The organism is Ruegeria sp. YTSA144 (genome assembly GCF_059610125.1).
This window is the reverse complement of the sequence record NZ_JBXWNA010000004.1, coordinates 1-56831: the sequence shown is the minus strand read 5'-3', so window position 1 is coordinate 56831 and position 56831 is coordinate 1. Positions and strand designations below refer to the sequence as shown.

The following is a 56831-nucleotide window of genomic DNA, read 5'->3' as shown; positions in this document are numbered from 1 at the left end:
CGATATGGCGGCAACCGGCGCGGTCGCGGGGCTTTGCCCGATCACCGAGGCCAATTTGGGGGATGGCCCCTTCAATGGCGCCGTCTTTCTTGAAGCCGGTGGTCGTTTCGGAGTTGGGTCGGATTCAAACATTTTGATTTCGACGACAGAGGAACTGCGTACGCTGGAGTATTCCCAACGCCTGCGAGACCTGTCGCGGAATGTTCTGGTCGAAGGGGACGGTTCGGTTGGACAAACACTGTATTGCAATGCGGCTTTGGGTGGCGCGCAAGCCCTGGGGCGCGCGGCGGGTCAGATCGCAGAAGGGATGCTGGCGGATCTTGTTGCCATTGACAGTCAGGACCCTGCGCTTTGCGCCCTGCGTCCTGAACAGTTGCTCGACGGGTTGGTCTTTGCCGCGAAGGATCACGTAGTGACCGATCTGTGGTCGGCTGGCCGCCATCAGGTACGCCGGGGCCGTCATATTGCACGGGATCGGATCGTATCTGACTATCGGCGGGCCATGGCTGATCTCATGCCGAGGCTTTGAGCTTGCTGCCGCCTTTACGGGCTGACAAAAATGGCCTCATAATACCAATATGTTTGTACGTAATTGGATGAACACCACGTGACCGATCAAAAACATCTAGGTTTCCAGGACATTCGGGACGAAGTCGTGAACCGCATTCAAACCCGTGTCTGGCCGCAGGGCAGTCTGTTGCCCACCGAGATGGAATTGGCAGCCGAATTCGGCGTTGCACGGGCGACGGTCAATCGGGCGCTGCGGGAACTTGCCGAACAAGGCATTGTCACCCGCAAACGCAAGGGTGGCACGCGCGTTGTGACCACGCCGGTAAAGCAGGCGAAGCTGCCAATCGCTGTCGTTCGGCAGACCATCGAAGAAATGAATGCCGAATACCGCTATGCTTTGGTCAGCCGAACACTGATCGACTGCCCCGCGTGGTTGCAGGCAAAGCTGAGCATTCCCGAAGGCGCGCAGGTCGTCCATCTGCAATGCATGCACCACGCCGACAACCGTCCGTTCCAGTTCGAGGAACGCTGGATCAACGTCAGCACCGTGCCTCAGGTTCTCGACGAAGATTTCCTGACCACCGGGCCGAATGAATGGCTGCTGTCCGAGGTGCCGTTTTCAAACGCTGAAATTGCCCTCTCGGCTGTCCCGGCAACAGGGCATTTGCAGGAGTTCCTGGCCGTACCGCCCGGCACTCCGTTGTTTCAGCTGGAACGTACAACATGGTTTCGCAGCGATCCCGTTACATTCGTGCGCATGACTTTCCATCAGGGATACCAGATGCGCACCACGTATTGAGGCCAACGCGCGGAACAGGTTTTGATGGTGGTGAAAAACCTTACTGTTTCGAACACACCTTCCTTACTGCCGTCATAGCCCCTTTGACCCTTCCGAAAGATGATATTTCGATCCTAAAGCCAGTCTATCCGGTCCTGTCCCGGGGTTTTGCGCGGAGGCAGTGCGGGTAAGGTTAACCAGCGGCCTGCCACGAAAGCAGGTTGCAACGGATTTTGGTATTGGCTTCTCGACGCTGAGCCGTTTGATCCAGCAGGATCGGCGCAATCCTGAGAAGCCGTCCGCCCAGTCTGATCTCGAGCGCGAGGTCGCGGAACTGCGGGAAAAGAACCGCATGCTTAAGATGGAGAGGAGCTAAAATTTGCCACCAAGTTCTTTGCGGAGTAAAGCAAATGAGGTTTGCTTTCACCGCCAAGACCTCCGACATCCTCCCTGTCGAGCGGCTGTGCCAGATCATGGATGTCAGTCCAAGAAGGTATCGCGTTTACCGCAATCGTCCGCTCAGCCAGAACCAGCAACTGCTGTGATAACGCCGCCCGCCTCTGGAAAGAATGCTATACATGAGCCTGCCGGGCAATGGTCGAAACCTTCTTCAAGGCGATCAAAGCTGAGCTGTTGTGGCAGCAATCCTGGAAAACGTGTAGAGACACCGAGATCGCAATCTTCGAATGTTTCAACGGCTTCTACAATCGACGACGCAGGCACTCGGCCCTCGGCTGGAAAGCCCTTTGGCCTTCGATGCAAAGGCTGCGATAGCAAGCAATCGGAGCGGCACGAAAGCGTGACGGGTCCATCCCGATGATCCGGGCTTTCGTGAAACAGCTTTTTCGCATTCATTTGCGCCTTCCAAAGCCAAACAAGCTCTACGTCAGAACGAGGGACGTTTCCGGGGCAGGTCAGTTTGTCCCCTTTCGCGCAGGCCGATGTGCCCGAGGCCCCAGGTGTTATCTTTGATATCTCGGCTAACGCATTGGAAAGTGAACATACTTGCGGGATCTTTCAAAAGCCCGGGTCAAACTGAACGATCAGCAATCCGACGAAGCGGCGGATTTGAAGTTGGACCCCGGCAGGCCCGCAGACCTGTTCGTCAACACAGGCGAACGCGCGGTGATTGCTTGTCCGGCACAGCCTGTCAGCGACAGTCTGACCGGAACTTTCATCGAGTAAACGGTTTTACAAGACTTACAGCTTTAAACTGTTGTGTATCGAGTGTTTTGGTGAGTGAGCGGTGGTCTGCGCCCCTGTTCCGGGCGCGGGCCATCACTTTTGTGGGTCAGACCCCGTAGCGGGCAAGAAACATGTCGACAGCCTGAGCAGCAACCTGATCTATTTCTTCCTGGGTGAAGGTGTTCTGAATGCCAAAAGCCGCCCGGGTCCAGATCCGCACTTTGCACAGTTCGGAAAACTGCTCGGCAGCGATATGTACATCATCAATTGCCAATTCGCCCTTGGCCACGGCTTTTTCCAGATACTCGGCCATCTGTCGCTGGCCATTTTGTGGCCCCGCCTCATAGAACGCGCGACCAAGTTCGGGGAACCTGTCGCGTTCGGCAACGCAGATCCTGAAAACCTGTTGCGCGAAATCTGACACAAGAAATCTGGTCAGCTGTGTCGCCGTGATCTGAAGCACTTCGCGGGCCGGCTTGGTTTCGTCGATCATCGCGATGACCCGCTCGGCCATCAGGCAGCATTCTGTTTGGGCGACTTCCATGAACAAAAGGCGCTTATCAGGGAAGTAACTGTAGAGCGTTGCTTTTGACACACCGGCTGCGCGAGCGATGTCATCCACACTTGCACCTTCAAACCCATCCGCCATGAAAACCTCTCGAGCCCCGCGCAGAACCTGATCGAATTTCCGGCCGGTGCGCAGGATGGTGGCAGTCTGGGTCATGTCGTCTCCTCGATCGATAACTGCGCCAGTTTATAAACCGTTCGGTTTAGATACAACGATTCTCGAATATTTCAGCGAAGCTGACGATGCATTTGCTTTGATGCCGGGTACTTGCAGCGCGTTCAAACCGTGCTAGGACTTGGCCCATGGTCGAAATCTTTCTGCGCACCCTTCCGTTTTTCGCGATCATCGGCCTGGGCTTTTGGGCGGGGCGCACGCGGTTCTTCACGGCTGAAGCCACGGCCTATCTGACCAAGTTCGTCTTTTACTTTGCGCTTTCAGCGATGCTGTTTCGCTTTGCAGCCACCCTTCCCTTTGCCGAGATTTTCAATGCCCGGCTCATCCTTGGATATCTGCTGGGAACCGTGACCGTATACGTTCTGGCATCGGCCATCGCCTGGCTGCGCGGGCTCGACATCCCGACCGCCGCGGTCGAAGCTCAGTGCGCGGCCATCGGCAATGTCGGGTTCCTGGGGCTGCCCATGCTTGCTCTTTTGTTCTCCGAGGCTGCGATTGGGCCCGTGATGCTGGTCCTGACCGTCGATCTGGTGGTTTTTTCATCCTTGATCGTGATCCTGATCAATGGCGGCCGTGACGGAAAATTGACCCCGACCACCTTCAAGCTGATCGGAATGGGTTTGGTCCGGAATCCCATGATCGTATCCATCTCGGCCGGTCTCATCTGGTCCTCGCTGAAAATACCTGTTCCTGAACCTCTTGGCGATTTTCTGACCATTCTCGGCGGTGCCGCAACTCCCGGAGCATTGTTCGCCATTGGCGCATCATTGGCAGGCAAGTCGGCTGAACGTGTCCAGATCGCGGCTTGGTTGAGTTTCTGCAAATTGGTGATCCATCCGGCCTGCGTCGCGGTCGCACTGCTATGGCTGATACCGATTGAAACTTTTCCGGCAACTGTAGCCATCTCTGCCGCGGCTTTACCTGTTGCGGGCAATGTTTACATGCTGGCTGCGCATTACGGCATTGCCCCGCATCGCGCGTCGGCGGCAATCCTTCTATCCACGATCGTCAGTATTCTCACCGTGCCGATGGTGATCGCCTGGGCGGGCACTTTCTGACCTTCACCTTTTCGAAAAATACTCTCACCGAAGGCGCATGGACTTTACGCCGGGTCCGCGGATCGTTAGCCATGTTGCGACTCGAAAATAAGGACGGTGCCTGATGGAAACCCTTTCGGAAAATGCCTGTTTCGGCGGTGTGCAGGGCGTGTACCGCCACGCCTCCTCGTCGTGCAAGTGTGACATGACTTTTGGCCTGTTTCTTCCAGCCGAGGCCAAGGACGGCCCGGTCCCGGTTCTTTGGTATTTGTCGGGATTGACCTGCACCCATGAAAACGCAATGACCAAAGCCGGGGCTCAGGCGTGGGCCGCGGAACAGGGAATTGCGGTGGTGTTTCCGGATACGTCACCGCGTGGTGAAGGTGTCGCGGATCATGAGGATTACGATCTGGGTCAGGGCGCGGGATTCTATGTGAACGCGACACAGAAACCTTGGGCGCCTCATTTCCGGATGTGGGACTATGTTGCCGAAGAGCTGCCCGCCCTGCTGTTCGAAAACTTCGCCATCGACAGCGAACGTCAGGCCATTACGGGCCATTCCATGGGGGGTCACGGTGCCCTGACACTTGCCATGAACCTGCCGGGACGCTTCCGTTCGGTGTCAGCCTTTGCGCCGATCTCGAACCCGACCGGAGCGGATTGGGGCCGCAAACAGCTGAGCGCCTATCTCGGTGACGACGAAGCGCTTTGGGAAAAACACGATGCGTCTTTGTTGATGAAGAAAACCGGTTTCGACGGTCCTATCCTGATCGACACCGGTGCAAACGATCAGTTCATGGATCTTTTGCGCCCCGAAGCGTTGGCGCAAGCCATTGCCGAACGCCGCCAGCAAGCGACGTATCGCTTCCAGCCGGGTTACGATCATTCGTACTTCTTTGTGTCCACGTTTATGGAAGATCACGTCATCTTCCATGCCGAGGCCCTGTACGGAGACTGAGGGATGAGCAATTACGATTATGACCTGATCATCATAGGGTCAGGGCCTTCTGGGCGTTCTGCGGCGATTCAGGCAGGCAAACTGAAACGGCGCGTGCTGGTCATCGACCGCAAGGACCGTTTTGGTGGCGTCTCTGTCCATACCGGTACAATTCCGTCCAAGACCCTGCGCGAAACGGTGCTGAACCTGTCGGGCTGGCGCGAACGCAGCTTTTACGGGCGTTCCTACCGGGTAAAGGATCAGATCCGGGCAGAGGATCTGAAGGCCCGCCTGCATATGACCCTCGACCACGAGGTCGACGTGTTGGAGCATCAGTTCAACCGGAACCACGTCGAAACTCTGGACGGTCTGGCCAGGTTTGTCGGACCGCACGAAGTAGAAGTCGCAACCGATGCCGGAGAAACAACGCGCGTGACGGCCGCGAAGTTCCTGATTGCGACAGGCACGAAAACCTATCGCCCGGATTATGTTCCGTTCAACGGTAAGACGGTGGTGGATGGTGACGAATTTCTGGAAATGGCAGAGATTCCGCGCTCGCTGGTTGTCATCGGTGCCGGGGTCATTGGTGTGGAATATGCCACGATGTTTTCAGCCCTGGACGTGCGCGTCACGCTGATTGAACCCCGCGACACGTTTCTGGATTTCATCGACAGCCGGTTGATCCACGACTTTACGCATCAGATTCGGGAAAACGGTGTCGACCTGCGTTTGGGCTCGGCTGTCGAGAAGATTGAAGACGCCGGCGAGCATGTGGAAGTGACCCTCGACAACGGTCGCCACGTTCGTGCTGAAATGCTTCTGTTCGCGGCCGGACGCATGGGAGCGACGTCCAAACTCAATCTGGATGCCGTCGGGCTGGAGACGGACCATCGCAACCGGATCAAGGTCGACCGCAAGACCTATCAAACGGCTGTGCCACATATCTATGCCACGGGCGATGTGATCGGACATCCGTCGCTGGCATCGACCTCTTTGCAACAGGGGCGCGTGGCTGCCTGTCACGCGCTTGAAACGCCCACGCTGCCGGAAAGCCCGTGGTATCCGTACGGCATCTATTCAGTGCCCGAAATATCAACCTGCGGAATGTCGGAAGAAGAATTGCAGGAGCGCAACATCCCCTACGAGGTCGGTGTCGCGCGATTCCGCGAGACGTCACGCGGGCATATCATGGGGCTGGAACACGGCATGTTGAAAATGCTGTTTTCGCTCAAGACCCGCAGGGTGCTGGGTGTCCAGATCGTTGGTGAAGGCGCGACGGAGTTGATCCATATCGCGCAGGCCGTGCTGAACCTGAAAGGTACGGTGGACTACTTCGTTCAGAACACGTTCAACTACCCGACACTTGCCGAAGCATATAAAATCGCGGGCCTGGATGCGTTCAACCGCATGCCCATACCCGAGGAATTCAAGGTCAAAAAGAAACCAGCGGAACCGGCAAGGAAAGAGGCGAAGAAGGCGTGACGACGCTGTATGTCGATGGCGATGCCTGCCCTGTAAAAGCCGAGGCCGAACGGGTCGCGACCCGGCACAAAGTGCCGATGGCGCTGGTGTCCAATGGCGGGCTTCGACCATCGGCCAACCCGCTGGTGCAGGTCATTGTCGTTTCCGAAGGCGCCGATGAGGCCGACAAATGGATTGCCGAACGTTGTGGAGCGGGGGATGTCGTTATTACGTCCGATATCCCTTTGGCTGCAAAATGCGTCGAAGCCGGTGCGCGCGTGCTGCGCCCGAACGGTGAAACCTTCACGGCGGCGAATATTGGTCAGCAACTGGCCATGCGTGATTTGATGGCTGATCTGCGCGCGGCCAATCCGTTGGGAACCGGCGGCGGCGGGCGGCCCTTCGGCAAGGCCGACCGCTCGCGGTTTCTGGACGCCCTGGAACGGGAAATACGTGCTGCCAGAAAGGGATGATCATTCCTTTTGCCCGATCAAATACTGACCCGAATTCCGAAACGCCCGTTTACAAGTACCTCATTAGAACGCACCCTGTGCTTGAATTCCGATCAGGCTTTTCGAATACGGAGACTGCGTTATGAAAGTACAAGGCACCCATTATCGGTCTATTTGGTGGGACAAACCGGCAGGCGAGGTCCGGATCATCGACCAAAGGTGGTTGCCGCATGATTTTCGGGTCGTAACCCTGAAAACGCTTGATGAATTTGCAGCTGCGATACGGGATATGTGGGTCAGGGGCGCACCTTTGATTGGCGCGACCGCTGCGTTTGGAATTGCCGAGCAGATGTCTCGGGACAGCTCCGAAGCCTCCTTTGACGCCGCGTATGACGTTTTGCATGCAACCCGACCCACGGCAATCAACCTGCGCTGGGCATTGGACAGATGCCGAGAAGCGCTGATGCCGCTTGCTCCGGGTGATCGTGCCGAGCGCGCCTGGTCGCTGGCGCAGGAGATTGCAGACGAAGATGTCGAGATCAACGCCGCAATCGGCCGCCACGGGTTGGAACTGATCAAGGATATCGCCGCCCGAAAACCCGCCGGTGAGCCGGTACGGTTGTTGACTCATTGCAACGCGGGATGGCTGGCGACTGTGGATTGGGGCACGGCCACAAGCCCGATGTATCACGCGCATGACGCGGGCATCCCCCTGCACGTCTGGGTGGATGAAACCAGACCGCGCAACCAGGGCGCGCTGACATCCTGGGAATTGGGCGAACATGGCATTCCCCACCGTTACATCGTGGACAATGCCGGCGGTCATTTGATGCAGCACGGCCTGGTTGATTTGGTGATTACGGGCACGGACCGAACCACGGCCCAAGGTGATGTTTGCAACAAGATCGGGACTTATCTGAAAGCTTTGGCTGCGCGGGACAACGGTGTGCCATTTTATGTCGCCCTGCCCTCACCCACGATTGACTGGACCGTTCGCGACGGTGTGGCTGAAATCCCGATCGAGGAACGTGATGCCAGGGAAGTCACCCATGTCATGGGGGTTGATGGGCAGGGGAGTATCTCGGATGTACGCGTGACGCCGGATGGCACGGAAGGTGGCAATCCTGCCTTTGATGTCACCCCAAACCGGCTGGTGACGGGGCTTATCACCGAGCGCGGAGTCAGCGAGGCTTCTGCCGACGGGCTTGCCCGGTTGTTTCCCGAACGGGCTGGTTAACACTTTGTTTAGCACAGTCCTGAATTGTGCAATCGCCCACGCGGATCATGCACCCGCTTAACTTGCTGAGAATGAATGATGATTGAAAACTGGTACAGGGCCGACGAGGCACGGAAATGGCGGGATCGGGCCGGAACAGATCCCGCAGATCAGGAGCTGGGCGAACGTGTCTATACCTCGCGGCTGATCGGTCAGAACCCGGACCTCCTGATGCACGGAGGAGGCAACACGTCGGTCAAGCTGGAACGCCCTGATCTGTTCGGCGATCCGCAGCGCGTTCTGCATGTCAAGGGATCTGGGTGGGATCTGGACAGCATCGAGGCGCCGGGCCTGCCAGGTGTGTGGCTTGATCCTTTGATGAAACTGCGCGCATTGGACCATCTGTCAGACGCGCAGATGGTCAATGTTCAGCGCGCCAATCTGTTGGACTCGGGTTCACCGAACCCCTCTGTGGAAACACTGTTGCATGCATTTCTGCCGCATAAATATGTGGATCACACGCACGCGACACCCTTTCTGGTGCTCGCCAATCTGCCAAATGCCAAGGATGTCTGCCGCGAGATTTTTGGCGACCGATTGGGCATTGTGTCCTATATCATGCCTGGCTTCGGGCTGGCCAAAAAGGCGGCCGAGGTATTTGACGAAAACCCGAATGTCGAAGGGCTTCTGCTGCTTCAGCACGGGCATTTTACGTTCGGCGCGACGGCGCAGGAAAGCTATGACCGGATCGTGGCGCATACCAACGAGGTTGCTGCCTATTTCGGAATGAAGGACCTGACGACAATTGGCCGTCGCGATCCGGCTGAGAATCTTGAGGTATTGCCGATCCTGCGCGGGGTCATCGCCGAAGTGGCGGCTCAACGGGATGACCCGATGCCGGTTTTTGACCTTCGCAACGGGCCGGAAGTGATGCGGTTTTTTGATCGTCCGGACATTGATACACTGGCCCAGCGGGGCATGGCGTCGCCGGATCACGTGTTGCGGACAAAAGGCTGCCCGCTTGTTTTGCGGGCGCCGGACCTATCCGGGGGACGGTCACGGATCAAGGCAAAGGTCGAAGAGTTTGCCAAAGACTATCGGGAATACTTTGAACGGCAGGCGCCGCAGGCCGACGAACCCAAGAAACTGTTGCCCCAAGACCCCAAGCATGCCTGGATCGAGGGTGTGGGGATCCTGGGAATGGGCCCGAACGCGAAGGCTGCCTCGGCAGCGGCGGATCTTGCGGAACAAAACCTGCGGGTGCGAACGGTGGGCGAAGATGCCGGCGGTTTTTTCCCCATCAATGAAAAAGATCGCTTTGATTGTGAATACTGGTCCTTGGAACAGGCGAAGCTGGGCAAAAGCTCAGCGCCTCCGCTTCAGGGTAAGATCGTGATGGTGACCGGCGGTGCTGGGGCGATAGGTCTGGCGACCGCCAAGGCCTTTGCTGATGCCGGTGCAAATGTCGTTCTGGTGGATCGGGATGAACGGGCGTTGGCAGATGCCAAATCGACCCTTGGCACGTGGCATTCGTCATATGCCTGCGACGTCACCGAGAAAGGCGCCGCAGATGCCGCGATTGCGGCGGCGATACACCGGTTTGGCGGGATCGATGTAATGGTATCGAATGCCGGGGCCGCGACTTCGGGCGCGTTGCTGGATCTTGGCGACGAGGAATTCCGTGCGGCTTTTGAACTGAATTTCTTCGCGCACAAGGCGTTTGCGACACAGGCTGCCCGAGTGATGCAAGCTCAGGGCCGCGGCGGTCAGATCCTGTTCAATATCTCGAAACAGGCGATCAACCCGGGCTGGAACATGGGGGCCTATGGCACGCCAAAAGCCGCCACCCTGTTCCTGTTGCGCCAGTTGACACTTGAATTGGCCGAATACGGAATCCGTGTGAACGGGGTGAATGCAGATCGAATTCGATCTGGCCTGCTGACGGATGGGTTCATTCAGGAACGCGCTGCCGCACGTGGCGTTTCCGAGGAGACCTATATGTCAGGCAACCTGCTAGGCCGCGAAGTCGAGGCAAAGCATGTCGCGCATGCCTTTGTTGCGCTGGCGCTGATGGAACGCACCACCGGTCATGTCGTGACGGTGGATGGCGGCAACACCGAAGCCGAACTTCGGTAACGCCTTTACCCGATTGGTTCCCGGCCTGTGGCGTATCGTTGTGCCTCAGGCAGGAACCGCTGTTCGGTTCTCGCGGATCGGCAGGTGTACTATCGCGCTGAAGGCACCGATCGCGACCCCGATCCACCAAACCATGTTGTAGTCGCCATACTGGTCATACATGCGCCCGCCAAGCCAGACACCCAGAAAGCTGCCGATCTGGTGGCTCAGGAAGATAAAACCATAGAGCGTTCCCATATAGCGCAAACCGTAAAGCTGCGCGACGAGACCCGAAGTCAGCGGCACGGTGGCCAGCCAAAGCGATCCCATCACCAGCGAGAACACGATGACCGTAAGCGGTGTGATCGGGAACACGATGAACAAAGCCGCGGCAATCGTCCGGCCCGTATAGACTGCGGCCAGAAGATATTTTTTCGGAAAGTGGTTGCCGGCCCAGCCCGCCAGTAGCGTACCGCCGATATTGGCCAGACCGATCAATGAAATCGACACGGCACCCAGGGCCGATGTGGAGGTGATCCCGATGGCGTGCAGTACGCCTCCGGGCTGGATTGGCCCGCACATCTCGGTCACGAATGCCGGGAAATGCGCGGTGATGAAGCCCAGTTGGTATCCGCAGCTGAAAAATCCCAGGAATATCAGCGCGTAGGAAGGGTCGCGGAACGCCTTGCCCAGTATCTCGCTCATGCTTTCTTCCAGCTCAGACTTCGAGGCGGGCTGTGGTGCGCGCATGAAGGGCAAGGTCAGCACAAGCGCAAGAATCGCCACGGCGAACACGACAAAGACGTGCTGCCATGGCAGGAATGACAGCAGCCATTCCGCGGTTGGCGCCCCCAGAACCTGCCCAAAGCTGCCCGCGGCGGTAACGATGGCCAGCGACATGGACCGGTTTTCGTCGGTAGACGCGCGACCGACAACCGCCAGAACCACACCAAACCCGGTTCCGGCGATGCCGAAACCCACCAGCCAAGCGTATATCTGATGCTCGAACGGCGTAACGGACCACGCCGTCAGCACCATGCCAGCCGCGTAGGTGAGAGCGCCAAGAATGATGGCTCGGCGATCGCCCACCTTTTCGGCAATCGCAGCAAAGATCGGCTGCCCGATGCCCCAGGCCAGGTTCTGAACTGCAATCGCCATTGAAAAATCGGTCCGCAGCCAGCCGAACTCATCCGCTATCGGAATCTGGAATACGCCGAACGAAGCGCGCACGGCGAAGCTGACCGTGATGATGATACATCCGACAATCAGAATCGGATTCAACAAGCGGACGGATTGGGACATGGGACCTCAGGCGTTACGTCCGGAGGACCGTATTACTTTTGGTGTCACCGTCAATTCAGCAGATTTGCGGACACGGATAAACAAAATTGATGTGTCGCCAAAAATGGCTTCTTTTCAACGGGCGAGGTGACGGGTAAGGCTCGGATTCATGACGGATCTTATTTCGCTTTACGAGGCCCGCATCGCGGACGGAACCCTGACACGCGACGACGCGCAAGAGGCCGTTCTGCCCCAATTCGAACGTATCCGGGCGGCACTGTCCAAGCCGGTCAAACGCGGGCTCTTCCGCAAGGCGCCTCCGCCCCCCAAAGGATTGTACCTATGGGGCGGTGTCGGGCGTGGAAAATCGATGCTGATGGACATGTTCGTCGATACGCTGGGCAATATCCCGGCACGGCGTGTGCATTTTCATGCCTTTATGCAGGAAATCCATGCTGGAATGCACAAGGCCCGGCAACAGAATGTCGAGGATGCCCTGGCACCGGTGGCGAAGGAGGTGGTCAACTCAGTTCGCTTGCTCGCATTTGACGAAATGCAGATCACCGACATTACGGACGCGATGATCGTCGGGCGGCTGTTTGACTTGTTGCACGAGGGCGGCGTGGTCGTGGTTACCACGTCGAACAGGCATCCCGACGATCTGTACAAGGATGGGCTGAACCGGCAGCTGTTTCTGCCGTTCATCGCGCATATCAAAGAGCAGTTGCAGGTGTGGGAGTTGGTGTCGCCCACGGACTATCGGCAGAACCGGTTGGAGGGTGCCCCGGTCTATTTCACTCCGATTGGCCCAGAAGCCCGGCAAAAAATCCGGCAGGTCTGGACAGATCTTGCCGGTGGGCCCGCTGATCCGCTTGTGTTGCACGTCAAAGGTCGGGCCGTTGAATTGCCCGCCTTTCGCAACGGGGTGGCGCGGGCTTCCTTCTATGATCTGTGTGGCCGCATGTTGGGACCGGGCGATTATCTGGCGATTGCGGAAGAAGTGAAGGTGCTGGTGCTTGAGGACATCCCGCGCCTGTCTCGGAACAATTTCAACGAAGCCAAGCGTTTTGTCACCCTGATCGATGCACTTTACGAAGCCAGGGTGCGTTTGATCTGTTCGGCTGCGGCCGAACCAGAGATGCTGTATGTCGAAGGTGAAGGAACCTTCGAATTTGAACGCACGGCATCGCGCCTGCGGGAAATGCAGGATCAGGATTGGGGGCGACAGGGGCGCTGATCCGCCCGTATCGCCCGCCCCATCCAAGACCGTGTCAGCCAGATCATGAGGCTGGAACGGGCCTACGCGTTTTCTTGCAGAATTTTTCCGGCCAGATAGAGCGAGCCGCAGATCAGAACACGCGCCTGCGGGTCATTGTCCGTGATCACTTTCAATGCGTCCGCTACGCTGTCAGCGGTGGATGCGGGCAGGTTGACCCTGGCCGCAGCCGCAGCGGTTTCTTCCGCGCTGAGCGTTGCGGTCTCGCCCGGAATGGACACGGCTGTCAGACTTGTCGCCTTCTCTGCCAGAGGTGCGAGATACCCGGTCACATCCTTGGTGTTGAGCATGCCGCAGATCATGTGCGTCGGTTTTGGCGGCAGATTCGCCAACACATCCGCCAACGCGACACCTGCGGCGGCGTTATGACCACCGTCCAGCCAAATCTCGGCCTGCGGGGCCTGATCTACGAGCGGGCCGGATTTCAGACGCTGCATGCGCGCCGGCCATTCGGCCTTGGTCACGGCAGCTTCGTACGCGTCGTCGCCCATGTTCAGATGGCGCAGAACCGCCAACGCTGCGCCCGCATTCTGAATCTGATGCGCGCCCAGAAGGTTGGGCAGAGGCACATCCCGCAAACCGGTTTCGTCCTGATAGATCAGACGTCCGTTTTCTTCCTGCACGTGCCAGTGCTGACCATGAACCAACAAAGGCGCACCCAATCGGGCGGCCGTGTATTCGATGACCTCAAGCGCTTCGTCCTGTTGCGGGCCGACAATGCACGGAACGCCGGGCTTGATGATGCCCGCTTTTTCCGCCGCGATCTTGCCCAAAGTACCACCCAGGAACTGTTCATGATCGATGGATACGGGGGTAATAACCGTGACGGCCGGGTTTTCGATCACATTTGTGGCGTCCAGACGCCCGCCCAGCCCGACCTCGAGCAGAGTGTAATCTGCCTTGGCACGGGCAAAGGCCAACAGGGCGGCGCATGTGGTGATCTCGAAATAGGTGATGTTTTCGCCGCCATTGGCAGCGTAGCATTCATCCAGAACCGCCGTCAGTTCTGGCTCCGAGATCAGCTCTCCGGCCAATCGAATACGTTCATGAAAACGGGCCAGATGCGGCGAGGTATAGGCGTGTACCGAGCGCCCTGCCCCCTCAAGCCCCGCTCTGATCATCGCCTGAGTCGAGCCCTTGCCGTTGGTCCCGGCAATATGGATGACCGGCGGCAGTTTCAGCTGAGGATTGTCCAGTGCAGCCAGCAAACGCCAGACACGGTCCAAGGTCAGATCAATGATCTTGGGGTGCAGCGCCATCATCCGGTCGAGGATGGCGTCGGACGTCTTGGCCGTCATTTCTGATCTGTCTCTTCGGCGGGGGGGTCTGTTGCGTCGGTTGGCTCCGGTGCAGGCAGATCGCCCATGATCGCCGGCGGCAGATTCATCAGCATCCGCGTGATGGTGATCAACTCGTCGCGCATTTCGGTACGTTTGGTGACACGGTCCAGCATACCGTGATCCAGCAGGTATTCGGCACGCTGAAAGCCTTCGGGCAGTTTTTCGCGAATCGTCTGCTCGATCACGCGAGGTCCGGCAAAGCAGATCAGCGCATTGGGTTCCGAGATATGGACATCGCCCAGCATCGCATAAGATGCAGTGACCCCGCCAGTCGTCGGATGAGTCAGAACAACGATATATGGCAGGTTGGCTTCCTTCAGCATCTCGACTGCCACAGTGGTGCGCGGCATCTGCATCAGGCTGAGGATACCTTCCTGCATACGGGCGCCACCGGCTGCCGAGAAAAGGATCAAAGGACGCTTGAGTTTTACCGCTTCCTGCGCGGCAGCGATGATCGCGTTGCCGACATACATCCCCATTGATCCGCCCATGAACGAAAAGTCCTGCGCGGCGGCCACGATTGGGGTGCGGCCGATTTCACCCAAGGCGACCAGCATGGCTTCCTTTTCGCCGGTCTTCTTCTGCGCTGCCTTCATGCGGTCGGGGTATTTCTTCTGATCGCGGAATTGCAACGGGTCGTCTTTTGGCGCAGGCACCTCAAGTTCCGTAAAGATCCCGCCGTCAAACAAGTGCTTGAACCGCTCACGCGGCGTGATCGCCATGTGGTGGTCGCACTGTGTGCAGACATTCTGGTTTTCCGCCAGCTCGCGATGGAACAGCATCGTTCCGCATTCGTCGCATTTGTGCCAGAGGTTTTCAGGCACTTCGCGGCGTGAGAAGATCGAGTTTATCCGGGGGCGGACGTAGTTTGTGATCCAGTTCATGTCGGAACCTTGGCTTGTGCGGTGTTGACGTCAAATAGGACGCCACGGAAGGAATTGCAATCAACGCCTGAGCGCAAGTCGCGCGGCCAGCCAGCAAACGAACATCACCGCAAGGTCCACCAGAAGCCAGGGACGAAGCTGTTCGGCATCAGATGCATCGAACGGAAGGGTGAACAGGGCCAGCCCGTTCAGGTTGTCAGGCAACGAGATGAACAGCAACGCAATGATGTTGTTGAAAAAATGCAAGGCGATAGCTGGCCCCAATGTTCCGGCCCGTGCCGTCAGGTCCGACGTCAGCACACCGAAAACGCAAGCCCATAGCGCAATCAGCAGCGCGTTGTCGCCAGCCATGTCGGGCGTGTAATGTCCGATTGCAAACAGGATGGAGGGCACCCCCATCCAGATGACAGGGGATTGGAATCTGGCTGCCAGGGTTTGCTGAATATATCCTCGGAACAACAGTTCTTCGGCGCTGGTCTGCACCAGAACAACCAAGGCCGAGACCGGCAACAGAAGAAGCCAGGTCGACAATGGCAGGTTCTGCGACAGAGATCCGCCAAAGCCGTAAGGCGGTAGCAGGAACCCGACAACGCCCAAAATAAGCAATGCTTTCAACACTTTCAGGAATTGACCCGCGGCCAATCGGTACCCGCCCACGATGGACACCAATGACCTGTGCTGAACCTGCCGCGCGGCGACGGCCACGCCCAGAATGATGAAACCGAAGCTGGCCAACAGCAACAGCAGCGCGAGGGGTGAACCGCCCATCAGAAGCGTCTGCGCCCAGCTTTCCGGGCCCATCCCGGCAACCACGGTAAAAAACACCATGTTCAGAACGCTGACCAGCACGGCAACCAGCAAGAGCCCCAGCAACAGGCGCCAGATTTCCGGTTTGCCGCGTGCGGTTTCGACCAGATGGTCATGAGCGGAATATGCTTTAGGCATTTTCACCCGTGCTTTCCTGAATCGCCTGATCCGTAATGGTCGGGAGCAGTTCCTCGGGGTTCTGCGCCGCATTGATTCTTGTGGACAACGTAGTCAGATACCCCGCAACAGTCTGTAGCAATTGCGTCGCAACCGAAGCATCGCTTTCGACCACCGCACGCAGTTCCTCGGCACCGATACGCAGGAAACTGCAATCTTCGGTGGCGACCAGATCCAGTTGTCTGGGCTCTCCCGTGATGATCGAGAGATCACCGATCAGTCGCCCGGGCTCGATGATCGAGATCGGGCGTTTTTGTCCATCATCCGTGGGCCAGTCCAGCCTGGCCTGCCCCGAGACGCACAGATACGCCGCGTCGGGCGCCTGACCACGCGAGAAGATGACTTGCCCCGCTGCTGCTTCGTACCATTGCGCTGAGAAAGCAAGCAGCCGCTGGTTGCGGCCATCCACACCGGAAAACAACTCGGTCGCGGAAATGATCTCGAGCTTGCGGCTCAGATCGTCAGACGTGCTGTCTTCTGGCGTGGATTTGGATCGAGACACACCGTCGATACGACCATCCTTGATTTCCACAAACAGATCATACGCTTCGGGATGTGCAAAGTGATCTTCCATAAAGATCATGATGGAATCCGGCAACAATTCCCGCAGTTTCAGGCGGGTGCGCAACCGGCTTTCGGAATCATGACTTGCCAGGGCCCTGTCCAGAATCAGGACGTCAGGCCGTTTGATCCCCGCGCGTGAGAACGCGGCACGCTCCTGAAAGACGGTCGGCAGATTGTTCCCGCCCAGGCCTGTTGGCAGATCGTAGATGATGGCAGCTGCACGGCGTCGCAGGCCGGCTTCGTTCATGGCTTCGGCCACAACGTCTTCTATTTCGTCCGCGTGTGCACCGGCCATCAACGACACCCGGCCGTAGATCGCGTTTTCCATCACGGTCAGGCGCGGCACATAAATGTCCGGCGCAACTGACATGAACATGCCGCCCATCGCATCCCGCAGCCGCTTGGCCTGGCTTTTGCGGATGGCAAGAATCTTTTCCTTGTATTCTTCCGGGAAGTTTGGGCCGATCTGCTCGGCCGTCAACAGGAACGGTACCGTCAATAGCAAGGCACGCTCCTGGTCACTCACTGCCGTATCGCCTTTGGATTTGCGCCGTTCTTCGATATCCAGCAATTTGTGATACATGTCTTTGGACATGCCAAGCTTCAGGAAAAGCGGGTGATCCGCCCCGTCCCGCCCGAAGGTCTTGCTGAGCGTGTCCATGACAGCCTGAGAGATGCTGATCACGTCGTCCGCCAGATCATGGGCGCTGAGCATCTGAACGAACCGTTCGTCACCCGCCAGTATATCCGGAGAAATGTCCCTGGATGGTGCGGCGAACAACAGGTTGCCACCCAGCGGAACTGCCGGGTTGAACCGATCAGGGTCAAACCGGTACACATAGCGATCAAGCCCCTTTTCAGCCAGGCGCTTGGCGATGGTCCCTCGTAGATTGACAACTTCCTGTGCCAGAACCGGGTGAATCTCCGGGTCGAACTGCGTACGCAATGTGCGGCGGAACATGAACTCGTCGATGCCCATCGCTTCCACCAGCTGGAACCACCAGTCACGTATGTCGTCGATATCGTCAAGACCGGCGAGGCCGGGATCAATCCATTCATCGTCCAGAGAATCCGGTGAATTGCCTGCGCGAACAGCTTCGATCTGCCACCGCGTCGGGGCCCTGAGCGTATCTGCTTGATGTCGCGGATGCGTGCGCAAAGGCATCAAGAGGTTGTCGCCCAACGTCCCGTCGAACAGGTAGGGGCGCGAATAGGCATAGCCGATCCGGGCCGCGATGACGGCCTGATGCAGACCCCGCAGATCATGCCCGGCTATGATCACCTCACCCTGAGCCGGCAATACCTCACGTGTCAGAAGCTGTCCCAACGCACTGCGTTCCGACGCCTGTCCAGACTGAATTGCGACGCGCGCGCCACGCGGAATGGTCAGATCAAGATCTTCGAGAACGGTTTTACCATCGCTGTCGCGAACCGTCACGTTTCGCAGCTCGATGTCGCCAGTCAGTCGCGGGATGGTTTCAGGTTCACCCTCGAACAGTTCTTCCGGTATCATGTTGTCCGGCGCAAACTTCTCGGTGACGATTTCCCACCGCAAAGACATGTCCTGGACCTGGTTGTAATAGGTCAGCAAATCCTTCCACGGGCCGCTCAGATCCTTGTAGGCGCCCAACGCGGCAACCAGCGCACCGACGGTCACTTCACCGGTAATCGCCAGATATCCACCCACTGAATAAAACAGGAAAGGTGTCATCTGAGTTATCAGGTTGTTGAGGAACTTCATGAAGAATTTTTTGTTGTAGATCTTGAAACGGATCTCGAACAGTTTCCCCAGCCGATGGCTGAATTGCGCAAGGCGATAGCGCCATCCTCCGTTGGTACGCAGATCGCTGATACCCGCCGCAGTTTCGCCGATCTCCGAGCTCAGACGTCGAACTTCCTGAATGCGGTCCTTGTTCAGAAGGTTGATTTGCCGCTGAAGCTTGGGGATCAGCCAGGCCTGAAGCGGGATCAGCGCGATACTGGCTAGTCCGAACCAAACGCTTTGCATGAACAGGAAGGTGACGATCGTCATCATCTGGCCGAACTGGAAAACCGGCTGCGCGATGGCATCCCCCATCAGGCCACCCATCGGTTCGGCCTCGGACGTGATCATCGATACCAGCTCACCCTGGCTGGTTGTCGCAAAATAGGATTTCGGAAACCGCATCGACCGTTGAATCAACGTGTAGCGCAAGCGCCGCAGCATGCGCTCTGCAAGGACACCCTTCATCGTGTTGATGCGCATCTTCATGACACCGCTCACGATCACCGTCGCCAGGAATGCAACGCACAGTATCATCAGATACTGAACCTGCGTCACGGTGAAGTTCCAGATGGTTACCGTGTCACCCGGCGCGCCGATTGCGTCGTTGATGATTTGTTTGGGCAATTCCAGCGAAGCGTAAAGAAACGGGAACGACAGGACCGTGAGCAGTAGAAGAACAAGTTGCTGTTTCTTCGAATATTTCCAAATGAAGGCAAATAAAGTGGACTCCATAACCTGGCCTTGTCATGCGCTAAACTGTTGTGTGGCTGTTCTTGGGGTGACCCACTTTGCAGGAGCCAAACGGTAAGCACTGACCCGGTACATTGCAAGAATAGACCGGGTCAGTTTCAGCATGTTGCACCTAACCAGATTGCGGGCAGACCCCAACAGGAAAACACAAAGCTTCGACAGCAATTCAGTTATTGCGGTTTTGTTCATGCCGTTGTTCTTGACTAAGGCCGAACATTATCGGACGACGTGGCCATGGGCAGGATTCTGGATCGCTATTTTCATCGCAAGATTCTGAGGCGCTGGCGCCGGGCCGCGCATCAGGCGCCGTATGCCAGCCAGGCGGATTTGCGTTTGCAACGGGATCAGGCCCGCGGTTTGCGCAGGCATCTTGATCATTTGATTCAGCAGGCGGACAGCCGCCTGATCCGGCCAACGATTGGGTCCACGCAATTTCCCAAACCCGTCGGAACAGACTGGAGCTGCCGACCCGACCTATGGCGCGGACCCCTGACGCAACCGGGTGTGGCTTCGGCGCCGCGAAAGACCGTTCTGGACCGTCAGGTCAGCCTGTTCCACGATTGCCCGCTTTCCGAAATTGCCGTGCGGCAAATCCGAAACAGAGGGGACAGAGATCTGGCTCCGTTCAGTCTCGTGGTCGAGGTTTTTAGCTTTGGGGGATCCTTTCTGTCCGTTTCGGTCGAATTGCCTGAGGACGCTGCAATTCACCTAACGCGCGAGCACCTTGTGAGGGTGGAAACCCTGATCGAGTGTGAAAAGCCATTGGGCGTGTTCGCGCGCCTCAACATTCAGCACGGGCCCAATATGGAACAGGTGTTGCGAAGCCTTGATCCCGGCGAGGTGTCAAAAGCCGTGGATTTTGATCTTGCGCACCTTCCCCTGAATGAGCGCAGGATCGAAAAAATCTGGCTGGATCTGATTTTTGAGGCGCCCGAAATGAATCGCATGGTGGTCCGGGATCTTACGTTTTGCCGTTTTCATCGCGCCGATTTGTGAGAAGATCAGTCATGACGCAGACCAAGCTAACCTTCATCCGTTTCGAAAACGGAATCTGGCAAGGCCACATTCAAGCCAGCAATACGCCAAACCCCGAGGTAAGCTATCAGGGCGAAACCCTGAGCGATGTTGACCTGTCGCCCGCAGAAGACGGATGGGACTTGCGCATTCAGGTGCCTGTTGCCGCCCTATCCGAAGGCGTCCACACGTTCGTCGTTGCAGATGCAACCACGACCGAGAAACTGGGAAGCTTCACCGTGATTGCCGGTGAGCCCGCCGCAGATGATCTCAGGGCCGAAATTGATTTGCTGCGGGCTGAGCTGGATATGCTGAAACGCGCTTTCCGCCGGATCTGCCGAGACGACCCCTGATCCGTTCCGGCCGGTTTTCCTGTCAATCTTGCCAGATTCGTGCATCATCAGCGTTTTCAGAGCGGATCGCGCCTTGTCATGGATCGCAGGAGCATAGTCAAAGTCATCGCGTTGATGGTGACAGGGTTTGGCATCGGCATCGATTTTACCGGTGCCCTGATGCTTGTGCCTGCGATCGAAAACAGCTTTGACGCCGATATCACCAGCACCCAATGGGTTCTGAACATCTATGCCTTGTTTTTCGCCATGACCATGGTCGCAGGCGGACGGCTTGGCGACATGTACGGCCACCGCAGGATGATGCTTTTTGGCCTGTCGATCTTTCTGTTTTCCTCGGTCATGTGCTTTGTTTCGCCCAGTCTTGATTTTCTTGTCATTGCGCGTGCGCTGCAAGGCATCGGCGCGGGTTTTGTGTGGCCCTGCACGCTGGCCTTCGGGGCAACCAAAGTATCAAAACCAGAACATCGGGCCCTGGTGATGGGGCTTATTCTGGCGGGTGTGACGACCGGCAACGTGTTTGGCCCGATGATCAGCGGCTTGGCTGTGAGCCTGGGGGAGTGGCGGTATTTCTTCCTCGCCAATGTGGTCTTTTCCTGCATTTCGATGGCCACCGCGCTGATCCTGATGGAACGGGAAACCCACCACAAAAAGGGTGAGCATCTCGACCTCGCCGGAATGGGTGTTTTGTCCTTTGCCGTATTAGCTCTGCTTTACGGTCTGGATGTGGGCGCAGATTGGGGATGGACGTCCGTTCCGTTGGTGATGCTGTTTTTCATCAGCGCTGCGCTTTTCATTCTGTTCCCCAAAGTCGAAAAACGCGTGACAGAGCCGCTGCTTTTGCCGCAGATGATGCAAAACCGCGAGTTTCGCATCACCCTTGGCCTGAACATGTTCAACGTGTCTGCGGCTTTTGTGGGACTGCTGTATTTCCCGCAATACATGCAAAAGGTGCTGGGCTGGTCGACGTTTGAATCTGCACTGGGTTTGGCGCCGCTAACCGTGTTGCTTGCCGTGGGATCAATTGTTTCAGGCACGCTTTACAATGATTTCGGCCCCAAGCGGTTGCTGTTCTGGGGGTATCTGATTGCCACGATTGGGGCCGCGACGATTGTGGTGATGCCCAGCGATCTGGGGTACTATCGTATCCTGCCCGGCATGGCGATGATCGGACTGGGCGCAACTTTGACGGTTGGGCCGTCCGGCACGGCTGCAATGTGTGCCGTGAAGCCGGAACGGGCTGGGCTGGTTGGCGGCCTGAGCTTCATGACCCACCTGGTTTACGGCGCAATCTCTGTCGCCTGTGCCACGGCCATTATGTACGTCGTCAGCCTGTCTGAGCTTCGCCAGTATGTGGCCGCTTCGGGCATCAAGTTGACCGAAGCAGAGCTTCGCACGATCAACGGCGGAACACTTGAAACGCCGTCCGCCCATGCGGTAATCAGCCGGTTGTCACCCGGCGAGGCAGAGACGGTTCATCGGGCATTGTCGGCAGCGTTTGACAGCGGGATGAGTATGGCTTTCGTCTTTTCGGCCTTGTCCGTTTCGGTCGGTCTCGTTCTGGCGCTGCTTCTCGACGAAAAGAAACTGCACCGGATCGAAAGCTGAAACCGGTCCGAAAGGGCTGCGACATGCGCAGCCCTTTGCGTTTTACTGTGACGGCCCGTTGGGGTTGAAGGCCGACAACCCCTTCAGGATATCAATGGCATAGGCCAGCTGGTAATCCTCTTCCCTCAGCTCTGCCGTTGCCTGGGCCTTGGCGCGATCTTCTTCGATCTGGCGGATCTCGTCTTCGCTCAGGCTGTCATTGTTGAGGCTGCCGCGCAGATCGGCCTCGGAACGTGAACGGGCGTTGGTTTCTTCCTCTTCCGGTTCAGGCGCCGGGCGGGGTTGTTCCACGATGATATCAGGGCTGACGCCCAGAGCCTGAATCGACCGCCCTGACGGGGTGTAATACCGGGACGTGGTCAGGCGCATCGCACCATCGCCCCGCAGCGGCATCACCGTCTGAACCGACCCCTTGCCGAAGCTTTTGGTGCCGACGACGATAGCGCGGCGATGATCCTGCAAGGCACCGGCAACGATTTCGGACGCAGAAGCCGAACCGCCATTGATCAGCACGACAATGGGTTTGCCTTCCGCCAGATCGCCGGGGGTGGCATTGAACCGCTCACCCTCTTCCGGGTCCCGTCCACGGGTCGATACGATTTCACCTTCGTTCAGGAACGCATCCGAAACTTTGATGGCCTGTGTCAACAGACCGCCCGGGTTGTTGCGCAGGTCCAGTACGACACCATTGACCTTGTCGATGCCACCGGCTTCTTCGATCTGTTCCCGTAACCCTTCCTGCAAGTTGGGGAAGGTCTGATCATTGAAGGTCGTTACGCGCAGGACGACGCTCGTGCCTTCGGTGCGCGCACGAACGGCGGTCAGCTTGATCGTGTCACGGATAATGGTGACGTCGAAGGGATCAGGCTCGCCTTCGCGCACGACGGTAATGACGATCTCGGAGCCGACCGGACCCCGCATCAGATCCACCGCCTTGTCCAGCGTCAGGCCCAGAATGCTTTCGCCATCCACATGTGTGATGAAATCGCCGGCTTCGATCCCGGCCTCGTCAGCGGGTGTGTCGTCTATGGGAGACACGACTTTGACAAAACCGTCTTCCTGCGTGACCTCAATGCCCAGCCCACCGAACTCGCCCCGGGTCTGCACGCGCATCTGTTCGGCATCATCGGGCGATAGATAACTGGAATGCGGATCAAGAGAGGTCAGCATGCCATCGATTGCAGCCTCGATCAGTTCTTCAGGCTCGACCTCTTCGACATATTGTGCGCGGATGCGCTCGAAAATGTCACCGAACAGGTCAAGCTGTTCATAGACGCTGGCCTTGTTCACGGCCTCTTGCGCCAACAGGGGGCCTGCGATCTGCGTTGTTGCAAGAATGCCTGCCAACGTTCCGGCCAAACCGGCCATCACAAATTTCTTCATACTCGTTTATCCATCCTTGTCGGTCCGAAACCACGTTTCCGGGTCCACCGGGCTGTTATCTTCTCTTACCTCTATATAGAGCGTTTCTGGGCGATCAGTTCCAGTGCCATCACCGCTTGTTGACAATATTGCGCCGATTTCCGGCGTTTCACCCGGCATCAGGCCAACCGGAGTGCCTTTGGGGATCACCTGCCCGGGTTGACCATAGACCTCTTGCAAGCCCGAAAACACGAACAACAGGCCCGGTTGCGGCTCCAGAATGACCAGGTTTCCCAGATCCAGCAATGGCCCGCGATAGCGGATCGTGGCCGCGGTCGGGGATGTTACAAGCGCACGGGAACGGGTGCCGATGACCAGACCTGCGCGGGCGACGCCTGCGGCGTCCGGTTCACCGGCCTTGTGCAGCATGACGCCCTGCACCGGCAAGGGAATCTGTCCTTTCTGATCCAGGATGCTTGCGTCGGTTTCAATGATCTCACCTTCCGAGATTTCTGACAGACCGCTTGCAAAGCCATCCAGAGTCTCGGTCGAAGATATCAGAATGGCCGTGCGCACCGGGTCTTCGACAAACCGACGCGGCAAATCGGTGCGGTCGGCAATCGCTTCGCTCAACTTTGTGCGGGCATCCTGCACACCGCGCAGCCCTTCGGTCAAAGTTTCCGACGCGCTTTGTTGCAGCAGACGCAAGGTCTGAACCTCTTGCAGGTCCTGCGCCAGCGCTTGCGCTTTTGCATTGAGCCCAGGCGTGACCTCAGACAGCATCATTCCGGCCCGCGCCGCGCCCAATGGGCCTGAAGGGTGCAGCATCAGCACTGGCGGTGCGGTTGTTTCGATGGTCTGCAATACGCCAAGCAACTGCCTGACGTCCTTCTCACGCGCGCTCAGTTGCGCGCTCAGTTGCGCTTCGCGTGTTGCAGCCTTGCGCAGACCGGTCCGCATCGCGCTCAGCCCGGCCTCATAGGCTTGTATCGTTTCGGTCAGCGCCCGCACCCGATCCCTTGCGCCTTCTGCTTCGCTCAGAGAGATCGACGCCTGTTCCAGCATCCTTGCCGCATCCAGTGCTGCCCGAGAAGAGTCGGTCTGGGCAAAGGCCTGACAAGCTGAAAGCAGCACAATCACTAGGGCGGTCAGCCTCATGACAGCAGGCTTTCTCCGGTCATTTCCGCCGGTTTGGGCAGGTTCATCAAGTCAAGCAGCGTCGGCGCCAGATCAGATAACCGCCCCTGACGCACCTGCGCGCCCTCTGGCCCTCCGACCAAAGCTATGGGCACCGGGTTCAGCGTGTGCGCCGTATGCGGGCCGCCGGTCTCCGGATCAACCATCACTTCGCAGTTACCGTGATCGGCGGTGAGGATCATTGCACCACCTGCTTTTTCCAAGGCGGCAACGACCTGAGCCAACCCTGCATCAACGGCCTCGCATGCCTTGATCGCAGCTTGAAGATCGCCGGTATGCCCGACCATATCAGGGTTGGCGTAATTGGTTACGATCAGGTCGTAGCCTTGTTCAATCGCCTCGACAAATTTGGCTGTGACCTCGGCCGAGGACATCTCGGGTTGCAAGTCATAGGTCGCAACCTTGGGTGACTTGGGCATAAAGCGATCTTCACCCTGTTCAGGGGTTTCCTTGCCCCCATTCAGGAAAAAAGTGACATGGGGGTATTTTTCGGTTTCAGCCAGCCGGAACTGACGCAACCCCTGCTTGGCGACCCATTCCCCGAGCGTGTTCACAATCGCCCGTTTCGGAAAAACCGTGGTCATATATGCGTTGTGACCGTCCGAATACTCTACCATACCCAGCAGCGCCGACAGTTTCGGCCGCGGCCCGGTTTCGAACTCGGCAAAGCCCGGTTCACCAATCGCGCGCAGGATTTCGCGAGCACGATCTGCACGGAAGTTAAGGCAGAAAAAGCCATCGCCGTCGGTGACGCCCTTGTAACCTTGCAACACGGTTGGCGTGATGAATTCGTCAGACTCAGATTGCTTGTAGGCATGGTCCACGGCGCCATGTGCGGTGCTGGCGACCCTGCCCTTGCCGTTGATCATCGCGTCATAGGCTTCTGCGATCCGTTCCCAGCGATTGTCGCGATCCATGGCGAAATAGCGACCGCTTACCGTGACGACACGAGCCCCCTCGGGCAGCCGCTCTTCCAACTGGGAAAGATAGGTCAGCGCAGATTTGGGGGCCACGTCGCGCCCGTCCGTGACGGCATGAAGGGCGACCGGAACACCGGCATCCGTAATGGCCTTGGTTGCCGCGATGATGTGGTTCAGGTGCCCGTGGACACCACCGTCCGAGACCAACCCCATGAGGTGAGCCGTCCCCCCTGAGGATTTGACCTTGGAAATGAAAGCCTGCAACGCCTCATTGCCAAAGAATGAACCGTTTTCGATAGCCAGGTCGATCTGACCCAGATCCATGGCCACAACACGGCCCGCGCCTATGTTTGTGTGACCGACTTCGGAGTTACCCATCTGCCCGCCGGGCAGACCTACGTCCGGGCCATGCGTTGTCAGTGTGGCATGCGGGCATTTGGCCATGATCGCGTCAAAGGTCGGCGTATTCGCCAGATGGGGCGCATTCGCCTGTGTGTCGTCTGACACGCCCCACCCATCAAGAATGCACAGAACAACGGGTTTGGGGGTTGGCATTGAAATTCTCCGATTACTGCTCTTGGGTCTTCTTCTAGCGTCTGGCCGGCAAGGGGTGAACCATCTTTGCGGCAAATTACGCAGAATTAATCAAACGGCCTGCCAGCTTCGAGCCATCGCTGGAAGACAACGGTCCCCTGCATTTTTCGACGCAGAGCCATCATGGTATGATCGGTGGAAACCCGGACGAGACTAGCCTTTGAGGTAACGCGTGTATGGCTTTGCCTTGCGGTTGCGATACTTGACCGTCAGTTCCAGCGGCGTGTCGTTTTCATCATAGATACCGATCATGATGCCCGTACCCCCGCTTCGGGTCCGCATATCGATCAATTGCTGTTCGGACCGGGTGGTGCGCTGTGACGGGCGCCGCGCCCAGGCAAACAGGTGGTCGTACATTTGCGCGATGACATCCGAATGATCCGCGCTGTCACCCAGATCCACCAGTTCGTCGGGGTCGTTTTCCAGATCGAACAGGATCGGCCTGTACCCGCCCTCGCAATGGATGAGCTTCCACTTTTCATTCGCGACCATGAACATCACCGCGTCGCGAACGGATACGTTCAACCGCTGCGCAATGGGAGAGGCGGAATAGTCATACTCGCAGATCGCGACCTGTCGGGGCGTTTTGTCGGACTGACCATGCAGGATCGGCAGCAGGGAATGCCCCTCGAGAATATGTCCGGCATTTTCACCACCTGCCAGTTCCAGAAACGTCGGCGCAAGATCGATCGACTCGACCAGCGCGCCGCAGGTGGTGCCGCGCGTGAGGTCCGCTTCGGGTGACGGGTCATAAATGATCAGCGGCACTTTGGTAGAGGCATCGTGGAAGAAAGTCTTCTCACCCATCCAGTGGTCGCCCAGAAAATCACCGTGATCCGAGGTCAGCACGATCATCGTGTCGTCCATCCTCCCGGTTTTCTCCATCCAGTCGAACAGGCGGCCCATCTGGTCATCAGCTTGCTTGATCAGCCCCATGTAAGCCGGGATCACCGCCTCGCGGACATCCTTTCGTGAAAATGCCTGCCCGACCTTGGTATCCATGAAGGCCTTCAGGACGGGGTGGGCATTCTTTCGCTCAGCTTCCGCGCGGACCACGGGCACGACATGTTCGGGCCCGTACATCGAAGCGTAAGGTTCCGGCACGATGTAAGGCCAGTGAGGCTTGATGTAGCTGAGGTGACAGCACCAAGGTCCGTCATGGCTGTCCATGAACTCGATTCCACGGGTGGTCAGATATGGTGTTTCACTGTCCTCTTCCGCGATGTTTGCAGGCTCGGATGAATTCTTCAGGAACCAGCCCGACAGCACGTTGCCATCCGCATCCAGACCGGAATTAGCAAAGTCATGCCACGGATTGTCGCTCTCGTACCCCTTGTCTGCAAGGTAATGGTTGTATTTCTTTGCCCCGTCCGGGTCATAGAATCCGTCCGGACCCTCGGCACGCAACCCGTCATCGCGTTCGAACACGTCAAACCCGCATTCCGCGACGCGGGCGCCGATGACGCTGTCGGGCTCCAGCCCAAGACGGGCCATCCCCTCGGCATCCGCGGCCATATGGGTCTTGCCGACCAGCCAGCAATCCATTCCCGCTTTGCGCAGGTGGTCGCCCAACGTGATCTCACCCACTTTCAGAGGGATGTTGTTCCATGAGGCCCCATGGGAATGCACATATCGTCCGGTATAGGTCGACATGCGGGAACTGCCGCAAATCGGCGACTGGATGTAGGCACGGTCAAAGCGGACACCGCGCGCGGCCAGACGATCGATATTCGGAGTATGCAGATGTGGGTGCCCGTAACAGCTCAGATAATCCCAGCGCAGCTGGTCGAACATGATGAACAGGATATTCTTTGCCTTGGCCAACGCGGTGCCTCCCCGAAAGTCATGGGGACCTAGTTAGCCACTTCCGTTCGCAGAGCGAAGCAAAACTTGCTTCAGGTCTGCTGTTCCATCTGTTCCAGCATCTTCCTGGCACGTTTGCATTGCAATTGGTCGCGCAGCGGGCTGTCCGGGTCGACATCCTTTTGGCACACAACGCATTTATCGGCGCCCGAGATCGCATTCAGGCCACCGCAGCTGCCTTTGATGGTCTTGCCCATCAGCATGACACCCAATGACATACCGACCATGACAAGCGCCAAAAGAATAAAGGCCAGAATAAAAGTACTCATCTCGGTTCCTGCCTGTCAGTTGGTTCCCAAAGCGTCTTTGAACGCGGTGCTGTGCGAGGTAATATAGGCATCTTCGCCGCCTGTCACATCCCGCGAAATGAAGTACACGGCAAGTTTGTGCTTTTCCGCGATGTCCATTCCCTTCTCGTGACCCAACGCCAGCATGGCCGTTGCCCAGGCATCCGCCAACATTGCGTTTTCCGCCAGAACCGTGACAGAGGTCGTGCGATGAGTGATCGGGCGTCCCGTTGTCGGATCGATGATATGCGAATAGCGCACGCCATCCTGTTCGAAGAAATTCTTGTAATCGCCCGAGCTGGCCATGCCGCGATCATCCAGGGAAACGATCAATTGAATGCTCTGAGCACCCGTTTCAGGCTTTTCGATGCCAATGCGCCAGGCTTCGCCCTGCTCATTCTTGCCTTTGGCAACAAGATCACCACCGATCTCGACAAGGTAATCGTCGATACCGGCATCCTGCAAAGCGCCGGCAACCGCATCGATGCCATAGCCCTTCGCAATCGCCGACAGGTTGATGCCCACCTGCGGATCAGCCTTCGACAGCGTGCCGGCTTCGGTGTCGAGCGTCAGCAGACGGGCTTGCCCGACGCCGCTTAACGCCGCCTCGATTTCGGCATCCGATGGCACGGGATCCTCGGGCTTGCGTGGGCCAAAGCCCCAAAGTTCGATCAGCGGGCCCAGAGTTACGTCAAAGGTCCCGCCGGTTTTTTCGTGCACGTCATTGGCGGCCGAAAGGACCAGCGCGAGTTCGTCCGAGACCGGAACGGGGGCTGTGCTGGTTGAAGCGGAAAAGACGGAAACCTCGGATTTTGGATCCCAGTTGGACATCTTGGCGTTCACCTCGGCCAGCGTCTCTTCGACAGCCGCGGCCAATCCGGCCTCATCAAGATCTTCGCCGATCGCGGTTATGTTGAAGGTCGTGCCCATCGTTTCGCCCGACAGACGAACCACCTCGGGTTCTTTGTCGAACAAACAGCCGGAAAGAAGGGTGGCAACGGCCAGTAAAGGCATAAGACGCATCGGGCGATCTCCGGGAAATTCTGTGCCCGGCATATGCCAGTGGCCCCCGCCAGAGTCAAACTGCGATCACATCTTCAGCGGCAGGAATCCCAGCACCAACAGGCCGGCCCCCGCCGGCACGCCGAACAACCACGCACGCTTTTGCCAACCCGGCGGCTGTTGCTTCCACGCCATGCGAAAATTATGGCCGCATACAACAACGGCAAAGAAGATCAATGCCGCTATGGGTGGAGTAAGATAGAGTTCACTCAATGGCTTGAACGTCCTTTCCGGGCCCGCGTTTTTGCCGATCGGCGCAATTGCACCCTATACAGGTCGTTTAGCTGCGCTAAGGTGAAAGGGAAAGACTTTGCAAGAACCACAAGGAGATTGCCCATGGCTCCAACCTCTTACCAGTCGCCTTCGCGTGGCGACAAGGCTGACAAGACGACGTACAGCCAGTCAGCGGAATCGAACCTGTCGCATTCGCAGACAACCGTGGCCAAGCTGCTTGAAGGTAAAGGGGACGCGGTTTTTTCGGTGCGACCAAATGACACCATCCATTCTGTGGTCAACACGCTGAAGGAAAAGCGGATCGGTGCTGTTCTCGTGACGGATCAGAACGGGGCATTGCAGGGGATTTTGTCAGAGCGCGACATCGTTCGGCGCATGGCAGACACACCCGGCCAGACCCTTCCGCAATCGGTCGAAGATCTCATGACCAGGGATGTTAAGACCTGCACACCGGACGATCTGCTGAATGAAGTTCTGAAAACGATGACCGAGGGCCGTTTTCGCCATATGCCGGTGCTGCGCGACGGTCACTTGTGCGGCGTCATCACGATCGGAGACGTTGTCCACTTCCGCCTTAAAGAGCTGGAATATGAAGCGCTTCGCATGAAGCAAATGATCGTCGGTTAACGGCCCACTGTTCACACGGTCGAGGTGAACCGAACACTTCCGGCGTTGATCTCGGCGGCTGTCAACAGACCCGAAGCGAAAGCGCCCGTGTCAAGCGACACCACCCGGTTCCTGACCCGGGGGAGGTCCACGATGGTGTGGCCATGCACCACCCATTGACCATCGCTGCGGGCCAGCCTGGGAAACATGGGATGTCCCCAGAGGCAAATCTGGCGATCTTGGGCCTCAGTCGGAAGTCGGGGGTCCAGGGCCGCATGAACGAAAGTGACGTTGCCAGTGGTCCAGGTCAAAGGCCGGCCGGCTAGCCAGTTGATCAGGCTTTCCCCCATCTTCAGGCGTAGATCATCCGCCAGTTTTCGAATCTGCTGACTATTGTCGATTTCCCCGGGCGGTTTCAGCCCGAAAGACGCCAGCGTATGCACACCCCCATTTTGAAACCAGAGCCGGGCGTTGCGTTCCGGCGCATCCAGGAATTGCAACAGAAACTCTTCGTGGTTTCCAAGAAGACATTGGACGCGTCCTCCTGACGTCTCGCACAGGTGAAACAGGTGGCGCAGCACCTGCGCGCTGTATGGCCCCCGATCAATGTAATCTCCGACAAAGACCAGCAAGCTCTGATCGTCCAGTCTGGGCAACAACGCCTGCAACAAGTCCAGACGACCGTGAATATCGCCCACGGCCGTCACTTTCTCGGCCGGAGCGATGTCGCAAGACACTGCATTCATTGTCCGCCCCGCCCTGCGGTCGAACCACCGTCTGATCCAGTTCGTAATCATACATGTTGATCCCTATCCTTCTCGCCCATTGGCGGCAATGAGCATCTGATTGATTCAGCAAAGAGTTGACCAATGACGTCTGGATGTTCGATATGACCTTCGGCGCAGTTCAAAATGTTTGACCCGGCATCAGGGGCAGTACCTTTTGTTCGGCGATGATCGTGCAGGGCGTTTTGAGGGTTCTATGAAACGGGTTTTGATTACGGGCTCTGCGGGGTTCATCGGGTTCCATTTGGCGAAGCTGCTGTTAGAGGAAGGGTTCCGCGTGCATGGATACGACGGGATGACGGATTACTATGATGTGGTCCTGAAACAGCGTCGCCATCAAATTCTGCTTCAGACACCCGGATTCACGGCAACCGAGGATCGGTTGGAAAACTATGATCGGCTGTTGCAGGTCGCCGAAAAATTTCAGCCGGAAGTCATCGTTCATCTGGCGGCTCAGGCCGGTGTGAGACACAGTTTGGAACACCCTCGCAGCTATGTTGAATCGAATGTCGTCGGAACATTCAACGTGATGGAAATTGCACGGCAACACAAGGTGGATCACCTTTTGATGGCATCGACCTCTTCGATTTACGGTGCCAACGAAGACATGCCGTTCACCGAGACGGAAAAAGCCGACACCCAACTGACCATCTATTCCGCGACAAAGAAGGCGAATGAGGCGATGGGGCATTCCTATGCGCATCTGTGGGATTTGCCTACGACCATGTTCCGCTTCTTTACCGTCTACGGCACCTGGGGACGGCCGGACCTGGCGTATTTCAAATTTGTCGCTGCCATCCTGGATGGCCGCCCGATCGACATTTACAATCACGGCGACATGTACCGGGATTTCACCCATGTCCAAGACCTTGTACGCGGCATCAGATTGTTGATCGACGTGCCTCCGGTGCGGCCAGCCCGTCGTGAGGATATCGAGGACGGAGACAGCCTGTCGCCCGTCGCGCCCTACCGCATCGTGAATATCGGCAACGGAGAAAAAGTGCGCTTGATGGATTTCATTGAAGCCATCGAACAGGCCGTGGGGCAGAAGGCGATCAAGAACTTCATGCCGATGCAGTTGGGTGATGTTCATGCCACCTGGGCGGACAATCGGCTGCTGCAAAAACTGACGAATTATCGTCCTCAGACAGACCTGAAAGACGGCATCACCCAATTCGTCGCGTGGTATCGGGACTATTACGGAAAATAACGCAGGCCGACCGCCAAATGAAAGAACCGGCGCCTTCCACGCCGGTTCTTTTTTGTTCCCTACCCGCCGAAATCGTCGAGCATGATGTCTTCGCGGTCCACGCCCAGATCCAGCAGCATGTTGATGACCGACTGGTTCATGATTGGCGGACCACACATATAGTATTCGCAATCCTCAGGCGCGGGATGGTTCTTGAGGTACTCTTCGTACAGAACGTTGTGGATGAAGCCGGTATAGCCTTTCCAATTGTCCTCGGGTTGCGCGTCCGACAAGGCCACGTGCCATTCGAAATTGTCGAATTCTTCAGCCAGACTGTCGAAGTCTTCGACAAAGAACATCTCTTTCTTCGACCGCGCACCGTACCAGAAGCTGATCTTGCGGTTGCGGTTCTGAAGGCGCTTGAGCTGATCGAAGATATGGCTGCGCATTGGTGCCATACCGGCGCCGCCACCAATGAAGACCATCTCTTTGTCCGTATCACGGGCAAAGAATTCGCCGAATGGGCCTGAAATGGTGACCTTGTCACCCGGCTTCAGGTTGAAGATGTACGACGACATCTGGCCCGGCGGAATGCCTTCGGACCCCGGCGGTGGCGAGGCCACGCGGACGTTCAGCATGATCATGCCCTTTTCGTCCGGGTAGTTGGCCATCGAATAGGCGCGTTCGATGGGTTCGGTCACGACCGATTCATATTGCCACAGATTGAAGCGATCCCAATCCTCGCGATATTCCTCTTCAATGTCGAAATCCGTGTATTTCAACTGGTGTGCAGGGGCTTCGATCTGGATGTAGCCACCGGCGCGGAAGTTCACGTCCTCGCCCTCGGGCAGGTCCAGAATCAACGCCTTGATGAAGGTCGCTACGTTCTCGTTCGACCGAACGGTACATTCCCATTTCTTGACGCCGAAGACTTCTTCCGGAACTTCAATTTCCATGTCCTGCTTGACGGCCACCTGGCAAGACAGGCGATCACCGCACGACGCTTCGCGTTTCGTGATATGGCTTTCTTCGGTTGGCAGGATCGACCCGCCCCCCGAATGCACCCGCACCCGACATTGCGCACAGGTGCCGCCGCCACCGCAGGCCGAAGGAACAAACAGCTTCTCGGCCGCCAGTGTCTGTAGCAGCTTGCCACCTGCCGGAACGGAAATGGTCTTCTCGCCGTTGATCGTGATGTTGACGTTGCCAGTCGATACCAGCTTGGATCGGGCGGCCATGATAATGGCCACCAACGCCAGAACGATTAAGGTGAAAAGAGCTACGCCTAAGGTAAAGGTTTCCATCAACGCCCCCTTACAGTTTCACGCCCGAGAAGGACATGAAGGCCATAGCCATCAGACCTGCGGTAATGAAAGTAATGCCCAGACCTTGCAGACCATCGGGGATGTCCGAATATTTCAGCTTTTCCCGCACTCCGGCCATTGCCGTGATTGCCAGCGCCCAGCCAAAACCGGAAGACAAGCCATAAGTCGCCGCCTCGGCAAAGTTATAGTCACGCTCCACCATGAACAGCGACCCGCCAAGGATGGCGCAGTTCACCGTGATCAGTGGCAGAAAGATCCCCAGCGCGTTGTAAAGCGGTGGGAAATACTTGTCCAAAACCATCTCGAGGATCTGCACCATCGCCGCGATCACGCCGATGTATGAGATCAGGCCAAGGAAGGTCAGGTCAACATCCGGGAACCCGGCCCAGGCCAGCGCACCCGGTTTCAGCAGATAGTTCAGCAGCAGGTTGTTGGCAGGTACGGTGATGGCCTGCACGACCATGACCGAAATCCCCAGACCCAGCGCGGTTGAAATCTTCTTGGATACGGCGATGAAAGTGCACATGCCAAGAAAAAAGCTGAGCGCAAGGTTTTCGACAAAGATGGCCTTTACGGCCAGTGAGATCAGACCTTCCATCAGTGGGCCTCTACCTGCTGAATTTTGTATTCACGCTCTTCCACCTGGTTCGGCTTCCAGGTGCGGAAGGCCCAGATGATCAGACCGATGATGAAGAACGCCGAAGGCGGCAACAGCAGCATGCCGTTGGGCACGTACCAGCCGCCGTTGTTGACGGTTTCCAGAATCGTGATGCCGAACAGCGACCCTGCCCCGAACAGCTCGCGAATGAAGCCGACCAGCAGCAGGATCAGGCCATAGCCCATGCCGTTGCCCATGCCGTCGATGAAGGACGCAACCGGAGGGTTCTTCATCGCAAACGCCTCGGCGCGGCCCATCACGATACAATTGGTGATGATCAGGCCGACGAAAACCGACAGGGTTTTCGATATCTCAAAGGCATAGGCCTTCAGTATCTGATCCACCAGGATCACCAGCGACGCGATGATCACCATCTGCACGATGATCCGGATCGAGCCCGGGATCTGGTTGCGCAGGCACGAAATGAAGAAGGACGAAAACGAGGTCACGAAGATCACCGCCAGCGCCATCACCATCGACACTTGCAACGATGATGTCACCGCAAGTGCTGAACAGATGCCCAGCACCTGCAATGTGATCGGATTGTTGTCGACAAGCGGGTCGACCAGCATCTCTTTTTTGGTCTGCGACATCAAATCTCTCCTGCTTGCAGTTTGGCCAGGAAGGGACCATAGCCCGCATCGCCCATCCAGAATTTCACAAGGTTATCGACGCCGACCGACGTCAGCGTGGCCCCAGCCAGCGCATCGACATAGAAATCTGGCCCGGCTGCGGGCTGCGATTTGGCAACGGTGATTTGCAGTTCACCTGCTTCGTCGCGCAGCTTTTTCCCGTTCCACAAGGCTTTCCAACGTGGGTTGTCCACTTCGGCCCCAAGACCCGGAGTTTCACCATGCTGATAGAATTGCAGGCCGTAGATATCGTTGCCGTTATTCTCAAGCGCGATAAAGCCATAGAGCGTCGACCACAGGCCGTATCCGTGCAGAGGCAGGATCACCTTGTCCAGATCACCTGCGTCATCGCGCAGCAGATAGATAACGCGGTACTTGGATTTGCGTCCGATACCGGCGGGGTCGTTGTCCAGCGCGACGCTCAGCTCGGGATCGCTGGCGGCGGCGATGTCGTCAAACGTGGTCGGATCAAACTGATCATCGACGAAGGTGCCTGTGGACAGCTCCAGCACATGTGGTTCGAAGGCGGCAAAAGCCTCTGTTACGTCGATGCCCGGCTCGAACACGCCCGCAACTTGCAGAACGTTTACCTGTTTGTCCTTCAGGCGGTTGGCCTCTTGCACCGGGCGCAGGCTGACTGCGGCCGCGGACACAACCATCGAGGCGACCAGACAGACGGCAACGGCGATGAAGATCGTCTTGCCAACAGAATCCGGCGAGGCCGCCAGGAATTTGGCCAGTACGCCCTTGGGTGCCTCGTTTTGATCTGGGGATTGCGTATCAGACATGGCGACGCGCCCTCCGTTTGATGTTGGCTTGCACGACGAAATAGTCGATCAGCGGTGCAAAGACGTTGCCGAACAGGATTGCCAGCATCATGCCTTCGGGGAAAGCCGGGTTGATCACGCGGATCATCACGACCATGACACCGATCAGCGCGCCGTAGATATAGCGACCCACATTGGTGTGGCTGGCCGAAACCGGTTCCGTCACCATAAAGGCCAGGCCGAAAGCATAGCCACCCAACACGATATGCCAGTACCATGGCATCGCGAACATCGGGTTGGTGTCCGATCCGATCAGGTTCAGCAACAAAGTAAAGCCGATGGTACCGGCCAGACAGCCCACAATCAGGCGGTAGTTGGCGATCCTGGTCATCAGAAGGAAGGCCAGACCGATCATGCAGGCCAGTGTCGATGTCTCGCCAAAGCTGCCTTGAATGGTGCCGAAAAACGCGCTCGACCAGGTTATGCCTTCGGCGGCCAGCGCCTGCACGCCTTCGGCCGCAGACACACCCAATGCAGTCGCGCCCGAGAACCCGTCAACGGGTGTCCAGACTGCATCACCCGACATCTGCGCCGGATAGGCGAAATACAAAAACGCCCGCCCCACAAGCGCGGGGTTGAGAAAGTTCTTGCCGGTGCCCCCGAACACTTCCTTACCGATCACAACACCGAAGATGATGCCCAAAGCCACCTGCCACAGGGGAGTGGTTGCAGGCATGATCAGCGTGTACAGCATTGATGTCACAAGGAAGCCTTCGTTCACCTCGTGGCCGCGCACGGTGGCAAAGATGACCTCGAAGATACCGCCCGCGACCAGCGTGACGATGTAGATCGGAAGGAAATACATCAGACCATGCATGACGTTGGCAAAGATGCTGGACGGGTCCAGCGAAATTCCGAACATCTGCAACAAGGCAATCCGCCAGCCGGTGGCCGATTCCGGACCCAGCAAAGCAATCGCCGAGTTTGCCTGATAACCAGTGTTCCACATCCCCCATAAGATACAGGGGATCGTCGCGATCACGACATAGGTCATGATCCGTTTCATATCCACGTAAGACCGCGCGTGCGGCGCCACCGTGGTCACGGTTTTCGGAGTGTAGATGAAGCTTTCCACCATCTCGTAGATGGGAAAGAACTTCTCGTACTTGCCGCCCTTGGTAAAGTTCGGCTCGATCCTGTCAAAGAAGCTGCGCAAACCCATTCGGCTCAGCCCTCCTTTTCAATTTTGGTCAGGCAGTCGCGCAGCGCCAGCCCGTATTCATATTTCGCCGGACAGGCAAAGCCCACAAGGCCCAGATCCTCTTCGTCCAGCTCCAGCGCACCCAGGGCCTGGGCAGTGTCTGTATCCATTACAAGCAGCGCCCGCAGCAACTGAGTGGGCAGATAGTCCTGCGGCATCAGGTCTTCGAAAACACCTGTGGGCACCATGGCCCGACGCCCGCCGTTCAGGTTGGATGTGAACGCATACAGCTTCTTGGCGAATGCCGAACCCAATACAGGCTGCACCGCATATTTCGACGGCATCGGACGAATCCAGCCCAACGGGATTTGATCGGGATCTTCACGGATGATGCTGATCTGGCGCGCGAACCGGCCCAGATAGGCGGTCGGGCCCTCAGCGTGCCGGCCCGACAGGATCGAACCCGAAATGATGCGGGGCGTGCCGTCCACATTGACTTCGTCGCGGGTCAGATCGTCAGTTGATGCGCCCATCACGGTACGGATCAAACGCGGTTGACGCGCACCCGGCCCCGTCAGGGCAATCACGACATTCGGATCCAGATGACCGGTCTGCATCAGGCGGCCAATGGCGATGACATCCTGATACCCGATGGTCCAGACCTGCTTGTCGCCTGCAAGGGGTTCGAGAAAGTGAATATGCGTTCCGGCCAGGCCCGATGGGTGTGGACCTGCGAAAGATGCGGTTTCGACACCGGCGACTTCTGCGCCGGGTATCGTGTCACCCTCTTTTTGGCAAAGATAGGTTTTGCCCTCGGTCAGTGTGCTGACTGCCGCCAAACCGGCGGTAAATTCTTCGGGCGCCTCGGCAATGATCGTGGCAGCGTCAGGGGCCAGCGGGTCACTGTCCATGGCGGTGACAAAGATCGCATCCGGTTTTATGCCGGGGTTCGGCATTTTCGAATAGGGACGCGTGCGGAACGACGTCCAAAGGCCGGCGGCGCACAGCTTGGCTGTCACGCCTTCAGCGCTGTCAGCATCCCCTATGCCCGAGAAATCCACCCCGGCGTCATTGGCGTCGGTCACGTCGATCACGACGCTTTGCAGCACCCGACGGGCACCACGGTTGATCGCGACGACTCTGCCACTGACCGGGGCGACCATCATCGCGTCAGGCGCGTCCTTGTGGCAGAACAGCGGCGTGCCGCGCACAACACTGTCGCCTTCCTGCACCAGCATTTTGGGTTTCAGGCCGATGTAGTCACCGCCCAGGACGCCTACGGTCGAGTATTCCGGGCCCGGGTGAATGGTCTGGTCAGGAGCGCCTTCCACTGGCAGATCCAGCCCTTTTTTCAGTTTGAAAGTTTGCATGTTGCTACGTTCTTCCAAGCCTCTTTTCTGCGCCAGCTCTGCCAACGCCCTTTCGGGGTCATGCAATAGCGCGGTTTTTTCGAACCTCCGTCGCAAAAGCGTCGAAAACGGTCCAAATTCCGCAGGCGTATTTCCGATCAAGGACCCTTTACGCGGGGAAGGTCACAAACGCAAACCTGTTACCGCCAAAACTTGAGGGCGAACCACACAATCCTGCGATTGATCGGTCATTTCTTCTGAATCCATGGCGCATAATTGCATATCGCGCCCACCAAGGTTCCAGTGTAAGCAACCGGAATGGAAAAAGACACAGATTTGGAAATCTTTCTGGTTGCCACGCCGGGCCTCGAAGCGCCTCTCGGTGACGAGGCGGAACTCAACGGATTCGCGCAGGTCAGAACTGTACCGGGCGGCGTGACATGCCGGGGTTCATGGCCCGAGGTCTGGCGCGCCAATCTGACACTGCGCGGCGCCAACAAGGTTCTGGTGCGACTGGGTAGTTTCCCCGCCGTGCACCTTGCCCAATTGGACAAACGTGCTCGGAAATTCCCTTGGGGCACCGTTTTGCGTCCTGACGTGCCGGTCAAGGTGGAAGCCATCAGCCGCAAATCCAGAATTTATCACGCCGGGGCAGCGCGTCAGAGGATCGAGCGAGCAATATCCGAGACATTGGGCGCCTCGATTTCATCCGACGCGAACCTTCGGGTCTTGCTTCGAATCGAGAAAGACATCTGCACGATCTCGGTCGACAGTTCTGACGAGCTGTTGCACAAGCGCGGCCACAAGGAAGCCATTGCCAAGGCTCCAATGCGCGAAACAATGGCCGCCATGTTTCTGAGAGAGTGTGGCTACTCGGGCGATGAACCCGTACTGGACCCGATGTGCGGATCGGGTACATTCGTGATCGAGGCCGCCGAGATCGCTCTGGGCCTGCGCCCTGGCCGCTCCCGCAGTTTTGCATTCGAAGACCTGGTGGGCTTTGACCCTGATCAGTGGCAGGAAATGCGGCAGGAAACAAAGACGGCGGAATGCGCGCTTACCTTCTACGGCTCGGATCGCAACTCCGGCGCGGTTGACGCGGCGACTGCCAATGCCGAAAGGGCCCAGGTCAGTGATGTGACACGGTTTCAACAGCGTTCCGTTAGTGACATAAGACCCCCCGAAGGTCCTGCGGGGCTGGTCATTGTGAACCCGCCCTACGGGGCGCGAATTGGTGACGAAAGACGCTTGCGGTCGGTCTATGGTGCCATGGGCAAAACCCTGATGAACCGGTTTCGGGGATGGCGGGTCGGCGTGATCACCAGCGCTCCGGGGCTTGCCCGGGCCACACGTCTGCCTTTGCTGGCGCCGGGGCCGGTCGTCGACCATGGTGGAACCAAAATTCGTCTGTACAAAACGGATCCCTTGCCGTGATTGCCTGGGAGGCTTCGCAGCCAATTCATGACGATGGCTGCGCGGGCGAGAGCGGACAAGACAACCACTGGGTTTCCGCCGCAAAGGCTTGCGATTCCCTTGTCTTTCAACGTGCCTGTGAACCAGTCGAAGTCTTGGACCGGTGCAATAACGACCTGCCCGGCAGGGGCGAACAGGTTGGCGGAACACTTGCGCGCCGGTCAACCAGAAGAACGCAATCTTGAAAACGTGCGTTTTTCGAACCGTGAACACGGCGACCCGCTCAGATCACCGGGTTCCGAGCCCATTGCTCCGCTGCCATGTTTTTTCGGTTGTTGAGATCGAAAGATTCGGGTGATCGCAATACAGAATCCTCTTGCGCATCAGACGCGCCGCGTATAGATCACCCGCCACGGTCGGAGTGTAGCTCAGCCTGGTAGAGCACTGTCTTCGGGAGGCAGGGGTCGGAGGTTCGAATCCTCTCACTCCGACCAATAAAACAAGGCGCCCAATGGCGCCTTTTTTGTTTTCTGGGGATCGGCCGCAACGATATCCGCAACGTTTCGTTCGATAGATGTGCCCAGTTCGTTCACTACCGGCATCCACCAACTATCGAATTAGCGCTTCATATCTTCCAGTCCATTATTCCCGCTGCGTTCTTAAGCGCATCTGGGCTGTAGGACCGATAGACGTTTTCCAGGGTTTCGCGCGAGGTCGCAAAATAGGCCGTGGCGTCCTCCAGTGTCATGCCGTGCATGAACGCCCAGGTAACCGCTGTGTGCTTTAGGGTGTGCGGCGTCACATCCTTTAGACCGGCCCGCTGGACGGCCGCTCGAAAGGCCTTGTCGATCCGATCTATCGGCGCCCCGTTAAACGACACTACGTGGCTCCCCTCCTGGGCCCAAGTCTTCATCTCCGTGTGGAGCGTGCCAGGCATCTTGACCATTCCCTTGCGCTTCTTGGTCTCGGCCTCGGCCTTGCCAAGGAAATGGATCACCCCGCTGTCAAGATCGACCCAGCCGCTATCAAGGGAGGGCATCCACTTCAGCCGTGTGATCGCGGTCTTCCGACGTCCGGTGTATAGCGCGATCTTGATGAACCGCTGGACGTGAGAAGCAGAGGCTTCCAGCAGGCGCTGGATCTCCTCCTCGGTCAGCCAGCGGTCATTGGCGACTCCCTTCTCAGGCAGGGTTACGATCGGTGCATGGCTGATCCTGCGCGACGCCAGGGCGTATTTGACAGCGGCGTTCAGTGTGTTCATCTCGCGCCGGACGGTCCATGCGGCGCACCGCCTCCAGGCAGTATAGCCCCGGCACCTGTCGATGTCGATCTGGGACACCTTGAGGTCGCTCCAGTAGGGCGACAGTGCCTGTATCGTGTAGAGCAGGCGGTCCCTGTCGCGGACCACCTTTACCTTAGCCTCGCCGTAGTGCACCAAGATCTCGCCGACGGTGATCTCGCTCGGGTCGCGGACGCGATTATCTTGCCGCTTCTTACTGGCGATGTAATTGCTCAGGACTTCTTCCGCTGCCTCATGAAATCCATCACCAAAGCCTGTCCGGATCTGCTGTCCTCCGTCCAGGATGACCCAAGCGCCATCGTCTTTGCGTTGGAAGAGCCGGGCAGGTTTGCGCTTACGTGGCATGTCTTTGTGAACCTCTTCAATTCCTCGCGGGTCATGTAGTAGCGCTTGCCGAGGCGAACCGCGTGGATCTCGCCCTGGTGAATCATGGTCCGAACCGTTCTCAGGGTGATCGTGCGATGTAAGGCGGCCGCGAATTCCTCGATCGTGAGGAGTGCTTCGTCACTACTCATTACGTAACCGCCCGGAGGGTTGTATCCACAACCCAGATGCAAGGGTGGTATTCAGCCATCGAAGTTTCGGACACGGGCGCCAATTTCATGATCTGCGTACGCATTGCCGGGAGGTTCCTTTTTCGTGTGATCAATAAGCCTATAGCAAGCACAACGTCGGATGCGCATTGTAGATCGGAGAAAAATCATAAGCTATTGATATATTTCGAAAGAAATTTCTAGATAGTGCCGCTCTCCACTATTTCCGATAGTGATTTCGACAACAACGGACCAACTACATGTTCAGGCCGCCGCTCCCTAGCGGGCTTCCCGCTCCGACCTCTGCGTCCGACTAAAACAAGGCTGCGCAACTAAGATGATCCTCTAGCCGATGTTTCAATCCACGCTGCTTGGACTACGCGGCTACTGATCATCATCAACAATAGCTATCCTGTTTTTCTGCACACTCTTCGAGAACAAGTTCGATCCAGCGGTCGCCGGTAGTCGATGCCCTCCTTTTTTAGTAAGTGCGGACTAGATATGTCCACGCGATGTTGGCCGTCACGATGAACAATTTGGCACGGAAGGTAGGGTCGATTGAATTGATGAGGTGAACAGCAGCGATCAAGGCCTCATTATTTTCCATTCCAATAGAAGGGTAGTCTTAGAACACGGCAGAGAACCGTTTTGTTAAGAAAGAGCACCCACCACTGGATGTTCACTTCGACATGTCACAAAGTTTAAGTCAAAAAAATTTCGCAACAAGCCGCAAGTCGACAGCCGCAGCGCTATAAAGGAGATGCGCGCGAACTTAGTCGCACACAATAAATAAAGTTGAAAGGAATCCTATATGGACGCCGCACCCAACCGCCTTGGCGGAACAATAGATGTTGGCAAACTGACTGCTCTCAACATCGATCTCAAAGAGAATATCTCTGGAGAAAATCACGATTTCATCGACAAGGGCACAGTGTTTTTCTTGCTGAAATCGATGGCCGATGAGCTTAATGGCGACAAGGATGCACCGGAGCTTGTCAGTTGCCTTCTGGGTATGACCAATGAGTTGCTCCAGGTGCTTGAAAACCATGAGTCAATTCATGTAACGCCCACCAAAATCGACGGAACAAAATCCGTTACCGAAATCCCGTTGTTTCCGCCGCAGATTCCGCCTTTGCCCCCGCTTACCGCACTGCGTCAGCTTTCTCGTGAAGATCAGGTTCGCTTTCTCGACAAGCGTGCCAGTGATTTAATGCGCGAAATTGAAGGTCTGCGTTTAGGTTACTATGAGGCACCGGATTACCGGCAGGCCTATCGAATGATCGAGCAGGCTCGTCGCCGATTTCGCAAGTTGCGCGACACCGCCATGAAGCTGGGTCACTGGACTGATGGACGCTGGAACGCAGGTTCTGAAGAGACCCACCTCGTCTGATCTGGCGCAAGCCACCTCCCACCCAACCCAAGCACAAAGACATGACCGGGATTTCGACCGCAAGGTCGGTCCCGGCACGAAAGAGATATGTCAAATGACAATGGATCAACACAAACTGAGGCTAAACAAGCTTCATCGCATGCTCACGCTTATACCGACAAAATACCGCGCGCTCGAGGCCGAAGTGATGCCGACCAAATGGCCGGAGTATCGTTTTCTTACACCTTTTGATGCCACGAAGCAGTTCCATCGTGCCTACATCGAAGCGTACAGGAATTACTATCGCGAGAACATCGACGCGACCGCTGCATCCGACATTAAGGTCGGTTTCAAGTTGAACTTTTTCAAACGGAGCTCCGATCTGACTCAGCTCAATGATGCACGTCTGAAGGCCGATCGGATCGGATTGCCGTATCCTGCTTACTTGGAGTTCGCATTCAAGTTCGCGTCGGCGCGTAAACGCAAATATCCACCGCAGCCAAATCAGCTTTGGCCTGGCGAGAAGAAACGCGATGCCTATCTGACCAAGATAGTGGAGTTCTGGAGTGATGACCGCCATGGCCTCGAATTGAACCGGATGAAGGGTATGCCCCAGTACGCATATTTTTCCCACCAAAGCCTTCCGGCGCAGCATCAATTTCGTAAAGAAATGCTCGATTTGGTCAGTCGCGGCGTATTTTCGATAGAAGGGTTTGTTGCCAAGCACGTGATCGAGCGCCAGTACTTCCGTGCCGTTGACTGTAACTTCCTTGGGGAAAAAGCCGTCGAGAGTGCTGAACGCAAAGCACGAGAAGACGTAGCCAACGGCTTCCTTAAACCCGTTGAGCTCAAGACGCCTAAAAGCGAGGAGTTCTACCAGAGTTGTTTTGGTGTGCCTGGGGTAGTCACGTCTGACAATCCTATTTGCTCATTCTGTACGCAACGTGGAAATTGTGAGCTGGCGCGCCAGGCGGTCATCTCGAAAACCCTTTCAGAAACGGGCTTCGCGGATCCGATTGCCGAGGCCGATAGGCGGGCAAACCGGAGGCGCGTGAACGAATATCGCGCTCGCCAGCGTGCACTGAAGTTAGAAGCCAACGCTGCCCCGAAGTTGGAGGTTGCGGTGTAATGGCCCCCTTGCGTCAGACATAGTGTAAGAGAAATGAAGTTAAATATTAGGGGAGCGTTACACCTTCCGGAGATCAAGAAACTCCTCCGGGTATGTAATGCCCCCCTAATTAATTACTTTCTCCGGAACATTCCTCCTGAAGTGTAACCTGTCACAAGGGGGGCATTACACCTAAATTTCCATGAACGCAGAGCCGACCGTCAATCGTCTGGTTGGTTTGTCCCTAAGACGCCCAAGATACGCTCGGCCAGACTCGCCCGTTGGCCAGGATTCTCAACCCCAAACCTGCAGAAGACCTAACCTCATGAATGCTATCAATTTCACTATGTCCGGCCAACAGCTCTCAGCGCTTGACTGCGTTGGCTCCTGGCTGAAGAACGATGCCAAGACAAATAAGATCTTCCGGCTCTTCGGATATGCTGGCACCGGCAAGACGACAATCGCGCGACATCTGGCCAGCGGTTTGAATGGAAGGGTTGTTTACGCAGCCTTCACTGGCAAAGCGGCTATGATGATGCAGCGCAACGGCTGCGAGGGTGCTTCCACCATCCACAGTCTGATCTACAAGTTTGTTCAGGGACCGGATGGCAAATTCAGTTTCCACCTCGATCCGGATAGTGCAGCAGCGGATGCGGACTTAATTGTGCTCGATGAGTGCTCAATGGTTGATGTGAACTTAGCCAGTGACCTTATGTCATTCGGAACTCCTATCCTCGCACTTGGTGATCCTGCCCAACTGCCGCCGGTGGCCGGAGAGGGCTATTTTTTCACCAACGCCAAGCCTGACGCCATACTGACCGAAATCCACCGTCAGGCCAAAGACAGCCCGGTCTTACAACTGGCGACAGACATTCGTGAAGGGAAACCGTTGAAATATGGTGCCTATGGGAACAGCCGTGTGGTGCCGGACGGGAGTCTTGAGATTGATGAGATACTGAATGCGGACCAGCTCCTTGCCGGTAGGAACGTCACTCGTTCCCACTACAACGAAGAAATCCGCAGGGCCTTGGGACGCACCAGCGACCTGCCTGAGATTGGCGACCGCCTTGTGTGTCAGCACAATGACCATGGCCTTGGTATCGTCAATGGAGGCATGTTCACGGTCGTCTCTGAGCCGAAGAAGTCCCGGTTTTCGGGGACTTTGTCGTTGGAACTGAAATCGTGCGACTTCCCGGATCATGAAAACTACCGCGTACGTGTGCATCCGGAGTTTTTTACTGACGACGAAGAGAGATTGGCGGACAAGGAACGGAAAAATTCTCAGCAGTTTAAGTATGGCTACGCTTTGACAGTTCATAAAGCCCAAGGCAGCCAGTGGGACCACGTGATTATAGAGGACGAAAGTCACATCTTCGACAAATATGCGAGGAATTGGCTCTATACCGCAGTTACACGGGCTTCTGAATGCGTGACTCTGGTTACACGCCTCTAGGATATTTCCATACTAAAGGCGTCATTGGGCAGGGTTTCTCTGCCCAATGATAAAGTTTTCGTCTCTATTCGGCGCTCCTTGGTCAAGCGCCTTCGAGCAATTATTAACAGCGGGACTTCAGGTCTTTCGCGGGCCCTTGCTTCTCTTCGGGATCAGCTTGCTGGCCCTCCCATCCTGGGATCAGAAGAGTGAAGCGGTCCAATCTGACTCGCGGCCTAGCAGTCATGATCTGTCGGATCTGAACCCGTTGCGAACTCGCCTCAGCTCGAGACGCAGCACCTACCGAAGACCGAAGCTGGAATTTGGGCACAATCCGAATACGCCATCTGACTCTATATAATGGGAGCATTGGGCCTCACAGTCGTGTTGGCGCCAGAATGCATCCCCTTCGCCTCCAAAGGCTAATTCTAGGACATCGCTGATATCCGACGGGCGGAGAGTCGCCATTCGCTGCACGTGCGGAATGACTAACCTCACAACCTAAAAGCTGACATTGAGAAGCCAATCTAGGAATCGCTTCAGGCACCAGACAATCAGCCGCTAAGAAGCCGCCTTATTAGTCAAAATCTGGCCCGACGGCGACGGTATCTTGCTGTCCGACGTTCAGGCTGGCCAAATAACACATCGGGGATGGGCCTGCTTTCAGAGATATGCTCGACCAGTTTGAGTTTCGGGTACTCAAATCCATATACCCAATCGTTCTTAATTCGACGGAGGATCCAAACTGTGTCTTTGCCAAAATCGAATGCAACGATTACTCCGACGTGAACCCATTCTTTGATCAGCCGTGAATCATAGACCCAAATCTGTTGAACAAGCCCATCCTTCGTTGGATGTTCTAAGCCGTCTTTCAGTGCTGTTTGAAACTGCTTGGGATCCGTCTTTCGCCTAGTTCCATCGACAACCCAAAACATCGGGTTATGAAACTCCGTTCTCTTACGGGCCTCTGTCGGCTTGATGTAAGAGTGCTGAAACTCGACAACCAAACCCTTTGGCGTCTTGATGTCTGCTATATGAAGTTCACCCGCTTCATCTCGAGCTGGGATCTCCTGCCAATCAGACGGGAAGTGGTTCTTCCAGTCCCGATGCCACTGCGTTTCGTTTTCCCACCAGTGGTCGCAATGCCGCTGACCTTTATGGGCCCAGTGCCAAACTTTCTTGGTTCCGCATCGTGCGATGAGTTCTGCACCACATCCTGGGCATTTGCCTTTGGCGCCTGGGGTAGCTTCAACTCGTTTGCCCTCGTCTAAAGCGAAACGCATCGATACGTCCCCACCTGTAGGGGCCGTGTGCCGCGATACCCCGATCGCTTTATTCGCTCGCAAGCCATTTGTGTCATTCCATTCTCTTGTTCGGTGATTGCGGCCACCCGCCCTTGCACCAATGAACCTGACCCTTTTTGACCCAGAAGTGGCATCCACAGTCATTTTGCTGATGCACCGACGGGTGGAGTGTGGGTCTCTGCCAGAAATCTGTCCTAATGCTCCAGCGAGGTCGGCGATCTGGGTTGAGAGACAAAGCGATCCTCTCGCCGCAGCCGCCAGGGCAGGAGAGACAGGCCCATTTTTGGATCGCGCCGCTCTCGACCAGGATTAACTCGTCCGGTTCTGTTTCAGGCGTTTGCGGAAAGGCGTCCTGCCTGCTCACCAGATAGTCATACCTCAGCACTCCAAGCTGCCGAAGCAGGTTTGCCAATAGCTTTTTCATCTCACGTCACCATGTCCAGAAAGGGTGTCATGTCCCCCCGGCCCAGCGTTTCAGTTGCATCACAACACGGGCAACCCGGGCGCGGCGAAATCTCAGGAAAACGCTCATCGCGCGCGTGAAACCGGCGCATCCGCGTTGGTGCCATTCCGTTTGCTCCGGCAAATCCGGTGATACCGGTCAGCCATTCATTGACCGCCATGGCACCCGCCTCTGTCGTGAAGGTCACAACGGCAGGGGAGGGGTCACCCTCACCAAGCAGATAGGCTTCCTCTTTCAGTTTTTCATAAGCCTCCGGATCAGTTCGCTGCATGGCTTCCTCGCGCGCGCGTTGCGGGTTGATGAACCCGCCGCAAAGCAGACAGGGGTGTCCGGGCACAAGGGTGGTAACCCGGGCAAACAGATCGAACGACTGAGCATCGCGACGCTGCATTGCGAGACCGACATCGATGACCGCAATGCCATAGAAACGGGCGAAGCGGTTCAGAAAGAGCCGACCGGCGTGATCATCCGTGCAACAGAAAATCACATCACAAGACTTCAATGCGTCCCATGTGCATGGCTCACCGGCCCAGGCATCGATGGTTACCAACGACATGCCAAGATCGGCCTCCGCAACTGTCCGCGCGTGAATGTTGGCCTTGGCTCGAAGAGCATCAACATCCTCCTGTCGTGCGCCGTGGAGCCTGTTGAGATTTGTATCTTCAGCATAGTCCTTTTCGAAGAGGACCGCCTCGCGCACGCCAAGACGCATCAGCAAAGGCAACACTGCGCTTCCCGTAGCGCCCCCTCCGGAAATGCCGCAGCGAAACTGCGTGATCATTGCATTGGCCTGATCGCCGAAAAGTCGGGTTTGACGGTCCAGGAAGCCCAGCTCGCTGCCGCTCTCCGCGGTGAGGGCCAGACGCGGTCCTGTGTGAAGAATACGCCTGATGGCGGTTGGCTTGTCGCCCGATCGCCAAATCCTCACGGCAATCTCGCCGTCGCTCGCAATCAAAACGCTGATCAGCCCAGATGCACCCTTGATCAGGGCGGTCCGCGCAAGTTCCGCCTCGTTCCGATCATCTTGTTTGGAAAAACGGGCCCGGCCCTTTGGATGGGTATGAACGATGGCGGGAACCAGGCCATCGGACTTGGCGCGCCCAAGCAATCGCATGAAGCTATCGGTTTGCCACGTCACGTGGCGCTCGGAGGATGAGACCACGTCGTCATCATCGAGGTCGATGAAAGCATGCGAAATGAGCCGTGTGCGAGCAGAGTCCGTCCAGGGGTCTTTCTCAATCGCCGCCGTCCCAAAGAGCATGTAGGCGGAACGCTCGGCACCGGCACCCTGCGCGAGCAGGGACCGGATACCGGCTTCGTGCGGACCAGCCAGAACAATATCCAGCGGGCCCTTCATGGCCGCGCCTCGGCGAGAGCAGTTTTGATCCGCGCCACCATCGTGCGCAAACCATCAATCCCGGGCCGCCAGGCGTTGTTGTGGCGCGACCAGCGCTGCCAAACACGACCCGCATAGGTGTGTTGCACCGTGCAGGCCTTCGGGACCTGACCGCACGCCAGCGTCAAATGAGGAGAGGCATAAAACATATCAGGCGCGCAGTCGGGATATCCGGCTGGCAGGAGTACAAGGATATCCGCGGCTTCGACATTGAATTTGCCTTCCGGCAGGTCGAGCGACTTCAGGATGATGCCGGTCTCGCGGCCTTCCTGAACGACGTCGAACTGATAGCCGTGGTCCACCAGAAAAGTCTGATCGAACGACGGAAGGGTGTCCCCCTCCGTCGTCTGATCGATGAGCGAGATGAACCGCTCCACACCCTTGGCATCGAGATTGATGACATCGCTGTCAGCAATCTTGCGGTCCTGCTGGCCCGGAATTTCCTGCCAGAGATTGTAGTTCGCCGGCAGGTCGGCAAGCTTGCGCAGTACAAATCCGCTGATGCACGCGCGCGGCCATTCAAGATCCTTGTCGTCGAACTTAAACTTGAAGACACGGTCCGTCCGCGCGACCAGCACTTTCTCAGCACCGCGACCGCGCAGATCATAGCTTTCGTCGAGGCGAATGTCTTCGAAGTCCCCATTTGGCAAAATGGCGATTGCCACATGCTCATCAACAGGATGTCCGTCGGCAGCTTCGATCAACTGGCGACCGAGAACCTTTGGGTCATCGAAAACGTGTTTTTTGTAGTTGAGGCTCTCATCAGCGATGAAGACCGGGAAGCGAGGATCATTTCCTTGCGATTTCATTGTGTTCGTCCTTAAGAAGTTGGCGGACGCAAACCTCATGTCTGCGCCTTCACAAGGACAATCGCGGCGTCAGGAAGAATCCGGTAAGCCTGATCCAATTTTTTTTCTGAGTAGTCCCGAGGGCGGTTCGTTGCAGATGAAGAAATATGCGCAGCGGGCGCAGCGATCGCTGCGTTTTGGAGGAAAACGCCCTTCCAGGATCGCAATCGCGGCTTGAGCGATCTTTGTTTTCCGGTTCCCCAACTTCGTGCTGCTCATGGTTAATCGGTCCTGCGTCGCGCCGGTCAGGAACACAAACTCTGCCTCGCCGTGGCCCTCAGCGGCGAGCTGGAATGCAGCCGCATCTAAGGACTCGACAGCGTTTGTGGTCTTGCGTCCTGTCTTTATGCGCCGCAGTACCCTGCCAGACCCAGCATCAACTTCCTCATGTGCAGACACGACAATCTCTGCCTCACCGAACTTCAAGGAAATTGGGGTTGGTGCGCGCCGTTTTTCGCCTGTTCGGACCAATCGAAAAAACTGCAATAGTTCGTTTGAGATTTGACGGTATTCAGAGGCGTAGCCATGTTCCACTGGACCGTTATTATTCCATGCGGTGTTCATGATGGCTGCCAGCTCCGCCTCGCTCGGCTCATCGTTCAAACGGGACGTCAATTCATCGACCACAGCCTGGACAGCGTTGTGCATACGCATAAGGGGCGACTCTGTGCGACGCCCGCCAACTTGCAACACATGCGCAAAGAAAAACCGCCGTGGGCACTTTTCATAGGCCGCAAGCTGGGAAGGCGATATGCGAGCGATGCCATCAACCTCCAACTTTATTCCATTCGCTGATACCGCGCCTTCAGCCGATGCCGATTGCGGAGCTTCGCTCGGAACATGACCAGATATGTCATCCACGAACTTCGATCTCTTGCTGTAGGCATAAAGTATCAGTCGCTCCTCCGCTCTGGATAAAGCGACGAAAAACAAACATTGCTGCTCCTCGTCATGCCCAGACGTGAGCGCGTCACAGCCCTTAAAGGGCGCACCCTCGATCATGCCGTCAGGAGGCGCAAGTCCGCGGTTTTGCTTAGCTGACAGCGGAATGGATCGGCTGGTCAATGCCGGCAAATGCAGGACTTTGAACTCAAGCCCCTTGCTTCCATGAATTGTCATGATCCGGACGGCATCGATGCTCTGTGCGGCGTCTGGCAGGTCCCGCAAATCCCGCTCATCCGACAAAATGACCAGGCGCCGAATATGATCGAGCAAATCGCGAATGGGATATCCGGATCTTTTCGGCAATGTGGACCTGAGAAAGTTCTGAAACTGCCATAAGGCAATCGCAGGATTTGCGTTCCCCGATTTTGCCTCTTTGGCAATTTCGGCCGCCAGACGCGTCCGATCGAGGTATATCATTGTGATCACGCGCCAGGCTGTTGATGTCGGCTCAAAGTCCCCAAACGCCTCTATCAATCTGGAAAGGGATATTTGACCGCCATCGCTCAGGGCCTCCAGACCCGAAAGCGTTTGCCGCCAGTCCAGGGGCAGTGGTGTCTCGGTAGAGCGGACCGCCTCAACACAAGATGAGACATCCTCGATTGTCAATTGGAAGGGAAGAAGAGACGCGACACATGTCAGCCCCATGGCCCGCGGATCGACCACCAGCGAAAGAAGGGAGAGCGCTTGCTTGATCTCGGGCCTGTCGAAAAGGGGCCCAAGAAACAAGACCGGAATGCCCCGTGCCTCCAGGCCGGCAGCAATCTCCGCCAGTCTCGCATTACCCTTACAAATGACGGCCTGATCACGGAAGGACGTGGTCTCGCTACAAGCGTCTCTGATGCGTGACGCGATTTCGTCGATTTCCCGATCCTTGGAATCGACACTCACAAAGACCGGGCTAATGCCGTGAGAGCCCTTGTGTGCTTTCGCTTCAAAGCCCGGCTCGGCTGCTGCCATGCGTGTTTGAGCGAAGCCTTTGAAGGTGTCACAAATCTCCTGTGAGGACCGGTAATTGATGCTGAGCGGAAGGGAAGCGCCGCCCAAAAAATCTTCTGTCTCAAACCGGTCGATGTTGAACGAGGACGCGCCTCGAAACCGATAAATCGATTGTTTGGCATCTCCCACGACCCAGAGATTTGTACCGTCCGGCTTGAGGGCTTTCAGCAATCGCACGCTGGCGCGGTTCACATCCTGGTACTCATCCACGAGAACGTGGTCATAAAGCCGCTGAAGTTCAGTCCGAACCTCTACGTCGCTCTCCAGCAACATCGTCGGCCGGGCAACCAGATCCCCGAAATCGACCTCGCCGCGTGTCGCCTTCAACTCCTCATAGAGATCGAAGACCGCGGCGATCTCGAGGCACTTTTCTGCCGCAACGATGTCTTCGTCTGTGGTTGCGACTGCCATCATCTGCTCTGCAAGTTCGCGATAGCGAGTGTTGTCGACGACCTCATCCTTGGCGCGCGAAATGGCTGAGAGGATATTGCGCAGGGTATCTGTCGGATCCCAAAGTTCGTTGAAATGCTTCAAACGCAGCCGTGGGAATTCATCCTCCAATAGGGCAATGGCTTCCGTCGTATCAATCATACGTGGATCCGCAGGAAGACCCACGCGGTCGTGAAACCTACGCAGGATATCAAGCCCAAATGAGTGAAAGGTCCCAATCCAGGCGGCACCAGCAGCTTCCGGCCAAACCCGCAGCGCCCGATCGGTCATCTCTCCTGCGGCCTTGTTGGAAAATGTCAGAAGCAGAATGGACTCTGGCTGCACAGCACGGTCTCGTAGCACAGACAGGCGGCCAACGAGCGTCTGGGTTTTTCCCGTCCCGGGTCCCGCCTTCAGCAGAAGCGCCTTTCCGTCATGATCCGCAGCAAGTTGTTGCTCACGGTTCAATGGTTTGGGCGGGCTTGCAACACCCGGCGTTTCCTCCAACACCGGTAACAAAAGCGCATCAAATAGCTGGACCGCGACCATGTCGTAGGGGGCGCCAAGACGCTCCGAAATCTCCTTTGCGCCAAGGTTGTCTTCGACATGCCAGGACCAGGCCAAACTGCGCGGAAAGAGGAACTCCCGCGCAAACATATCCATCTGGATTTCCTGGCGAGCACGGTTGCTGTAATCGACAACGCGATCCGCCCCAACTGAGGCAGGAGCAGACGATCGTGCCGGATCGATGTTCACGGTTGGCGGGACATCAATACCTCCGCCAAATTCATCATGACCTAGCTCATGGGCAACAAGAAACGCATTTAAAAACTCATTGCCGGTATCCTCATGCATGATGACTTTGGCTCTTGGCTGCAAGAGCGCCCGTCCCCCTTTGAGCTGGGGATGGTCTGGAGCGATCTTGCGGACTTCGTAATCCCGAGCTTCTGCTTCTTGGAGAGCAAATGAATAGGGCTGGGTTGGATCGCCTCCCTTGCTCCTACGCTCAGTGTGAAGACGCGCGGCGCATCGACGAACGGCTTCAATCCGATCCATCATCTGCAAGCAACTCTTGCAATGCGCGTTGCTCCTCCTCGGTCAATCCAGCCTGGTCTACATAATCTTGGAATTCGATGGCCGGTTGCGCTTCAGGTTTCACATTAGATTTCATCGCGACGGCCTGTTGATCGCCAATTTGCATGCCGCTGATGACATCCTGCAGTCTCACATCCAGCAGTTTTGCGAGCTTATTAAGGAGCGAAATCGGCATCGAGCCAATATGGACAACACTTGCTTGCAACCCCATGAGGAAACTCCGCGGCAACCCCAACGTTTTTGAGAGTTCACGAACGTCGGCGCCGTACAGTGCTTGCTCGACCTTCTGAACCCGCAAGACGCTGGGCTTCATAGCTTTGGTCTCAAGCGGGAGACTTGCCTCGACCGCTTCCATGTCGCTCATTGTCAGCTCGTGGAACAGATCCAAGAGATCGTCTGCAAATTCAGGGTATTTGCTCAAATAGGTTTTCAGCACGGCAGGCGACATTTCAGGCTCAATCGTGAAGTCGCTGAGGACATCTTCTCTATTAGTCATCATTGTCCTCCAGTTTGAGTGCGCGTCTGATCTTTTCAAACGCACGATCACGCCTGTTTCGTACGGTTTTTTCGACGCAGTCGAGCAGCTGGGTCATTGAAGGCTCACCGTCTTTGTTTGTCTCGATGGGAATCTCTGCGAGCATCAAATCGATCACCTTTCGTTCTTCCTTGGGTAAGGCGTCAATCGCGCGACGTATGCGAAACCGGTAATCAAAATCTTCTTCTTTTGTCAGGCCTGACTTTTTGTATCGCTCAAGCGCCTCTTCGACCTCCTCGCGGATATCCTCGCTGCCATCGTGGTGCACAACGGATTCTGTGGCGTTTTCCCGACCACTTACCTGCCGAAATTTGTCTATTCGAACGGAGCGAACGGCCCGGTCAAAAAACACCTCATATGAGTCAAGCTGTTCTACGTAGCCCTGCCGGTCCTCAAACATGAGCTCGGTGACACGTTCTACTGTTTTGTCGCGGATCTCGGCGACGCGAAAATCCTCGACGTCCTTATCGCCGCGTCGGCTATTGGGCCGGGGACAGGCAGCTTCAATCCGATCCAACAAAATGTTGTAAAGTGCCACAAACCGGCCATCCGCATTGTCGGTCTTGGTTTGTCTCAGGTGATAGAGCAGCACCTCGGAAGGCACGTAGTCGGCGTGCCGCCGATCTCGCATCGCAGCTTTTTCCAGGAGTTCATCAAAGGGCCAATCAAGGCTCAAGCTGATAAACGTTCTAATCTCGTCCCGCCGGGTATATAGCTTTCCGCTTACTGTTCGTTTTCTGAGGGGATCAATGCACATATCAAGTTCATAATTGCCGTAAATCAATTCGTTAGTTCGGTTTCTCTAGCGCGTTCCCTGCTTTGCTTTTACCTTGCAAACTGTCAGAAAACAAGCTATATATCTGACACAAAGGAGCTGACATGAGAACCACATCCGAAGCGATCAAAGCCTATGCGGCAGTGTTGCCGGAAGGCGCGACCCTTTCTGCAAAAGAGCTTCTCCACCTTGGAGAGCGCGCTGCAATCGACCAGGCCTTGTCTCGATTGGTGAAGCGTGGCGAGCTCATGCGCGTAAAACGTGGTCTGTTCGCCCTGCCTGTAAAGACCCGCTTCGGGGCGCGTGCGCCATCTGTCGAGGCTGTTGTTGAGAGCATCGCAAAAACCACAGGAGAACGTGTGTCCCTAAGCGGTGCCTCCGCGGCCAATATACTTGGTTTGTCGACGCAAAACCCCTCCCGCCAGATCTACTGGACGTCCGGTCCCAGTCGCAATCTGAAACTTGGAGCCCAAAACGTGGAATTGAAGCATGTTCCGAGTTGGCAGCTACGTGCGCCAAACAGCCGGGCCGGGCATGCCTTCAGGGCATTGGCTTACTTTGGCAAATCAGAAGCAGGCAAGGCTTTGGGGCGTATCAAGTCCCAACTGAGTGAAAACGAGCGGCGTGAGCTACTCGCCTTACGCGCCAGCGCGCCGACTTGGATGGCGAAAGAACTAAGCATCCTAGTCGCGGCGTGATGACACGAACCCCAAGTTATTTCGATCTAACCGAAAGAGACAAAATCGATGCACTCGAAGCGGCTGCCTCAAATTTGGGGCGGCCCGCTGATCTCCTCGAAAAAGACATCTGGGTCGTTTGGGCGCTCAATGCTCTTTTCGAAAGCGAATGGAGCGATCATCTCGTATTCAAGGGCGGAACGTCCCTGTCAAAAGTCTACAAGGCGATCGACCGATTTTCTGAAGACGTCGATGTGACCTATGACATTCGACAGATTATCCCCGATCTCATCTCAGACCCCGAGACCCCGTATCCACCAAACCGGTCCCAGGCAAGGAAGTGGTCAGAGGCTGTGCAAGAGCGCCTGTCAGCTTGGATCGAGACCGACGTAGTGCCTTTGTTAATTAATCAATTTGAAAGCCAGAAGCTCCCAGCATCACTGCGGCAGGACAATGGCCGGCTTTACCTGGATTACGAAGCTGTGCGCGGCAACAACGGATATGTGCGACCCGCGGTGCTCCTGGAGTTCGGTGCACGCTCAACGGGCGAGCCTGCCGAACGGCACAGAGTAACCTGCGATCTAGTCGAGGGGGTCGAAGGGCTCATATTGCCCACGGCCCATCCAAGGGTCATGATTGCGGAACGCACATTCTGGGAAAAAGCCACTGCCGTTCACGCGTATTGCCTGCGCGGAGCCTTTCGCGGTGGCGATCGTTATGCGCGGCATTGGTACGATCTTGACTGCCTGGATCAGATCGGGATTGCCCAAAAGGCCTTTGATGATCGAGGGCTCGCCAACGCTGTAGCCGAGCACAAGCAACATTTCTTTCGGGAGACCGACAAAACAGGAAAGGTGATCGAATATGCGACAGCAGTATCCGGTTCACTTTGTTTGGCACCCGAGGGCGAGCCTTTGGAGGCGCTTCATCAGGATTACCAAAAGATGATCGATGCCGGGCTCCTGCGATCCGACGCAATCGGTTTTGATGATCTCATGGAAAGAATGGCCGATCTGCAAATCCGGGCCAATACGATGGTGAAATAGTGTCTCGATCACCGAACGAAAATCCGTACTGGCACGAATTCAAAAAACCACTCGCCTTTGATTGCGACGCAATTGAAGCCATGTGCCTTGAAGCGCTAGAGATCACACTCGCAACGAGAGGTGTTGAAGCCTTTTGGAATGATGACCTTCAGGATTTTGGCGATGATCCCGCTTGGTCGCACCCATTGCTGGTCAAACGGCACCAAGACGCGGCCGAGGAGCGACTATCGAGGATTCTGCTGACCATAGCGGCGTCCTACCGCGCTCTCGATGACCAGTTGCGAGAGGAACAAGGGTTCCAGACATTCAAAGCCAAACAGCTTGCAGCACATGGCGGGTTTCTCACCATCTATGAAGGCGAGGAGATCCCCAAAACACTTCGCGAATGCTGCAACAAAATTATCCACACCGATGACTTTCGTCCCGTCTATGACAATGGATCACAGCCTCGAGATGAGGGCATTTGGTCGATGACCGGAGAAATCGAACTCGAGGGAACAATGCGGCGCAAACCCTGGCAAGTTGCGTTTGACCTTTTCTGCATGCTGGAGGCCATGCTCGAGACGGTCGATTTCCTCCAAACAACTTAGCACGGTTCTAAGGACCAAACACCTTTACAACAAGGCTTGTACTGTCGCGGACTTCCCCCTGACGGCAGATCCGCAGAGCTTTTTTCAGAGTATTTTTGGGCCTCATCTTTATTGAGGCCTATTTGAGCGCGACGCGGCATGTCGGTGTCGAGCAGCCACTCGATGATGAACATCCAAGTCAAAGCACAGACCCTTAAGTTGACACTGAGCACCAATGGCTTGTGTGGATAGCTCCTGCATAGCAAGACATTTTTGAAGTAATTCGCACTTGTCAGAAGCAGACGTGTGTCCGGCCTT

General features: G+C 56.7%; 53 protein-coding genes, 1 tRNA gene and 3 pseudogenes (1 of these 57 running past the window's edge). 25 read left to right on the top strand and 32 right to left on the bottom strand.

Going from position 1 to position 56831, the window contains the following annotated elements; genetic code table 11:
• Together AC2FF8_RS10785 and hutC are read left to right on the top strand one after the other, a co-directional pair.
• Positions 1-529, top strand: partial view of a formimidoylglutamate deiminase gene (locus AC2FF8_RS10785; protein WP_496872403.1) — the 3' end only. It extends 833 nt beyond the left edge of the window; the window shows 529 of its 1362 coding nt (coding positions 834-1362); its start codon lies beyond the left edge, outside the window; its stop codon occupies positions 527-529.
• A 78-nt stretch (positions 530-607) separates the two neighbouring features.
• A complete protein-coding gene (hutC, locus tag AC2FF8_RS10780) occupies positions 608-1309 on the top strand; it encodes a histidine utilization transcriptional repressor HutC (RefSeq protein WP_496879672.1) in 702 nt (233 codons plus the stop codon).
• Positions 1310-1481: 172 nt separating this feature from the next.
• Here the strand turns inward: hutC and AC2FF8_RS10775 are convergent, their stop codons facing one another.
• Positions 1482-1763, bottom strand: a complete 282-nt coding sequence (locus AC2FF8_RS10775; RefSeq protein WP_496879789.1) for a hypothetical protein — start codon at positions 1761-1763, stop codon at positions 1482-1484.
• Here AC2FF8_RS10775 and AC2FF8_RS10770 point away from each other — a divergent pair.
• The 3 genes and pseudogenes from AC2FF8_RS10770 (at position 1699) to AC2FF8_RS10760 (ending at position 2473) form a co-directional block, all read left to right on the top strand.
• Positions 1699-1833: a hypothetical protein gene (locus AC2FF8_RS10770; RefSeq protein ID WP_496879671.1), complete on the top strand. Its 135-nt coding sequence runs from the start codon at positions 1699-1701 to the stop codon at positions 1831-1833. The two genes, AC2FF8_RS10775 and AC2FF8_RS10770, sit on opposite strands and share 65 nt — an antisense overlap.
• Before the next feature lie 46 nt (positions 1834-1879).
• Positions 1880-2091: pseudogene (locus tag AC2FF8_RS10765) on the top strand (integrase core domain-containing protein); the annotation flags it as partial.
• Between the two features lie 202 nt (positions 2092-2293).
• Positions 2294-2473 carry a hypothetical protein gene (locus tag AC2FF8_RS10760; RefSeq protein WP_496879670.1) on the top strand — a complete coding sequence of 60 codons (180 nt, stop codon included), beginning with the start codon at positions 2294-2296 and terminating at the stop codon, positions 2471-2473.
• A 106-nt stretch (positions 2474-2579) separates the two neighbouring features.
• Here the strand turns inward: AC2FF8_RS10760 and AC2FF8_RS10755 are convergent, their stop codons facing one another.
• Positions 2580-3197 (bottom strand): TetR/AcrR family transcriptional regulator, encoded by a 618-nt coding sequence (locus AC2FF8_RS10755; RefSeq protein ID WP_496879669.1) that lies wholly within the window; start codon positions 3195-3197, stop codon positions 2580-2582.
• 146 nt (positions 3198-3343) lie between these two features.
• On the opposite strand from AC2FF8_RS10755, the gene AC2FF8_RS10750 reads away from it, so the two are divergent.
• The 6 genes from AC2FF8_RS10750 to AC2FF8_RS10725 all read left to right on the top strand — a co-directional run bounded on the left by AC2FF8_RS10750 (position 3344) and on the right by AC2FF8_RS10725 (position 10454).
• Entirely contained in the window at positions 3344-4273 is a 930-nt protein-coding gene (locus AC2FF8_RS10750; RefSeq protein WP_170345299.1) for an AEC family transporter, read from the top strand.
• Between the two features lie 103 nt (positions 4274-4376).
• The gene (gene fghA / locus AC2FF8_RS10745; RefSeq protein WP_496879668.1) at positions 4377-5210 is read left to right on the top strand and encodes an S-formylglutathione hydrolase; all 834 of its coding nucleotides are present in this window, start codon (positions 4377-4379) and stop codon (positions 5208-5210) included.
• Positions 5211-5213: 3 nt separating this feature from the next.
• Positions 5214-6671: a Si-specific NAD(P)(+) transhydrogenase gene (sthA, locus tag AC2FF8_RS10740; RefSeq protein WP_496872411.1), complete on the top strand. Its 1458-nt coding sequence runs from the start codon at positions 5214-5216 to the stop codon at positions 6669-6671.
• The gene (locus AC2FF8_RS10735; RefSeq protein ID WP_425079665.1) at positions 6668-7123 is read left to right on the top strand and encodes a YaiI/YqxD family protein; all 456 of its coding nucleotides are present in this window, start codon (positions 6668-6670) and stop codon (positions 7121-7123) included. The genes sthA and AC2FF8_RS10735 overlap by 4 nt, the downstream gene beginning before the upstream one ends.
• 121 nt (positions 7124-7244) lie before the next feature.
• Positions 7245-8339, top strand: a complete 1095-nt coding sequence (gene mtnA, locus AC2FF8_RS10730) for an S-methyl-5-thioribose-1-phosphate isomerase (RefSeq protein WP_496879667.1) — start codon at positions 7245-7247, stop codon at positions 8337-8339.
• Positions 8340-8414: 75 nt separating this feature from the next.
• Positions 8415-10454, top strand: a complete 2040-nt coding sequence (locus AC2FF8_RS10725; protein ID WP_496879666.1) for a bifunctional aldolase/short-chain dehydrogenase — start codon at positions 8415-8417, stop codon at positions 10452-10454.
• 45 nt (positions 10455-10499) lie between these two features.
• On the opposite strand, the gene AC2FF8_RS10720 is transcribed toward AC2FF8_RS10725, so the two are convergent.
• Positions 10500-11735 carry an MFS transporter gene (locus tag AC2FF8_RS10720; RefSeq protein ID WP_496879665.1) on the bottom strand — a complete coding sequence of 412 codons (1236 nt, stop codon included), beginning with the start codon at positions 11733-11735 and terminating at the stop codon, positions 10500-10502.
• A 148-nt stretch (positions 11736-11883) separates the two neighbouring features.
• Between AC2FF8_RS10720 and zapE the strand changes: the two genes are divergently transcribed.
• Complete coding sequence (gene zapE, locus AC2FF8_RS10715) at positions 11884-12951, top strand: cell division protein ZapE (RefSeq protein WP_425079669.1); 1068 nt, start codon at positions 11884-11886, stop codon at positions 12949-12951.
• 62 nt (positions 12952-13013) lie between these two features.
• On the opposite strand, the gene AC2FF8_RS10710 is transcribed toward zapE, so the two are convergent.
• The 4 genes from AC2FF8_RS10710 to AC2FF8_RS10695 are packed head-to-tail and all read right to left on the bottom strand — an operon-like array spanning position 13014 to position 19259.
• Entirely contained in the window at positions 13014-14288 is a 1275-nt protein-coding gene (locus AC2FF8_RS10710) for a bifunctional folylpolyglutamate synthase/dihydrofolate synthase (protein ID WP_496879664.1), read from the bottom strand.
• Positions 14285-15214, bottom strand: coding sequence for an acetyl-CoA carboxylase, carboxyltransferase subunit beta (accD, locus tag AC2FF8_RS10705; RefSeq protein WP_170345291.1), 930 nt, complete (start codon positions 15212-15214; stop codon positions 14285-14287). The genes AC2FF8_RS10710 and accD overlap by 4 nt, the downstream gene beginning before the upstream one ends.
• Before the next feature lie 60 nt (positions 15215-15274).
• Positions 15275-16159 (bottom strand): CPBP family intramembrane glutamic endopeptidase, encoded by an 885-nt coding sequence (locus AC2FF8_RS10700; protein WP_425079702.1) that lies wholly within the window; start codon positions 16157-16159, stop codon positions 15275-15277.
• Positions 16152-19259 (bottom strand): ABC transporter transmembrane domain-containing protein, encoded by a 3108-nt coding sequence (locus AC2FF8_RS10695; RefSeq protein ID WP_496872423.1) that lies wholly within the window; start codon positions 19257-19259, stop codon positions 16152-16154. The genes AC2FF8_RS10700 and AC2FF8_RS10695 overlap by 8 nt, the downstream gene beginning before the upstream one ends.
• Positions 19260-19511: 252 nt before the next feature.
• Between AC2FF8_RS10695 and AC2FF8_RS10690 the strand changes: the two genes are divergently transcribed.
• The 3 genes from AC2FF8_RS10690 (at position 19512) to AC2FF8_RS10680 (ending at position 22249) form a co-directional block, all read left to right on the top strand.
• Positions 19512-20273 carry a DUF6478 family protein gene (locus AC2FF8_RS10690; RefSeq protein WP_496879663.1) on the top strand — a complete coding sequence of 254 codons (762 nt, stop codon included), beginning with the start codon at positions 19512-19514 and terminating at the stop codon, positions 20271-20273.
• An 11-nt stretch (positions 20274-20284) separates the two neighbouring features.
• Positions 20285-20644 (top strand): hypothetical protein, encoded by a 360-nt coding sequence (locus tag AC2FF8_RS10685; protein ID WP_480684955.1) that lies wholly within the window; start codon positions 20285-20287, stop codon positions 20642-20644.
• Positions 20645-20722: 78 nt separating this feature from the next.
• On the top strand, positions 20723-22249 hold the full coding sequence (locus AC2FF8_RS10680) for an MFS transporter (protein WP_496879662.1): 1527 nt from the start codon (positions 20723-20725) through the stop codon (positions 22247-22249).
• 42 nt (positions 22250-22291) lie between these two features.
• Here the strand turns inward: AC2FF8_RS10680 and AC2FF8_RS10675 are convergent, their stop codons facing one another.
• From AC2FF8_RS10675 to AC2FF8_RS10645, 7 genes are all read right to left on the bottom strand, one after another.
• Positions 22292-23632 carry a S41 family peptidase gene (locus AC2FF8_RS10675; protein ID WP_170345285.1) on the bottom strand — a complete coding sequence of 447 codons (1341 nt, stop codon included), beginning with the start codon at positions 23630-23632 and terminating at the stop codon, positions 22292-22294.
• A 6-nt stretch (positions 23633-23638) separates the two neighbouring features.
• A complete protein-coding gene (locus AC2FF8_RS10670) occupies positions 23639-24769 on the bottom strand; it encodes a murein hydrolase activator EnvC family protein (RefSeq protein WP_496879661.1) in 1131 nt (376 codons plus the stop codon).
• Positions 24766-26283, bottom strand: coding sequence for a 2,3-bisphosphoglycerate-independent phosphoglycerate mutase (gene gpmI / locus AC2FF8_RS10665; protein ID WP_496879660.1), 1518 nt, complete (start codon positions 26281-26283; stop codon positions 24766-24768). Before gpmI ends, AC2FF8_RS10670 begins: the two co-directional genes overlap by 4 nt.
• Before the next feature lie 192 nt (positions 26284-26475).
• Positions 26476-28146: a sulfatase-like hydrolase/transferase gene (locus AC2FF8_RS10660; protein ID WP_496879659.1), complete on the bottom strand. Its 1671-nt coding sequence runs from the start codon at positions 28144-28146 to the stop codon at positions 26476-26478.
• Between the two features lie 71 nt (positions 28147-28217).
• Positions 28218-28454, bottom strand: a complete 237-nt coding sequence (gene nqrM, locus AC2FF8_RS10655; RefSeq protein WP_170345281.1) for a (Na+)-NQR maturation NqrM — start codon at positions 28452-28454, stop codon at positions 28218-28220.
• 15 nt (positions 28455-28469) lie between these two features.
• A complete protein-coding gene (locus AC2FF8_RS10650; RefSeq protein ID WP_254440001.1) occupies positions 28470-29495 on the bottom strand; it encodes an FAD:protein FMN transferase in 1026 nt (341 codons plus the stop codon).
• Positions 29496-29561: 66 nt separating this feature from the next.
• Entirely contained in the window at positions 29562-29747 is a 186-nt protein-coding gene (locus tag AC2FF8_RS10645; protein ID WP_496879658.1) for a hypothetical protein, read from the bottom strand.
• Between the two features lie 123 nt (positions 29748-29870).
• On the opposite strand from AC2FF8_RS10645, the gene AC2FF8_RS10640 reads away from it, so the two are divergent.
• Positions 29871-30395 carry a CBS domain-containing protein gene (locus AC2FF8_RS10640; RefSeq protein WP_171119143.1) on the top strand — a complete coding sequence of 175 codons (525 nt, stop codon included), beginning with the start codon at positions 29871-29873 and terminating at the stop codon, positions 30393-30395.
• A gap of 11 nt (positions 30396-30406) precedes the next feature.
• On the opposite strand, the gene AC2FF8_RS10635 is transcribed toward AC2FF8_RS10640, so the two are convergent.
• Entirely contained in the window at positions 30407-31120 is a 714-nt protein-coding gene (locus tag AC2FF8_RS10635; RefSeq protein WP_496879657.1) for a metallophosphoesterase family protein, read from the bottom strand.
• Between the two features lie 235 nt (positions 31121-31355).
• On the opposite strand from AC2FF8_RS10635, the gene AC2FF8_RS10630 reads away from it, so the two are divergent.
• Positions 31356-32369, top strand: coding sequence for an NAD-dependent epimerase/dehydratase family protein (locus tag AC2FF8_RS10630; RefSeq protein WP_496879656.1), 1014 nt, complete (start codon positions 31356-31358; stop codon positions 32367-32369).
• Between the two features lie 59 nt (positions 32370-32428).
• Here AC2FF8_RS10630 and nqrF read toward each other — a convergent pair whose 3' ends face one another.
• Genes nqrF through AC2FF8_RS10600 form a run of 6 tightly spaced genes read right to left on the bottom strand, consistent with a single transcriptional unit; the run spans position 32429 to position 38301 of the window.
• The gene (nqrF, locus tag AC2FF8_RS10625; protein ID WP_496879655.1) at positions 32429-33652 is read right to left on the bottom strand and encodes an NADH:ubiquinone reductase (Na(+)-transporting) subunit F; all 1224 of its coding nucleotides are present in this window, start codon (positions 33650-33652) and stop codon (positions 32429-32431) included.
• Between the two features lie 10 nt (positions 33653-33662).
• A complete protein-coding gene (nqrE, locus tag AC2FF8_RS10620; RefSeq protein ID WP_050603817.1) occupies positions 33663-34271 on the bottom strand; it encodes an NADH:ubiquinone reductase (Na(+)-transporting) subunit E in 609 nt (202 codons plus the stop codon).
• The gene (locus AC2FF8_RS10615) at positions 34271-34924 is read right to left on the bottom strand and encodes an NADH:ubiquinone reductase (Na(+)-transporting) subunit D (RefSeq protein ID WP_117873115.1); all 654 of its coding nucleotides are present in this window, start codon (positions 34922-34924) and stop codon (positions 34271-34273) included. The genes nqrE and AC2FF8_RS10615 overlap by 1 nt, the downstream gene beginning before the upstream one ends.
• Positions 34924-35751 (bottom strand): Na(+)-translocating NADH-quinone reductase subunit C, encoded by an 828-nt coding sequence (locus tag AC2FF8_RS10610; protein ID WP_170345274.1) that lies wholly within the window; start codon positions 35749-35751, stop codon positions 34924-34926. The genes AC2FF8_RS10615 and AC2FF8_RS10610 overlap by 1 nt, the downstream gene beginning before the upstream one ends.
• Complete coding sequence (locus AC2FF8_RS10605) at positions 35744-36952, bottom strand: NADH:ubiquinone reductase (Na(+)-transporting) subunit B (RefSeq protein WP_170345273.1); 1209 nt, start codon at positions 36950-36952, stop codon at positions 35744-35746. Before AC2FF8_RS10605 ends, AC2FF8_RS10610 begins: the two co-directional genes overlap by 8 nt.
• A 5-nt stretch (positions 36953-36957) precedes the next feature.
• A complete protein-coding gene (locus AC2FF8_RS10600; protein WP_496879654.1) occupies positions 36958-38301 on the bottom strand; it encodes a Na(+)-translocating NADH-quinone reductase subunit A in 1344 nt (447 codons plus the stop codon).
• Positions 38302-38598: 297 nt separating this feature from the next.
• Between AC2FF8_RS10600 and AC2FF8_RS10595 the strand changes: the two genes are divergently transcribed.
• Positions 38599-39714: a THUMP domain-containing class I SAM-dependent RNA methyltransferase gene (locus AC2FF8_RS10595; protein ID WP_496879653.1), complete on the top strand. Its 1116-nt coding sequence runs from the start codon at positions 38599-38601 to the stop codon at positions 39712-39714.
• Between the two features lie 396 nt (positions 39715-40110).
• Positions 40111-40187, top strand: a tRNA-Pro gene (locus AC2FF8_RS10590).
• Positions 40188-40318: 131 nt separating this feature from the next.
• Here AC2FF8_RS10590 and AC2FF8_RS10585 read toward each other — a convergent pair.
• The 3 genes and pseudogenes from AC2FF8_RS10585 to AC2FF8_RS10575 all read right to left on the bottom strand — a co-directional run bounded on the left by AC2FF8_RS10585 (position 40319) and on the right by AC2FF8_RS10575 (position 42133).
• Positions 40319-41338, bottom strand: coding sequence for a tyrosine-type recombinase/integrase (locus tag AC2FF8_RS10585; protein WP_496668109.1), 1020 nt, complete (start codon positions 41336-41338; stop codon positions 40319-40321).
• 14 nt (positions 41339-41352) lie between these two features.
• A pseudogene (locus AC2FF8_RS10580) lies at positions 41353-41508 on the bottom strand (helix-turn-helix domain-containing protein); the annotation flags it as partial.
• 499 nt (positions 41509-42007) lie between these two features.
• Complete coding sequence (locus tag AC2FF8_RS10575) at positions 42008-42133, bottom strand: DUF3644 domain-containing protein (protein ID WP_425079684.1); 126 nt, start codon at positions 42131-42133, stop codon at positions 42008-42010.
• Between the two features lie 204 nt (positions 42134-42337).
• Here AC2FF8_RS10575 and AC2FF8_RS10570 point away from each other — a divergent pair, with 204 nt between their 5' ends.
• The 3 genes from AC2FF8_RS10570 (at position 42338) to AC2FF8_RS10560 (ending at position 45456) form a co-directional block, all read left to right on the top strand.
• A complete protein-coding gene (locus tag AC2FF8_RS10570; protein WP_496879652.1) occupies positions 42338-42916 on the top strand; it encodes a hypothetical protein in 579 nt (192 codons plus the stop codon).
• 94 nt (positions 42917-43010) lie between these two features.
• Positions 43011-44024: a hypothetical protein gene (locus tag AC2FF8_RS10565; RefSeq protein WP_496668113.1), complete on the top strand. Its 1014-nt coding sequence runs from the start codon at positions 43011-43013 to the stop codon at positions 44022-44024.
• A gap of 304 nt (positions 44025-44328) precedes the next feature.
• Positions 44329-45456 (top strand): ATP-dependent DNA helicase, encoded by a 1128-nt coding sequence (locus tag AC2FF8_RS10560; protein WP_425079687.1) that lies wholly within the window; start codon positions 44329-44331, stop codon positions 45454-45456.
• A 560-nt stretch (positions 45457-46016) separates the two neighbouring features.
• On the opposite strand, the gene AC2FF8_RS10555 is transcribed toward AC2FF8_RS10560, so the two are convergent.
• The 7 genes from AC2FF8_RS10555 to AC2FF8_RS10525 all read right to left on the bottom strand — a co-directional run bounded on the left by AC2FF8_RS10555 (position 46017) and on the right by AC2FF8_RS10525 (position 54122).
• Positions 46017-46718, bottom strand: coding sequence for a competence protein CoiA family protein (locus AC2FF8_RS10555; RefSeq protein WP_170497085.1), 702 nt, complete (start codon positions 46716-46718; stop codon positions 46017-46019).
• A gap of 73 nt (positions 46719-46791) precedes the next feature.
• Complete coding sequence (locus AC2FF8_RS10550) at positions 46792-47163, bottom strand: ubiquitination-like system serine protease family protein (protein WP_496879651.1); 372 nt, start codon at positions 47161-47163, stop codon at positions 46792-46794.
• A gap of 1 nt (position 47164) precedes the next feature.
• Positions 47165-48559: a ThiF family adenylyltransferase gene (locus AC2FF8_RS10545; RefSeq protein ID WP_496879650.1), complete on the bottom strand. Its 1395-nt coding sequence runs from the start codon at positions 48557-48559 to the stop codon at positions 47165-47167.
• The gene (locus tag AC2FF8_RS10540; protein WP_496879649.1) at positions 48556-49407 is read right to left on the bottom strand and encodes a multiubiquitin domain-containing protein; all 852 of its coding nucleotides are present in this window, start codon (positions 49405-49407) and stop codon (positions 48556-48558) included. Before AC2FF8_RS10540 ends, AC2FF8_RS10545 begins: the two co-directional genes overlap by 4 nt.
• Before the next feature lie 69 nt (positions 49408-49476).
• Positions 49477-52875, bottom strand: coding sequence for a UvrD-helicase domain-containing protein (locus tag AC2FF8_RS10535; protein ID WP_496879648.1), 3399 nt, complete (start codon positions 52873-52875; stop codon positions 49477-49479).
• Positions 52859-53407, bottom strand: a complete 549-nt coding sequence (locus AC2FF8_RS10530; RefSeq protein WP_496879647.1) for a hypothetical protein — start codon at positions 53405-53407, stop codon at positions 52859-52861. Before AC2FF8_RS10530 ends, AC2FF8_RS10535 begins: the two co-directional genes overlap by 17 nt.
• Positions 53400-54122, bottom strand: coding sequence for an RNA polymerase sigma factor (locus AC2FF8_RS10525; protein ID WP_496879646.1), 723 nt, complete (start codon positions 54120-54122; stop codon positions 53400-53402). The genes AC2FF8_RS10530 and AC2FF8_RS10525 overlap by 8 nt, the downstream gene beginning before the upstream one ends.
• A 203-nt stretch (positions 54123-54325) precedes the next feature.
• Here AC2FF8_RS10525 and AC2FF8_RS10520 point away from each other — a divergent pair, with 203 nt between their 5' ends.
• Genes AC2FF8_RS10520 through AC2FF8_RS10510 form a run of 3 tightly spaced genes read left to right on the top strand, consistent with a single transcriptional unit; the run spans position 54326 to position 56534 of the window.
• Complete coding sequence (locus AC2FF8_RS10520) at positions 54326-54919, top strand: DUF6088 family protein (RefSeq protein ID WP_496879645.1); 594 nt, start codon at positions 54326-54328, stop codon at positions 54917-54919.
• Entirely contained in the window at positions 54919-55944 is a 1026-nt protein-coding gene (locus AC2FF8_RS10515) for a nucleotidyl transferase AbiEii/AbiGii toxin family protein (RefSeq protein ID WP_496879644.1), read from the top strand. Before AC2FF8_RS10520 ends, AC2FF8_RS10515 begins: the two co-directional genes overlap by 1 nt.
• Positions 55944-56534 carry a hypothetical protein gene (locus tag AC2FF8_RS10510; protein ID WP_496879643.1) on the top strand — a complete coding sequence of 197 codons (591 nt, stop codon included), beginning with the start codon at positions 55944-55946 and terminating at the stop codon, positions 56532-56534. The genes AC2FF8_RS10515 and AC2FF8_RS10510 overlap by 1 nt, the downstream gene beginning before the upstream one ends.
• Positions 56535-56568: 34 nt before the next feature.
• On the opposite strand, the pseudogene AC2FF8_RS10505 reads toward AC2FF8_RS10510, so the two are convergent.
• Positions 56569-56707, bottom strand: a pseudogene (locus AC2FF8_RS10505) (Tn3 family transposase); the annotation flags it as partial.
• Positions 56708-56831 lie beyond the last annotated feature (124 nt).

Bases quoted from the DNA above. Each gene is read 5' to 3' on its own strand.
- AC2FF8_RS10520 (WP_496879645.1), top strand. From the start codon at position 54,326: ATGAGAACCACATCCGAAGCGATCAAAGCCTATGCGGCAGTGTTGCCG.
- AC2FF8_RS10570 (WP_496879652.1), top strand. From the start codon at position 42,338: ATGGACGCCGCACCCAACCGCCTTGGCGGAACAATAGATGTTGGCAAA.
- AC2FF8_RS10695 (WP_496872423.1), bottom strand. From the start codon at position 19,259: ATGGAGTCCACTTTATTTGCCTTCATTTGGAAATATTCGAAGAAACAG.
- AC2FF8_RS10545 (WP_496879650.1), bottom strand. From the start codon at position 48,559: ATGAAGGGCCCGCTGGATATTGTTCTGGCTGGTCCGCACGAAGCCGGT.
- AC2FF8_RS10775 (WP_496879789.1), bottom strand. From the start codon at position 1,763: ATGATCTGGCACAGCCGCTCGACAGGGAGGATGTCGGAGGTCTTGGCG.
- AC2FF8_RS10640 (WP_171119143.1), top strand. From the start codon at position 29,871: ATGGCTCCAACCTCTTACCAGTCGCCTTCGCGTGGCGACAAGGCTGAC.
- nqrM (WP_170345281.1), bottom strand. From the start codon at position 28,454: ATGAGTACTTTTATTCTGGCCTTTATTCTTTTGGCGCTTGTCATGGTC.
- AC2FF8_RS10540 (WP_496879649.1), bottom strand. From the start codon at position 49,407: ATGAAATCGCAAGGAAATGATCCTCGCTTCCCGGTCTTCATCGCTGAT.
- AC2FF8_RS10595 (WP_496879653.1), top strand. From the start codon at position 38,599: ATGGAAAAAGACACAGATTTGGAAATCTTTCTGGTTGCCACGCCGGGC.
- sthA (WP_496872411.1), top strand. From the start codon at position 5,214: ATGAGCAATTACGATTATGACCTGATCATCATAGGGTCAGGGCCTTCT.
- AC2FF8_RS10670 (WP_496879661.1), bottom strand. From the start codon at position 24,769: ATGAGGCTGACCGCCCTAGTGATTGTGCTGCTTTCAGCTTGTCAGGCC.
- AC2FF8_RS10635 (WP_496879657.1), bottom strand. From the start codon at position 31,120: ATGAATGCAGTGTCTTGCGACATCGCTCCGGCCGAGAAAGTGACGGCC.
- AC2FF8_RS10725 (WP_496879666.1), top strand. From the start codon at position 8,415: ATGATGATTGAAAACTGGTACAGGGCCGACGAGGCACGGAAATGGCGG.
- AC2FF8_RS10685 (WP_480684955.1), top strand. From the start codon at position 20,285: ATGACGCAGACCAAGCTAACCTTCATCCGTTTCGAAAACGGAATCTGG.
- nqrF (WP_496879655.1), bottom strand. From the start codon at position 33,652: ATGGAAACCTTTACCTTAGGCGTAGCTCTTTTCACCTTAATCGTTCTG.
- AC2FF8_RS10575 (WP_425079684.1), bottom strand. From the start codon at position 42,133: ATGGAAAATAATGAGGCCTTGATCGCTGCTGTTCACCTCATCAATTCA.
- zapE (WP_425079669.1), top strand. From the start codon at position 11,884: ATGACGGATCTTATTTCGCTTTACGAGGCCCGCATCGCGGACGGAACC.
- AC2FF8_RS10615 (WP_117873115.1), bottom strand. From the start codon at position 34,924: ATGTCGCAGACCAAAAAAGAGATGCTGGTCGACCCGCTTGTCGACAAC.
- AC2FF8_RS10650 (WP_254440001.1), bottom strand. From the start codon at position 29,495: ATGCGTCTTATGCCTTTACTGGCCGTTGCCACCCTTCTTTCCGGCTGT.
- AC2FF8_RS10515 (WP_496879644.1), top strand. From the start codon at position 54,919: ATGACACGAACCCCAAGTTATTTCGATCTAACCGAAAGAGACAAAATC.
- AC2FF8_RS10605 (WP_170345273.1), bottom strand. From the start codon at position 36,952: ATGGGTTTGCGCAGCTTCTTTGACAGGATCGAGCCGAACTTTACCAAG.
- AC2FF8_RS10535 (WP_496879648.1), bottom strand. From the start codon at position 52,875: ATGATGGATCGGATTGAAGCCGTTCGTCGATGCGCCGCGCGTCTTCAC.
- fghA (WP_496879668.1), top strand. From the start codon at position 4,377: ATGGAAACCCTTTCGGAAAATGCCTGTTTCGGCGGTGTGCAGGGCGTG.
- AC2FF8_RS10750 (WP_170345299.1), top strand. From the start codon at position 3,344: ATGGTCGAAATCTTTCTGCGCACCCTTCCGTTTTTCGCGATCATCGGC.
- AC2FF8_RS10720 (WP_496879665.1), bottom strand. From the start codon at position 11,735: ATGTCCCAATCCGTCCGCTTGTTGAATCCGATTCTGATTGTCGGATGT.
- gpmI (WP_496879660.1), bottom strand. From the start codon at position 26,283: ATGCCAACCCCCAAACCCGTTGTTCTGTGCATTCTTGATGGGTGGGGC.
- AC2FF8_RS10690 (WP_496879663.1), top strand. From the start codon at position 19,512: ATGGGCAGGATTCTGGATCGCTATTTTCATCGCAAGATTCTGAGGCGC.
- AC2FF8_RS10600 (WP_496879654.1), bottom strand. From the start codon at position 38,301: ATGCAAACTTTCAAACTGAAAAAAGGGCTGGATCTGCCAGTGGAAGGC.
- AC2FF8_RS10630 (WP_496879656.1), top strand. From the start codon at position 31,356: ATGAAACGGGTTTTGATTACGGGCTCTGCGGGGTTCATCGGGTTCCAT.
- AC2FF8_RS10675 (WP_170345285.1), bottom strand. From the start codon at position 23,632: ATGAAGAAATTTGTGATGGCCGGTTTGGCCGGAACGTTGGCAGGCATT.
- AC2FF8_RS10555 (WP_170497085.1), bottom strand. From the start codon at position 46,718: ATGCGTTTCGCTTTAGACGAGGGCAAACGAGTTGAAGCTACCCCAGGC.
- AC2FF8_RS10680 (WP_496879662.1), top strand. From the start codon at position 20,723: ATGGATCGCAGGAGCATAGTCAAAGTCATCGCGTTGATGGTGACAGGG.
- AC2FF8_RS10550 (WP_496879651.1), bottom strand. From the start codon at position 47,163: ATGAAAAAGCTATTGGCAAACCTGCTTCGGCAGCTTGGAGTGCTGAGG.
- AC2FF8_RS10610 (WP_170345274.1), bottom strand. From the start codon at position 35,751: ATGTCTGATACGCAATCCCCAGATCAAAACGAGGCACCCAAGGGCGTA.
- AC2FF8_RS10530 (WP_496879647.1), bottom strand. From the start codon at position 53,407: ATGACTAATAGAGAAGATGTCCTCAGCGACTTCACGATTGAGCCTGAA.
- mtnA (WP_496879667.1), top strand. From the start codon at position 7,245: ATGAAAGTACAAGGCACCCATTATCGGTCTATTTGGTGGGACAAACCG.
- AC2FF8_RS10585 (WP_496668109.1), bottom strand. From the start codon at position 41,338: ATGCCACGTAAGCGCAAACCTGCCCGGCTCTTCCAACGCAAAGACGAT.
- AC2FF8_RS10560 (WP_425079687.1), top strand. From the start codon at position 44,329: ATGAATGCTATCAATTTCACTATGTCCGGCCAACAGCTCTCAGCGCTT.
- AC2FF8_RS10710 (WP_496879664.1), bottom strand. From the start codon at position 14,288: ATGACGGCCAAGACGTCCGACGCCATCCTCGACCGGATGATGGCGCTG.
- nqrE (WP_050603817.1), bottom strand. From the start codon at position 34,271: ATGGAAGGTCTGATCTCACTGGCCGTAAAGGCCATCTTTGTCGAAAAC.
- AC2FF8_RS10755 (WP_496879669.1), bottom strand. From the start codon at position 3,197: ATGACCCAGACTGCCACCATCCTGCGCACCGGCCGGAAATTCGATCAG.
- AC2FF8_RS10565 (WP_496668113.1), top strand. From the start codon at position 43,011: ATGACAATGGATCAACACAAACTGAGGCTAAACAAGCTTCATCGCATG.
- AC2FF8_RS10770 (WP_496879671.1), top strand. From the start codon at position 1,699: ATGAGGTTTGCTTTCACCGCCAAGACCTCCGACATCCTCCCTGTCGAG.
- accD (WP_170345291.1), bottom strand. From the start codon at position 15,214: ATGAACTGGATCACAAACTACGTCCGCCCCCGGATAAACTCGATCTTC.
- AC2FF8_RS10700 (WP_425079702.1), bottom strand. From the start codon at position 16,159: ATGCCTAAAGCATATTCCGCTCATGACCATCTGGTCGAAACCGCACGC.